A 52,904-nucleotide genomic window follows, 5' to 3' on the forward strand; every position below is an offset into this window, starting at 1 on the left:
TCGATAACGAGAAATATCCATAATCACAACTCTCCGGTTTTAATTTTTTTATCCAATGCGGGGGAATCACCGCCCAACTCTTTGGCCTTCTTCCACTGCTCCAATGCCTTCTCTTTCTCCCCGGTTCGGGACAAGACATCTCCGTAATGCTCCACCACCTCTGCCGAAAGATCATCCTCTTTACTGTTCTCAATAGCCCGTTCTATATAGATCTTAGCCAATATATAAGAGCCTTGCTCATACAGCACCCACCCATATGTATCGAGATAAGTCGGATTTGCAGGCTCGGCCTTCACCGTGATGCCGCTCATTTGTTCCGCTTTATCGAGATCTTTCTTCTCCAATGACAGATAATAGCTGTAATTGTTTAAAACAGGCAGATTCTGCGGATTCAATTGCAATGCCTTTTCATAACTCTCGAAAGCCTTTTCCTTATTACCGAGAAAATAATTCAGATCGCCAATCTGTCCATGAAAATCGGATTCCACCATGGGGTTTCGCATAGTAGCCTTGGCCAAACCATCCTCGAAAACTTCCAGTGCCTCACGGTGATTTTCCTGTTGGTAGTGAACCGCCCCTAAATAGAAATAGAATTGGGCTTCCTGCGGCAGATGTTTTAACGCCTCGGTGGTCACCTCTTTTATTTTCTCCAGATCCTGGTCGGGGAGAGCAATACGGAGCAGTTGTTCATATCCCGCGGGATCTTCGGGATTCGCCTCGGTGTAGATTTCGAACTGTTTTGCCGCTCCCTCTTTCTCCTCCTGCAATAAAAGCACATTCCCATAAATCATGTTTAACTGGGAATTATTAGGATGTTGCTCAAAGAGTGTCTCAAAGAGAGTATTGACCTGCTTCATATCCTGTCGGCTTTGTTGCAGAATACCAAGATAGCGGGTGAGCAACTGCAATTTCACCTCTACATCCATCGACGAGCTTGTAACGGCCTTTTGCAGCTCTGCCTGTGCCGCCTGCTTGTCATTGGTTCTCTCATGATAATTGACCATGGAAAGGATAAGCGCGGGATAATCGGGATCAATCACTTTGGCCTTTTCGTAATAGCTCAGCGCCTCTTCATTCCGATTATCCTCGAGATACAGATCTCCCATCAGAACAAGGTATCTCGGCTCGGAGGGATTTTTCTCAATGATCTGCTTGATCTCGTTGAAAGCTTGTTCTTTCTCATCCATCATTGAATAGAGACGGAACTTATTCAGGGCGATCATCTCGTTGGTTCCGGTATTCTTTTCCAATTCGTCGAGCGTATCGATTGCCTCCTGAAATTCCCCTGCCTCGGCATAAGCATTGGCCAGTTCAAACCGGACATCGAGTTTTCCAGGATACAATTGCGACAAATGACTATAGATATCAATCACTTCCTGCTTTAGATCAAGCTCCTTGCTTAAACCGGCCAGCATCATATTATAATAATAGTTATCGGGATCATAGGTGACCGACCGCCGGAAAAACTCAAGGGCTTTATTTTTCTCCTGCAACAGGTTATAAAATGTTCCCAGTTCCACCAACACATTGGCATTGGTGGAATCCAGCGCATGGCAATGTTGAAACAAATCGATCGCCTGGTCGTAATTCCCCAGGGCTTTCGCGTTCAAGGCCCCGTAAAAATAATAGTCGAATTTCCGCCTTGCCGCTTCATTGAGCTGGATATCCTGTTCCTGTTTCTCTTGCCGCACCACCATTTTTACCGGCCATATCGCTGATATCGACACAAACAGAAAAAAAGTGAAAAGTATTTTTTTTATCACAGTTATTGAATATAACATTCTTGTTTCTATAAAATTAGACTATTTGAGTCGCATTCGCTCCTCGATTTTCAACTCCACGCTCAACATAGTCAAAACAAGTTTTGCCTTTGTATTCGCTTAACGAAATAGTCATGGGTTTACTGCCTGCCGGTATGGCCGAACCCTCCGGCGCCGCGCTCCGTTTCATCGAGTGAGTCCACAGCGTCCCACTCCACGCGGGCATGCTCCGCAATCACCATCTGACAGATACGCTCTCCGTCTTGTATGGTGAAGTCCTCATTCGAAAGATTCACCAGGATCACCCTTATTTCACCGCGATAATCCGCATCTATGGTCCCGGGAGCATTCACTATTCCAATACCATGTTTGATGGCCAATCCGCTACGGGGACGGATCTGGGCTTCATACCCTTCTGGCAGTTGAATATAAATACCGGTGGGCACTAATGTCCGTTCAAGCGGTTTCAATACTATAGATTCTTCCAAATTCGCGCGCAAATCCATACCGGCTGCGGAAGCAGTAGCATATTCGGGTAAAGGATGCCGTGACTTATTGACTATTTTAATTTCCATCAGAAACGTCTATTCTGTTTAATCCTGCGAATTTATACAATTCCGAGGAATTAGGAGGCTATTTGATGAAATTTAATGAAATAAATATGGTTCCGCCTTCACTTGACGAAAAAGTTCACTGAAGTTAGACTTTTTCATCGTTCGGAAAAACAAATATATTTGTTCTGCCCTCACTTGACGAAAAAGTTTTATCTTTGTAACTATGAGTGACGATGATCTTTTGGCAAAATTGCGCCAGACACTGAATGAACAAGGCATAGACTCCTTCCATATTCTCGAGGACCTGGTACCCATTGAGGAACAAATGAACTATTTCAGGTATTTCGACCGTTTACGAAGGGAGAACAGCCCCTTTGTGCGTGACGATGAAGTGGCCATATTATTTTCGCCCGACGAGTCTATCGAGCGTAAAAAGAGAAGTCTAACCCTATTGGCATCCATCCCCGACGTGGGGGCTTACCGTTCCATCGAGACCTATCACAGCAGCCCGCTGGAACCGGAGTTGCTACACTGGTCGTCCATGGCGTTGGTAAGCAGCCGCATCGTACTCAGTTCGGACCTTTCCGGCCACCAGCAGGTATATATCTCCTCCGGATTGGGTGGACAGGACAAGAAACTGCGTTTCTTCGCGCTTTTCACGACCAATGACAGGCAGCACTTTACCAGTTTGCAGAAAGAGATGGTGGAACGTGAATTCACCTTTCAACTGCAAAAAGCAGAGGTGGTCATTGAGAAATTTGATATCAGGGAAAATTACTTTACCATTCTGATGCTTTTCCCTTTCAACAAGGATGTAAAATCGAGTCTCAATGACGCTGTCACCGAATGCAACCAATACGGTAATTTTCTCGAACCCAAATTCCTTTTCACCAATGTGAAAGTGTTAAGCGAAAAAGAGATTGAGAATATGCTGAAGAAAAGATAAACTCCTGTAAATCCGCTGATATTCAGATATGACGATACAACCGGCATGTGGAAAACTGTTTTGCGCGGCGCTCTTCACCGTGATCTTCATCACTTTTTCCGTGTCGTCAGCCGCCCGGGAGATACCCTTTATCCCTCCCGTCTACAACTACACAACCGACCTTTATAACGCCGGTAACCAAAACTGGGCCATCGCCCAGGGGAGCAATGGGGTGATGTATTTCGGCAACGATAACGGAATGCTCAGTTATGACGGTGTCAACTGGAACTTGCATAGTCTGCCTAATAACCTCTCCGTTAAATCAATCCATATCGACTCGCACAACAGTAACGAACGTATCTACGTGGGCTCTTTCGAGGAGTTCGGTTATTTCGAGCCCAACGAAACCAATCAACTTACCTATCACTCTCTCAGGCACAATGTGGAGGATCACCAGTTCCATAATGATGAGATATGGGGCATACACCCGTTTAACGGAAAACTCTATTTTCAGTCATTTTCGGCAATCTTTGTCTACGACGGACAGGAGATTCAGATCCAAAAGCCCTACCCCGCAGTCTTATACTTTTTCCCGGCGGGAGAAAAAATGTTCGCGCAACTGATCGGCAACGGTTTCTGCCTCTTCGACGGTGAGCACTTTCATCCGGTATTTACACGTGAGCGGTGGAATAACGATAATGTGATAGCCCTGCTCCCCTATGAGGAGGACTGGCTGTTGGTCACTTCCAAAAACGGGTTATACCGCTTTTCCGAAGAAGATTATACATTAACGCCATGGAATATTTCCGCCTGGGATGAACTGCAACAAAGTACGATTAACCGTGCTATCGCCTCGGGCGATTCATACATCTTCGGGACAATCAACAGCGGCATTTTCGCGATCGGCAAGGATGGGGAGAAAATATGGCACATTGACCGGGGCAACGGGCTCAACAACAACACCGTACTGGCATTGTTCAGAGACCGCGACCACACAGTCTGGGCCGCCCTCGACAACGGCATCTCCAACATCAGGACACATTCCCCTTTATCTTTTTTTGAACCGGCTGATAGCCAGATCGGGCCGGTAGAAGACATCCTGTTTCACGACAACCGCCTCTACCTGGCCACCAACCAAGGGGTTTACAGTTATTCCGACACCGACAAGAATCTCTTCCGCATTCCCGAATTCGATATCCAGTCTTGGTTCATCAAAAGTTTCGACAATCAGGTCTTCGTGGGGCATAACCTGGGCACTTCGCTCCTGCGGGATCTTCGTGAAGTGCGCATCGAAGGAGCCCGCACAGGGGGCATGGACATGAAACGGGCGACCGTCAACGGCAGGGATATTTTGCTGGAATCCTCCTATACCTCTTTGTTTGTCTACACACGGAACTCTTCGGGCAACTGGATTTTCAGCCATGCCGTGGAAGGCTTTTCAGATCTGATCAAAAACCTTGAAATTGATCATGCCGGAAACATTTGGGCAGGACATATGTACAAGGGCGTATACCGCTTGAAACTCGACAGCGATCTTCGGAAGGTGGTTGAGATAGAGAATTATTTGTCGTTCGACAGTACGCAGGTCTCTACCTACCGGCCTGTCAAGGTCATGAAACTGCGAGGCAGGATTGTTTTTGCCGACGGTCACCGTTTCTTCACTTATGATGATATCGGTCATAAGATCATTCCTTTCGATCTGTTGACCAATGACCTGCCCGGATTTGCCGATACCCACCGTATCGTTCCCGTGAACGACAACCTCTTTTGGTTCATTCGTCATAAAGAGTATGTGCTGGTGGAATATAGTGAAAGCAAATATGTTATCAAAGACCGCATACCCTACAGTATCCTGAATAACCCGCCCAATGCAGGGAGAGCCAACCTGCTGGTAACCGGTGACAATAACTCCTACTTCTGCATGAACGGGGGAATAGGGAAATATTCGTTCTCTGATGCACAACCGGAAGTGAAGACAGACCTGCAAATCGCATCCATAACCTTTCACAACCGGAATAACGATCAGCTCTTTTATCTCGATCCCTCTCAAAAGGGTATACTCGGTTACCAGAGTAACAACATTGCCTTCAGGTTCCTGTATCCCGAATTCTCAAAAAAGATATTTCAGGTAGAAAGTTATTTGCAGGGATATGATAGCCGCTGGCTAAGTACAAATGGCAACAGATCGGCCGCTTGGTATAATCTCCCCGCAGGCGATTATATCTTGCACGCGCGTGTAAAAGACAGTTCGGGAAAGATCCTATCCACGGTAAACTATTCATTCCGCATTCAAACCCCATGGTACAAAACATGGTGGGCATATCTGATATATTCCCTCATTATCGGGTCCTTGGCGGGATTTCTCATAAAAAAACATATACGCAGAGTTATCCGCAAGAAACAAAAACTTTTCGAGGAACAGGAGAAAAGGCGCCTTGCCCAAATAGAACGGCAGGAAAAAGAGATTACCACATTACAAAACGAAAAACTGGAGGCGGAGCTAATCCACAAAGGTAAGGAGTTGGCCAGCGCCGCCATGATGCTGATTAACCACTCTGAATTTTTAAAGAGCTTACGGGAAAGTATTCAGTCGCTTATTCTCGCCGGAAAAGTCAACCGCACTGAAGGAAACGAACTCCTCACCATGATCGGGAAGAATCTTCCCGAGGAAGATGAATGGAATCTGTTTCAAAACAATTTCGACCTGATCCATGAGAATTTTTTCCGTAAGCTCAAAGAAAGGTATCCGTCGCTCACCCCTGCCGACCTGAAGGTATGCTCGCTGCTCAGATTAAACTATTCATCGAAAGAAATTGCAGAAATGCTTCACATCTCCATCCGCGGCGTAGAAGCAGCCCGATATCGTTTACGTAAGAAACTGAATCTTTCGGAAACCGATAATCTGGTGGATTTTATGATCAAGTTCCAATAATAAAGTACTACAAAGACCGCAAGTTAAATCTTTTCACATAACTGAAAAACAAACAGTTAACACATAAAGAAGTAGTAAAAAAGTACCCTTTAAAAATATGTTATATAACATAGCGTACTTTTAATGAGGTTTTTTATTTTCCCGCAGCACCACACCCTCCTTACTTTTGTTCACATATCTATTGTGAATGCATTAGAGTCATCAATATGGGATAGTGTAAGCAAACTTATCCTATGCCATAGGGGGAAGAATGATTTACTTGACTTTGTCGAGTATAGAAAACAACTGAAATTTTATTGAACAAATTAAAAAAGGATCCATGAAACTGAAAATTGCAACAGTAATTAGTTTTCTCTTCTGTTCCATTCTCTTATCTGCCCAGCAGATAACCGTTTCGGGAACAGTGAAGGAAGGAGCCACAGGAGAGCCCGCCATAGGGGTCACCGTGCTAGTGAAAGGTACTTCTAATGGTACCGTAACCGATATGGACGGGAATTACTCCCTACCGAATGTACCAAATGACGCAACCCTGGTCTTTAGCTACATAGGGATGCAGACCCTCGAGGAGCCCGTCAATGGGCGTACCACTATAAATGTTACTCTCAGCGAAGATGTACAGGCGCTGGAAGAGGTGGTAGTGATAGGGTATGGTACGGCAAGGAAAATCGATTTGACGGGATCAATCGCCAGCGTGGGAGAGGACATAATATCCAGGCAACCCGCTCTAAACCCTTTACAGTCTGCACAGGGAAAGATATCGGGTGTGAATATCGTCAACAATGACGCTCCAGGATCAGCACCCACAGTAGTAATCCGTGGTTTGGGAACAGCATTGGGAGGGCGTGATCCTCTATATATCGTAGACGGCTTTCCTGTGACGGACATCAGGAATATCAGTGCGTCGGATATTGTATCGATGGATGTGTTGAAAGATGCTGCATCCGCATCTATTTATGGGGTTAGAGCAGCCAACGGCGTTATCCTCATCACAACCAAGAAAGGGCAGTCGGGAAAACCCAAGGTTGGAGTTGAATCATACGTAGGTGTCAAAAATATCCTGAACAAGGTACAGATGGCCAATGCTCAACAATATATTGAGCATTACAACCAGAATCAATCGATGTTGGCAACTCCGATTCAATTACAGAATGCTTCTTCTCAACCTTATAATACCGACTGGTATGATGAACTTATCCGCCCGGGTGTGGTAACAAATAACCTGGTATCAGTAACCGGGGGAGGAGAGAACGTCCGTTATTATGTAAGTTATAATTACTATGATGAAGACGGGCTACTGGACAACCAGAATTACAGGCGATCTACCATTAGGAATAATAATGAATATTCATTCTTTGACAATCGCCTTAAACTGAATCAGACGTTGAACTTATCCTTTTCAAACGAAGTGAAAAAACCGTTCGGAGCCTTCAATGAGGCTTACCGGCAGTCACCTCTCGTTCCGGTCCATTATAACAATGGAAAATGGGGAAGACCTTTTGTCAATACTACAACCGGTATTGTCAATTATGAAGGGGCCCCCGGAGATGTAATCGGCTCACTGAACTCCATAGGTAATCCGGTCTACAATGTGGCACAAAATAATGAAAGGGAATCGGTGATTACACTACAAGGGGGTTTTGAAGGAGAATTTAAGATAACCGATTTCCTGAAAGTAAACTCTCGTTTTGGAGGAACCAAATATTATAATAAGAACAGGCAGTTCTCAGATATCAAAGACGGATGGTTAAGCGCAGATCCGGCACGTACCGAAGCGGAATTCCTGGCACTTAAAGAAGCAAACCCGACAGTGACCTCCTATGCGGTAAATTCGCTCCGATTAAAAGATATCGAGACTTTCCGCTGGACTTGGGAAGGTTTTGCCACATTTAACAAGAGTTTCAACCGTCACAATGTGGAAGCGGTGTTGGGTCTCTCCCGTGAAAAATACGGGATTGGCTATGAAAGCACATTGAGAGGATATGAAGTCCCACAAAAACCACAGTACTGGAACCTCAGCATGGTATCCGGTGATTACGAAACAGAAGTGGCTCAGTTCGGCTATACACCCACCGCCATCGCCTCCTATTTCGGTCGTCTGCAATACAATTTCGATCATAGATACTATATTTCTGCAGTATTAAGACGAGACGGAGCCAGCACTTTCAAACAGAATAAGGATTACTGGGGTACCTTTCCTTCTGTTGGATTGGGGTGGACTATATCACAGGAAGAGTTCATGAATGACGTCGCATTCATTGATCACCTGAAATTAAAAGGGACCTGGGGTGAATTGGGGAATCATAACATCCCCCTGAACGTTTCACAAATACTGACTGATCCGGGTAGTGCAAACATGAATTATGTCTTCGGGGCAGAACAAAATCTAGTATATGGTGCCAGATTCGGTACCCCCGCCATGGATTTAAGCTGGGAAGTCACCAGAGAATGGGGTTTCGGCGTGGACTATACCTTTATGAATCAAAGACTCTCCGGAAGCCTCGATTACTATAATAAGACAAATACCAATGCTATATTACTGATAAATCCGGTATTGAATTCAACATTTGAAGGCCAGTTTTATGATCATGGAGCGAAAGTACGAAATGCCGGTATTGAGTTCAGCATTGGATGGAGCGACCAGTTAGCCAATGGCCTGACTTATGAAATAGGGGCAAACTATTCCTATAATAAAAACCAGGTGCTTGAAGTAAGAGATACATACAATGGAGCAATCGGAGGCAGCCTGGCAGACGGACAAATATCGAAACGTTTACAGGATGGCCAACCACTTTATGCATGGTGGATGTTTGAAGCTGACGGTGTATGGCAAACACAGGAGGAAATCGATAATGCCAATGCCGTCTATGGAACAGCTCAACCGGGGCAATTGAAGTATAAAGATCAGAACGGTGACGGGCTTATCGACGATCGGGATAAAATATACCTCGGCTCCTATCTTCCTTCCAGCAATTATGCAGTACATCTGAATCTCGAGTACAAAAACTTTGATTTCGGTATCGATGGATATGGCGTGGCAGGGAATAAAGTTTATAACGGATTAAAATACGGTCGCATCAACGGTGGTGAGAATATTGCCTATGAAACATATAGAAACCGGTGGACGGGAGCGGGCTCTACCAATATTCATCCCGGCCCCAATAGGGCGCCTATCGCATCCTCCTACTATCTTGAAAGCGGAGCTTTTTTCCGTATCAACAATATTACTTTGGGTTACACATTCAATGATTTAGTGGCACAAGGCACAAGTCTGAGACTATATACCACGGCGCAAAATCCGTTTATGTTTACTAAATATTCGGGATTCACACCCGAAATCAGTTCCGACGGAAACCCGAGCCTTACTCCGGGCATTGAACTTTCAGCTTATCCCACAACCCGTAATTTCCTATTCGGTATAAATCTGCAATTCTAACTCATACAAACATTACATCATGAAAAAATATTTCAATATAACATTCATTTTAGCGGGTATCTTTTTGTTGTCGTCATGCAGTGATTTTCTGGATATCGACTCGAAGGAAAAGATCGAAGCTGAAGATAGTGAAGAGAATTATACTCCTGAGCAATTCGTCAATGGCATTTACGGTATGTTCACGGATTGGGATTATGCATTCTCCTTCCTTGCGGTAACAGAAATAATATCGGATAACGCAGACAAGGGAAGTTCTCCCTCCGATAGCGGTGCCGATAAGAATCTGTTTGATGAACTTACTTTTACCAGCACCGCAGGATCACTTAGTGCTATGTGGTCGCGCTGGTATAAAACAATAGGCCGTGCTACCCAAGCAATTGAATATGCAGAATCATACGGTCTTACGGACGAAGCTTATAAAAACAGGCTTATCGGCGAAAGTAAATTCCTACGCGCGGTATGCTATTTCTGGCTGGTAAGAGGTTGGGGAGACGTTACCCTTCAGCATATTGACAACACGAACAGGGCGTCCAAGGAGGAAGTCTATGCTTTCATTGAACAGGATCTTACCGAAGCAATGCAAGTATTGCCAGCATCTTACAACAGCGCCAATCTTGGCCGTGCAACCAAAGGTGCGGCACATGGACTGCTGTCAAAAGTCTATCTGTATCAGGGAAAATGGCAGCAAGCCTATGATGCGGCTACCGCCGTGATCAATTCTTCTGAATATAATTATAGTCTGTTGGATGATTATTCTATGATCTGGCGGGTGGAAGGAGAAAACTCTTCGGAGTCACTCTTCGAGATACAGGCACGCGGTGAATCCATTGCACATGGTGTACAACAATACTCCCAAACCCAGGGAGCACGCGGTACTACCGGATGGGGATGGGGGTTCAACACGCCATCAGAGAATCTCTTGACAGCATTCAATGATGAGGGTGATGAGATCCGGCGGGATGCGACTATCATATTCCGCAACTCCACATTGTACGACGGATATGTTGTAGGGAACACGGAAAATCCGATGTATAATTATAAAGCCTATTCAAGCGCTAACAAAGGAGCTGATGATACCGATAAGAATATAAGATACCTGCGCTTGGGAGAGATTTATCTTATACAGGCGGAAGCGGCAAATGAGTTGGGACGCACTTCCGAAGCGTTGGCAGCATTAAATACTATTCGTGACCGGGTAAATCTGCCGGCAGTTAGGACGACAGATCAGGCCGAACTTCGAAGAGCTGTCTGGAAAGAACGCCGATTGGAACTCGCCTTTGAACACGACCGTTGGTTCGACCTCGTTCGGACAGGTCAAGCTCGGGAGGCTATGGCTGCGGACAACAAAACCTTTGTCATCGGTAAACACGAATTATTTCCCATTCCTAATCAACAATTGATAGATACACCGGAAATGACGCAAAATCCAAATTGGTAACTCGTATCCATAAAGCGGAAAATAAGGAAAAAGGGAGTCAAACCTCCCTTTTTCTTTCCTCTTTTGTAGATCTGAAAATAAAGAGCATTATAAAAAGTAAATCGGTGGTATGGGAAAAACAAGCTTTCAACAATTGAATGGTTTTCTGTTACTTCTTGGGATAATTTTTTGGACTTCTTGCGGGTGTAAAGAAGAACCTCCCGTTTCCAATACCATATCATGGCTGTTCCAACAAAGAAAAAAATAATACAACCAATAAAAAGATGAACAATCGCAAATTCTTACCGATCATCGCACTGGTTATCGGCGGCATTTTTCTCATAGCGTGCGACAACAGCAGTAAAAGGGAGCCGGCCGCAACGGGAGAAGAGAGTTATCCCGTTGCCTTCACATCGGATGACGAGTTTCTCGATTTCATCCAAAAAACCCATTTCAATTATATGTGGGAAGGGGCGGAACCCATATCGGGGTTGGCTCCGGAACGTATTCACATGGATGGTGTTTATCCCCAAAACGATGCGGATGTGATCACCACAGGGGGGAGCGGCTTTGGCATCGCCGGCTTGCTCGTCGGTATCGACCGTGGATTTATCACCCGTGAAGAGGGTGTTGAGCGGTTACATAAGATAGCCGACTACTTGGCTGCTGCAGATCGCTTCCACGGTGTCTGGCCTCACTGGCTGCACGGCCCCACAGGAAAAGTAAGGGCGTTCGGACAAAAAGACAACGGCGGCGATTTGGTAGAAAGCGCTTTTCTTATGCAAGGCTTGCTCTGCGCGCGGGAATATTTTAAGGAGGGAAACGAGAGCGAAAAACAACTGGCGGGAAAGATCGATACTCTCTGGCGGGAAATGGACTGGACATGGTACCTGAACGGACAGGATGTGCTTTACTGGCACTGGAGCCCCGAATACGGCTGGGAGATGAACTTCCCCCTGGAAGGATACAACGAATGCCTTATCACCTATATCCTGGCAGCCTCCTCACCCACCCATTCTATCCCGGCTTCGGCTTACCACAACGGATGGGCCCGTGGCGGCGATATCAAAAGCGAAGCCGTGGCCTATGGCCACCCACTGATATTGAAGCATAACGGGGCGGAAGAATACGGGGGGCCTCTGTTTTGGTCGCACTATTCCCATATCGGTCTCAGCCCGGAAGGATTGAAAGACCAATATGCCGATTATTGGCAACTCAACAGGAATCATGCGCTGATCAACTATGAGTACTGCGTGGAGAACCCCAAAGGGTTTGAAGGGTACGGAGATAACTGCTGGGGATTGACCGCCAGCTATTCAGTGGACGGTTATTCGGCCCATATGCCGGTGAAGAATGACCTGGGCGTAATCACACCTACAGCGGCATTGTCGAGTTTTCCCTACACACCCCAACAGTCGATGAGAGCATTGAAGCACTTCTATTCCGACCTGGGCGATAAGATATGGGGTAAATATGGTTTCTACGACGCGTTCAGCATACAGGACAACTGGTATCCGCGACGATACCTGGCCATTGACCAGCTCACCATCACGCCAATGATCGAGAACTACCGTACCGGATTGCTCTGGAACCTGTTCATGGGGGCACCTGAAATCCAGGAAGGATTGAAGAAACTGGGATTCACGTATGAAAAATGAAAAATGAAGAATGAAGAGGGAAGAATGAAGAATGAAGAATGAAGAATGAAGAGTGAAGAGGGAAGAATGAAGAATTGATAATTAGTAATTGGTAATCAGTAATTAGTAATTGGTAATTGGTAATTGGTAATTGGTAATTGGTAATCAGTAATCAGTAATTGGTAATTCATAATTAACATACACATAATCAATAGAAACGACAAAAAATGGGAAAATACATTACCTCAATAGGATATGCGGTGGCGGTGATCCTGCTTGCCGCTTGCGGATCACCTTCATCCGGTACCGCGGGAGGTGGCAAGTGGCAAAGCTTTAGTGGCGACAAGCGGATTGAGCAGCGGGTGGATTCACTACTGAAACTGATGACACTCGAAGAAAAGATCGGCCAGATGACGCAGTTCTCCGCCAACTGGTCGATCACCGGCCCGGTGATGTCCGATGACTTCCAACCCTATCTGGAAAAAGGACTGATAGGCAGTATCTTCAATGCGACCTCTGTAGAGGGGATCCGTCGGATGCAGCAAATTGCCGTCGAAGAAACCAGGCTGGGTATCCCGATCCTCTTCGGACAGGATGTGATCCACGGCTATAAAACCATCTTCCCCATCCCACTGGCAGAAGCCTGCTCCTGGGATCTGGAAATGATGCGACGGACCGCAGAGATCGCCGCTATCGAAGCGGCATCCGACGGGATCAACTGGACCTTCGCTCCTATGGTCGATATTGGCCGCGACGCCCGCTGGGGCCGGGTAATGGAAGGTGCCGGCGAAGATCCCTATCTGGGTAGCAAGGTGGCGGAAGCCAGGGTGCTCGGCTTTCAGGGAGGAAGAGACGTCAATTCCCTGCGTGAACTCACCACGCTCCTGGCCACAGGCAAACACCTGGCGGCTTACGGTGCCGCCGAGTCGGGCAGGGATTATAACACAGCCGAACTGTCGGAGCATACCCTCCGGAATGTATATCTGCCGCCCTACCGGGCAGCACACGAAGCAGGCGTGGGTACTTTCATGGCCTCCTTTAACGAGATCAACGGTGTACCGGCTACCGCAGACCGGTGGTTGATGACCGAGGTGCTGCGTGACGAATGGGGATTCAAAGGGTTTGTGGTCAGCGATTACACCGGCGTGAACGAACTGGTGCCCCACGGGGTGGCAAGGGACGAAAAACAGGCCGCGGAACTGGCGGTAAACGCGGGGATCGATATGGACATGACCGGTGCCACCTTTATTAAACACCTGACAGCGTCGGTTAAAGAAGGAAAAGTAGCTGAAAAAAGTATCGACACCGCCGCACGCCGCATCCTTGAGATGAAATTCCTGCTGGGTCTCTTCGACGATCCCTACCGTTACCTCGACGAGGAAAGGGCAAAGCAAAACACGATGACACCCGAATTCATGGAGACCGCACGAAAAGCCGTGGCATCGTCGGTAGTGCTGCTGAAGAACGATAACCAAACCCTTCCCGTCACCAAAGAAAGCGGGAAAACAGTCGCCTTAATCGGTCCGTTGATGAATGACTCCATCAACCTCAATGGCGAATGGGCCGGGTTGGGTGACCGAAATAAGAGCGTCCCCCTACTGAAAGGACTCACCGAGAAATATGAAGGCTCCACGGTAAGACTTGTCTATGCGGAAGGAGCCTCCATCACCGAAACCACTCCGGCAAAGATAGCCGAAGCGGTAGCGGCCGCACGGCGTGCCGATATCGTGATCGCCGCGATGGGAGAAGATTTCAACTGGTCGGGTGAAGCAGCCGTAAGGACCGACATACGCCTGCCCGAACCCCAACGCCAACTGCTAAGGGCATTGAAGGAAACCGGCAAACCGGTGGTGCTGGTCACCCTGAGCGGACGTCCGCTCGACCTTTCCTGGGAAGATGAAACAATGGACGCTATCCTGCAAGCATGGTTCCCCGGCACACAGGGAGGGCACGGCATAGCCGACGTGATCGCGGGCGATTACAACCCGTCGGGACGATTGGTGATGTCATTCCCCCGGAACATCGGCCAAGTCCCCATTTACTACAACCGGAAGAATACCGGCCGGCCGGTGGATCTGGATAATGAGTCGGTGGACTACAAATCCAACTACCTCGACACCTCCATCACGCCCCTTTATCCTTTTGGATACGGACTGAGCTATACCACGTTCGAGATCGGTAATGCCCAGCTCGATAAAAAGACACTGAAAACTGAGGACGACAAGATTACTGTGACAGCCAATGTAAGGAATGCAGGGGAGGTCGATGGCGAGATTGTGGTACAACTCTACACCCGCCAGCTCGTGGCCAGTGTAACCCGCCCGGTGAAAGAGCTGAAAGGATTTCAAAAGGTCGCCTTACCAGCGGGCAAGTCCAAACAGGTAGCCTTCGAACTGGCTTCCGGGGATCTGGCTTTTTACGGTATCGACATGCGGAAAAAGACAGAGCCCGGCAACATGAAACTCTGGGTGGCCCAACATGCCGCCGATAATTCCAACGAGATTGATTTCCGGATTGAGTGAAAATTGATACTATTCTTATTGGCACAAAAATTCAACAGACCGGAAGAAAAAAAACAGAAACATCTTCCCTTTTCAATTATTTTTCGCATCTTTGAACCATCAAAACAGTTGCCACGGGACAGGCAACTCCGGGGTAGTTGTGTTTTTCATTCGCTTACGACAGCATGAGTTTAATTGGTTATTTCGATATCAGAAAAGAACTGGAAGACTTTGAGGCGATCCATGCCGAGATTGAGAAAGGGATTGTCTTTAAAGGCACCAACTTATGGATTTTAATGTGTGCCATCCTGGTAGCGTCGGTCGGGTTGAACATGAACTCGACGGCCGTCATCATCGGCGCGATGCTTATCTCGCCGCTGATGGGCCCCATCAACGGGATGGGCTACAGCATCGCAATATATGACTGGCGCCTGTTCCACCGGTCGATAAAGAATTTCTCCTTTGCCGTCGCGGTCAGCCTGCTCACCTCAACACTCTATTTCACCATCACACCCGTCAACACGGCTCACTCCGAACTGCTGGCACGCACCAGCCCCACCATCTACGATGTTTTCATCGCCCTTTTCGGGGGACTGGCAGGCATACTGGCGATCAGCAGCAGGTTGAAAGGGAACGTGATCCCGGGAGTAGCTATCGCTACCGCCCTGATGCCCCCCTTATGTACGGCCGGATACGGGCTTGCCACCCTGCAGTTCAACTTTTTCTTCGGCGCCCTCTATCTCTTCACCATCAACACGGTATTTATCGCCGTAGCGGCACTGTTCGTCTGCCAGATCCTCAAATTCCCCATCAGCAGTTTCATCCATCCCAACCACCGGAAAAGGGTGAACAGCATCATCACCACCATATTGCTCATCACCATCGTACCCAGCATTATCTTTGGTTACAACCTGGTGGAAAAGGAGCGTTTCTCAGAGAAGACCAACCGTTACCTCCAATCCGTCTCCGTACTCAACGGAAGTTACCTGATAGAGGCCAAGGTCGACCAGAACCTGCAGACCATCTCACTGCTCTATTCCGGATACGGCCCCACCGAAGCAGAATTGGCGCAATTAAAAGACAAGGCGCTTATTTTTCAGTTGGATACTTCCAAGATCAACATTATCAAAGGGGTGGACGCCGATATACTGCAGCAAAGCACCAACCGCTATCTGACGGAAGCGCAGGAACTGGAGAACAGGCTGAGTATCACTAACGCCTCCCTGCAAAAAACCCAATTGAGGCTGGACAGCATCCACAATATCCCCGCCTTGGGTGAGCATCTGTTAAAGGAGATCAAACAGATCTATCCGCAGATAGAAAGTTGTTCGTATGCCGAGTCGATCGTTTTTGGTGATACCATCCACTCGCAGCGGTTGCCTGTTGTCATTTTCACATCCGGGAAAGCGATCGGCCGGAGTGAACAAAAAAAGATATCCGAATGGATACAGGTGCGGCTCGATAACAAGGCTGCCAAAACCTACTTTTTCTTCTGAAACCCCATCTTTCCCCGCTCACGGGATTTGAAGGGTTTGTCTCCCGAATTGCCGAAACGGGTCTCCCTGCTGTCGTCGCCACGAGACGCGGAGCGTTCCCGGGATTTGAAGGGTTTATCCGGCTTGAAAGATCTGTCCTGATCATCCTCACTCCTTTTACGGCGGTATTCATCCCGGGGTTTCTCCCTCCCGGCCTCTCCTGCACGTTGGGAGCGACGGTAACCCTCCCTGGAATTCCTTTCGTAGCGCGCCTCATACCCTCCCGACCTGCCTCTTTCACCAGAGGATCCCTTTGCCGGGCGGTCATCACGTTTTCCGGAAAAGATCTCGTACTCACGCATCTCGCACTCCAACGCGCCGTTATAGAGAAAGAACCGATTCGCATGCCTGAGTCCGATGGCATCGAACGACTCCTTCCGGTAACTCAGCACATAAGCGCGATATCCCGGAAAGACGTGTTTCAGCCGCTCACCGATCATCGAATAGAGTTCATCCAGGTCCTCTACTTTAAGCCGTTCCCCGTAAGGAGGATTGGTCATCAGCATACCTTCGGGCGCAGGCGCTTCGGTGAATTGCTGAAACGGTTTCACCTCCAGATCAATATATTTTTTCAGTCCCGCATTCTTCACATTCTTCTCGGCCATAGCAATGGCTTTGGGCGACACATCGAAACCCATGACGCGGTGGTTGAATTCCCGCGCCTGCGACTCATCGTTATATATAGTGCTGAAAAGTTCACTGTCGAAATCCCCCCATTTTTCGAAAGCGAAACGGGGCCGGTGGATACCCGGAGGGATGCCCAGAGCGATCATGGCCGCTTCAATCAACAATGTTCCCGAGCCACACATCGGATCGATAAAGTCACATTCCCCTCTCCAGCCCGATTTCAGGATCATGCCGGCCGCCAGCACCTCGTTCAGCGGAGCGTCTCCCTGTGCTACCCGGTAACCCCGTTTATGGAGCGACTCCCCCGAACTATCCAACGAAAGGGTACATTTGTTATGCGCCACATGGATATGCAACATGATATCGGGATTAGACACGCTTACCGAAGGACGTTTTTCATACTTCTCATTGAACCAGTCGGCAATGGCATCCTTCACCCTGTATGCCACAAATTTGGAATGAGTGAAAATATGTGAGAAGACTACGGCATCGATGGAGAACGTTGTTTCTAAAGAGAGGTAATCATCCCAGTTGAAACTTTTCACCGCCTCGTATACCTCATCGGCGCTCTCCGCCTTGAATGTGTAAAAAGGTTTCAGGATCCGCAACGCCGTACGGCAATGCACATTCGCCTTATACATCAGCGCCTTATCACCGCTAAACGACACCATTCGGGTACCCAGCTCCACATTGTCCGCACCCAGCGCGATGAGTTCTTCCGCGAGCACATCTTCCAGTTCCGCCAGTGTTTTGGCGATCATCGGAAATTGCTCATGATGGCCGGTCATCCCCTCGTGGTGGGATAATCCCGGTGGGGCAGTTTTCTTCTCAACTTCACGAAAGTGTTCGTTTTCAATCATCCGTTCTACTTTTAATGTGTGCACAAAGATAACACCCGGGAAGAGATTTTACCTCATCGACATTATTTTTTACCAAAGTTTTACAACTTCACCCGGGTCCTTGCCGGCTTACTTTCATTATGAAAAGCATCCAATGCGGTTACCACATAAGTGTAGCGGCTTTCACCACCTTCATAAGGCAATACCAAGAAATTGTCGGGCGTGATTTTCACAATACTCTCCGCCCGGTTGATATCCACTTTTTCTCCCCGACGGAAGCGATAAACCACGAACCGTTGTGCCGTTTCAGGGTTCGACGGCTCCTTTTTATGTTCCCATGTGAGGAAATGCATATCTTCGGTATAGACCTCCGTCAGTTTCTTCACGGCTGCAGGACGTCCCTTGTGCAGATGCGTATAAGGCGGGATCAATGTCTTGGAACGATGGATACCGGTTCTCATCGCATCAGCGACCCCGGCAAAGTTGTCGAGTATCTGGTATCCGTACCAGTAACAGTTACCGTGAACGAAAGCCATTTCGCGCGATTGCCGGATCTTTATCTCCAACTCGTTCCTATCGATACTTCGCTTCAGGTCTTGCCCGATATAAAGATGCTGCTCAAAATTATTGGCATTCCACCAGTGTAACAGGGTGGTGTAATCGGCTGCACCATGGCCGATCTCCCAGTAAAGTTGCGGCAGGTTGTAATCGATCCATCCTTTCTCCACCCACAGTTTGATATCGGCATACAGGTCATCGTAATTCTGTAAACCATTGGTATCGCTGCCGTTGGGGTCGTTCCGCTTATTCCGGTAAATCCCGAAGGGGCTGATACCAAAACGAACCCACGGCTTGGTGGCGGTAATGGTCAGTTTTATCTGCTGAATAAGCAGATTCACGTTGTTACGGCGCCAGTCGCCACGCTGAGAAGGAGAAAAACCCTGAGAAGCTGCGTAAATTCTGAAACTGTTGTCGTCGGGGAAAGATGTTCCCGCGACGGGATAGGGATAAAAATAGTCATCCATATGGATGGCATCCACATCGTAGCGCGTAACTATATCCCGTACCACTTCACATATAAATCCCCGGTTTTCGGGTAGTCCCGGGTCAAAAAACAACTGGTTGCCGTACCGCACAAAACGCTCCGGATATTTCCAGTAAATATGGTTTTCCGCAAGGGTATTATTGATATTGGTCTTCACCCGATAGGGATTCAGCCAGGCGTGAAGCTCCATTCCCCGTTTATGGCACTCCTCGATCATAAAAGCCAGGGGATCGAAGGTGGGATCGTCAGGCGACTTTCCTTGTTCACCGGTCAGAAACCGGCTCCAGGGCTCCAACTCCGACCGGTAGAACGCGTCAGCTTCGGGACGGATCTGGAATATCACCGCATTGACACCCGCCTCATCGAATTTACGCATCATATCCGAGATATAATGCTTCATGGCAGCACTGTTCATCTGGCTGTAACGCGATTGCCCCACAGTCTGCACCCATGCGCCACGGAATTCACGTTTCGGGGCGGAGTCGGGAATACGCGTCAGGGATTGCTTGGCAGTGCCGCAAGCGATGATCCGCACCGCAACAAGCAAAAAAAAACCAAATCTAATAAAATGATTCATATTATTAATTACCAATTAGAAATTACAAATTACAAATTATCCATGACCAAATTATTTTGAATTGCAAATCGAGGGAGTCAAATCCTGCATCTGAAATCCTAAGGAATAAAAATGTGGTCTTCCGTCCCGAGCAACTGATCCGCCAAGTGCTGTTTGGGATAGACCACAATACGGTTGTGATGCGGGAAGCGATTCTCCAACCGTGTAGGCAGACTCTCTAAAACCGGGATATGAGAAATATACCCTACATGGGCGGAAACCAGAATGATCAGATCATCTTTTTTGATCAGATCTCCACAGGACAACGGATTATTCCAATCCACAAAGGGTTGAAAAATAAAGTTTCCCGATCTCTTCTGTCCGGAAATAATCTTCTGCGTTTCAGGGTGTCCCAGATGCAACACGGGGATCGACAACTCGGAAGACAGCTTCGACACCTTACTTACCCACAATCCGAACCCATCTTCTTTTTCAGCCAGTGGCGGCGAGACAACTACAATCCGTTTATTCAAAATAAGGTTTTGCTCCACATGGCAGACAAACAGGTTCTTATCCATATTCTTGATGATCAGGTCGACCTTCTCTCCCAGCAGTTTATCCCATAACCCAGCCTTGCCCGGCCATCCCAGGATAACAATGTCCGACATCGTCTCTCGTGCCGTCCTCACAATACCGTCCGCCGGATTGTGGTCGATAGTAGTGATGATATCTATGTTCACTTCCGCTGCCGTAGCCCTTGAGACAAATCCCTGCAACTGTTTCCTGAAGCTCACTATATTCTTTTCCGCCTCCTGGTTGTTAGGAACCACCCCCAGCAGGGAGACGGGATTCACCGATTTTTTATCTTTCAACAACAATGCCAGTTCCACATGCTGACCGATATTGGTAGGGTTGGCAATAGGCACCAGTATTTTCTCCTGGGCAAACAGGCCCATGGAAGAGGGGATAAGGGGCTGATTCTCTTCACTGATCGCGATCTTTTTAGCCGCTCTTTGTGTGAAGACCGAAGCTACAACACAAGTGAGCAGGATCAGTATAATAGTACCGTTTAAGATATATTCATCCAGCAGATCTGCCCTGTAGCCCACAAGAATGATGGCCAGCGTAGCCGCCGCATGGGAACTGCTCAGTCCGAAAATGAGGTTTCTCTGGGTGGTTGAGTAGTGGAATGTCTTCTGCGTCGCCCATGCCGCCAGCCATTTTCCCACCAGCGCCATCAGGGTGAGCGTTAACGCCACGATAAGGGTACGCGGCCCGTTCAGCACCACCGAGACATCGACCAGCATCCCGACCGAGATCAGGAAAATGGGGATAAAGAGCGCATTCCCAAAGAACTCAATCCGATTCATCAATGCCGATGAATGTGGGATCAGCCTGTTCAGCGCTAATCCCGCGGCAAATGCCCCGATAATGGGTTCAAGACCTCCCAGTTCCACCAGAAAACCCGCAGAAAACACCACCAACAAAACAAAGATAAAGGTAGAATACTTCTCGGGTGTGGCCCTCTTAAAGAACCATTTGGCCAGGTGAGGCACTATCAGGAAAATAATCAGGGAAAAGAGCAGCAGCGAGAACAGCAATCTCATAAGAAAACCGGCGTCCAGCCCGCCGTTGCTATTGGACAAGACCAGCGCGAGGATAACCAGCACAGCCGTATCGGTAAGAATGGTACCTCCCACTGTGATCGCAACCGCCTGATTACGGGCAATTCCCATACGGCTCACAATGGGATAAGCCACCAAGGTATGGGTGGAAAACATGCTTGCCGTAAGAAAACTGGCATCCGCACTGTAACCGAGCAGGTAATGACAAACAGGGTAACCGACAAGCAGCGGGATGACAAAAGTATAAAATCCAAAAGCAAGGCTTTTGTTCTTATGAAGTATAAACTCACCTAAATCGAGTTCCAAACCCACTATAAACATAATGTACAACAATCCTATGGTAGAGAACATCTCCACACCGGCATGGGTATTGTCTATCCAGTTGAGCCCGTGTGGACCGATGATCACCCCTGCCACGATCAACCCGATGATATTCGGCACATTGATCCGTTTGAGGAGAACGGGGACCAGAAGGACTATTGACAAAAGCAATGCGAATATCAATACCGGATTGGAAAACGGTAAGGCAAACTCATGTTGTATTTCTGACAGAAAAGCCTCCATAATGTCACTGCTGAGGTTTGGAAAACAGATTTCGGAAAGAGATTTTCATATGCACCGGCAAAAATAATTATTTTTTTTGACTTATCGGACCACTGGTTTCCTTTTATCTCCAATGACCTTTATCGTCAGGAGTCGCCAAATATAAGGTAATCCGTTGATTGACGCACATTGTTTTTGGAGATAAAATCGTTATCTTTGCAGGTTATCATATTCCAATTATGAATGATTCAAAACAAATCGAAATAAAGGGTGCGCGCGTCAACAACCTCAAAAATATCGACGTGAGCATCCCCCGCAACACATTTACGGTGATTACCGGGCTTTCCGGTTCAGGAAAATCATCGCTGGCTTTCGACACGTTGTATGCCGAAGGGCAACGGCGCTATGTAGAGAGCCTTTCAGCTTACGCGCGCCAGTTCCTCGGGCGCATGAACAAGCCGGAGTGCGACTACATACACGGCATTCCTCCCGCCATCGCCATCGAACAAAAGACCACTTCACGCAATCCGCGTTCCACAGTAGGCACTTCCACTGAAATTTATGAATATCTGAGATTGCTTTATGCCCGCATCGGCAAAACCATCTCCCCGATTTCAGGTGTGGAGGTAAAACGCCATTACGTGCACGATGTGGTGAGAAAAATGGAAGAATACCGTGAAGGCACCCGCATGACGGTACTCTCGCATGTCGAGTTGCGGAACGGGCGCGACCTGCGAAGTCAATTGGAGATACTGCTCAAAGAGGGGTTTACCCGTGTGGATGTGGGAGAGCAGTTTTACCGGATCGACGAACTATTGGCACAGAAAAAACTGCCGGCGGAAAATGAAGTGTTATTGGTAATCGACCGCCTCTCCTGTTCCTCCGACAAGGCAACGGTAAACCGGTTGTCCGACTCGGTGGAGACCGCTTTTCTGGAAGGTAACGGTGAATGTATTGTCCGTTTCTGGAGTGAGAACGGGATTGAGTCGTTTACCTTTTCAAACCGTTTTGAGGCGGACGGCATCACTTTCGAAGAACCCACCGAAATGATGTTCAACTTCAACAGTCCTGCCGGAGCCTGTCCCAAGTGCGAAGGGTTTGGAAAGGTGGTAGGTATCGATGAGAATTTAGTGATCCCCGACAAGAGCCTTTCGGTACAGGAGGAGTGCGTACAGTGCTGGAGAGGGGAGAAAATGAGCGAATGGCGGCAGGAATTCACACACAATGCCTATAAAGTCGATTTCCCTATCCACCGCGCCTATTACGACCTGACAGATGCCGAAAAAGACATCCTCTGGAACGGTCGCCATGACCTCGGCATTTATGGCATCCATGATTTTTTCGGGATGCTGGAGAGAAACCTTTATAAGATACAGTACCGCGTCATGCTGGCGCGCTACCGCGGCAAGACCGGTTGTCCTTTGTGCAAAGGTTCGCGACTCAAGAAAGAAGCATCTTACGTAAAGGTAGGCGGAAAAGCGATCACAGAACTGGTGGTGATACCGGTCACAGAACTCAAGGCGTTCTTCGATCAACTCACATTCAACGAAACCGATGCCGCCATCGCGGAGCGGCTCCTCACAGAGATCAGGAACCGGCTACAGTTCCTTTTAGATGTCGGCCTGGGCTACCTCACGCTCAACAGGCTTTCAAATACTCTTTCAGGTGGTGAAAGCCAACGTATCAATCTGGTGTCATCGCTGGGCAGCAGCTTAGTGGGATCACTCTATATCCTCGATGAGCCGAGTATAGGGCTCCATTCACGCGACACCCATCTGCTGATCGGCGTACTGCGTGAATTGCAACAGATGGGGAATACGGTGGTGGTAGTGGAACACGATGAAGAAATCATCCGCGCGGCGGATTATATCATCGACATAGGCCCCAAGGCGGGTCGACTGGGAGGCGAGGTGATCTATCAGGGCAATGTGGCCGAGCTGCGGGAAAAAAGCGACAGTTACACTGTCAAATATCTTACGGGCGAAGAGCAGATCGAAATACCGAAGACGCGCCGTAAGTGGAATAACTATATAGAAGTAAAGGGAGCCCGACAGAATAACCTGAAAAATATCGACGTGAAGTTCCCCTTGAACGTGATGACTGTGGTGACGGGCGTCAGCGGTTCGGGCAAATCATCACTAGTGAACGATGTTCTCTTCAACGCACTACAACAGCATTACAAGGGCACTGCATTGGAACATGCCGAGTTCAACGGCATCGGAGGCGATCTCAACCTGATGAAAGGAGTGGAATATGTGGACCAGAATCCCATCGGGAAGTCATCACGTTCCAACCCGGTCACCTATCTCAAGGCATTCGACGAGATCCGGAAACTCTTTGCCGCGCAACCATTGGCGAAACAGATGGGTTTCTCGCCAGCCTATTTTTCATTCAATGTGGAAGGAGGACGCTGTAGTGAATGCAAAGGCGAAGGTACCATTACCGTTGAGATGCAGTTTATGGCTGATATCCGTCTGGAATGCGAATCGTGCCACGGGAAACGCTTCTCACCCGAAGTGCTGGAGATAGCATATAAGGGAGCGACCATTCACGACATTCTCGAGATGACGGTCGACCAGGCGATCGACTTTTTCGGACAACAGAAAGGAACAACGGAGAGGAAAATCGTGAAGAAAATGCAACCGTTACAAGATGTGGGACTGGGGTATATCAAACTGGGACAATCCTCCTCCACCCTTTCCGGCGGTGAAAACCAACGTGTGAAGCTTGCCTACTATCTGGGGGAGGAAAAGGCGCAACCAACGATCTTCATCTTCGACGAGCCGACTACCGGCCTCCATTTTCATGATATCAAAACATTACTCCAGGCATTTAACGCTTTGATAGGACGGGGACATACCGTAATCATCATCGAGCACAATATGGAAATCATCAAATGTGCCGACCATATTATCGACATCGGACCGGAAGGAGGTAAGGCCGGCGGACAGGTAGTATGTGAGGGCACCCCGGAGCAGGTCGTCCAATGTGAACAATCGCATACAGGCTGTTTTTTGAAGGAAAAATTACATTAAAACGGGCAAGGGATAAAGTGGATGTGTGACAAAGTTCATACTTTCCACAGGTTTCTCAATACCCAATAAGCAATTGTTACGACCAACAGGACAGCGGCCGCCCACCTGCCGAAAAAGAACTTTTCAACGCCGGGGAACCGTTTTTTCCCTCCCAAATATTGAAGGTAAATGCCCAGAAAAACATAGGGAATTGCCAATACCATAAATGCATTGTACTTCAACGCGGCGCCTATATTACAATGCAGAAGACTATGGAGAGCCCTCTGCGAACCACATCCCGGACATTCATGACCGGTGGCGAGAAGAAAAGGGCATTTCGGAAAAAGAGGTTGTGCTTCCGGATCAAAAGTGTAAAAAAAATAAAGCGCCGCCGCAACGCATACGGTTACGACAGCGCCTATCCCTATTTTTAACTCTTTACGCACAACAGCGCCTAAAAATTATAACCGCTTGCATTGTTCTCAATGATATTCTCCATATATTCCGGCAAATTACCGGTAACGAACATGATTATCCAAAAGATCCAATACAACAGTGCCGCTCCTAGGGAAACCAGCGTCCACATTTTTGCTTTCCGGGCCATCCGCCCAGACTCTTCATATTTTCCGTTAAAGTAAAGTGAATCGACTTTTGCGGCATAGATGATCCCCACAACGCCAAAAGGCATACAGCAAAAGAGAGTCGCCAAAATGGATTGCCACAGCCAGTTGCCGGGTTTCAACGGGGGGATGTCGTACTCTTGCTGCTCTTGAGGCGGCAGAGGAGGAGGGTCATTTCTATATTCCATTACAATATTTTTCTACGATTAAGCACTCAACAGATCCTCCATGCCGGCAAAGCCGGAAAGGGATCCGATGAATACGACAAACAGTATGATAGCTATGATGATAAGCGCGATCCAACCAATGGTGATCCACATGGCAACCTTAGTCCATTTTGCCGCGGAACGCGAAGATTCAAGTGAAGCAGCGTAATCACCTCTGTTATAAAAAGATTCTACTTGCGCAGCATGCACGATGCCGATAATGCCAAGGAGGCTTAGGATACTCCCGCAAAACATAAACGGGAGGATGGTTACCAGGATCGACTCCACCAACCATGTCCTGGGCATCGGCTGAATTTGCCGCGTTTGGGTAGATTCTCCGGGCCGGTCATACCGGACGGTGGGCTCGCCCTCTCCCGCCAGAGGCTTCCTGTATGTGTCGGAAAACAGGAAGTATAACTCTTCCCTCTCTTCCGCCCGTTTCCACTGCTCCATGCCTTGTGTCCACACAAGTGTGTCGCGTTTTATTCCTTCTTGCCGCAATTCTTCGGGGGAGAAGGTTCCTTTTTGCTTTCCTTCAGCGTCAATATAAAAATAACGGTTCATATATCTTTCTTTTACTGGTAATCATTGGGTGTGATTTGTGCTGAACGGATAGTCCGACCGTTTTCATCGTTGTAAACATATTCAATGGTCACATTGTTCTCCTTGAAAATACGGAGATCGGGATTCGATGAAAATTCTTTTCCGATATTTTCCTTTAATGATTGCAATCCGTTTTCCACTAACGAATCAGGATTTGATGTGTTCAATACCGTATAACGATAGCGAAATGTATTCCCCCGTATCACCGAAGCTTCTTCAAACCGGGTGTTCCGGTCGAGCATCACCGGAGCCGACGCATTGAGGTTCACAGCCATCTCCTCAAGTTTCTTTGTAAGGGCTTTTTCATTCGAGTGGCACTGTATAAAAGACCAAGAAAGGAAGACAAAGGAAAAAATGAAAATTATTTTTCGCATACTTTAATTTTATATCACAAAAGTAAAAAAGTTTAGGAAAGATAAAAAATATGAAGCGTTAAAAGCATTTGGCAGAATGTCTCTCGACACTCTGCCAAACATGTTAACCTTAAATCTAATACTATTATGAAAAAACCACGATGCAAATATAAAAAAGAAATTAAATCTCAGCAAATAATTTCAATAAAAAATAAAAAAATATCCTTTTTTGTCAAATTGTAAGTAAAATCAGACAACCGGCAGACCCATTCCCGTAATCTTCCGGTACAAGTCAAGGGCATAAATATCGGTCATTCCGGACACGTAGTCAAGGATTGACTGCAGTTGAGCATATAGATCATCCGAATCGGGCTCATATTGTTCGGGGATTCTGCCCAAGAGCAGCTTTGAATACGTATGAGAAGGGTTCAGTATGGCTTCCGACAATTTTTCGAGCAAAAATCCGATAATTCTGTATCCGGCCAATTCAATATCGAGCACATCTTTTGATAAATAAATACGGTTCGCGGCAAAGTCGGAACACTGCCTGTATGCTCTTTGGGTGTTTTCGGATACTCTTTTTATTAACGAGCCCTTGAACTCTCCCGACAAAATCTCCTCTTCGTGTTTTAAAAACGCTTCCGAACATTCCTTCACCAACAATCCAATGACGCTTGCGCGCAGATAGGCGATCTGCTCGTTAATATCGCTGACAAAATGTAAATTATTGATTCTGCGTTGTCGTTTTTCGCCTTCAAAGAAACTGAGAAAAAGCTCCTGGGCCTTTTCGGTAGAAATCAAATGCAATTTGTGCGCATCTTCAATATCCATGATCTGGTAGCAAATGTCATCGGCGGCTTCCACCAGATAAGCCAGCGGATGACGGGTATAGCACACCGGATCCTCTCCGAGGCGGGGAATACCGAGCGCATCGGCAATAATCCCGTACTCGTCTTCTTCCGAAGCAAAGAAACCGAACTTGTTTTTTCCGCCGCTCAACTCCGACGAATAGGGATATTTCACAATGGATGCCAGGGTGGAATAAGTCAGCGCGAAACCTCCCTTGCGGCGTCCTTTAAACTGGTGCATCAGCAAACGGACGGCATTGGCGTTTCCTTCAAAGCAGGTAAAATCGGTCCACCGTCCCCCTTCGGTTTCCACTTGCCGCTGCAACGCCTGTCCTTTTCCTTCGGAGAAAAAAGTAGAAATGGCTTTTTCGCCCGAGTGCCCGAACGGAGGGTTTCCCAGATCATGTGCCAGGCAGGCAGCGGAAACGATGGCCCCCGTCTCTTCGAAGTGGGCCGGCGAAGAGGGGTATTTCCGGCGGATTTCACGGCCGATGTTCTCTCCCAGCGAGCGTCCCACGCTCGACACTTCCAGGCTATGGGTCAACCGGTTGTGAACAAACACGCTTCCGGGAAGGGGGAAAACCTGCGTTTTGTTTTGCAACCGCCGGAAAGGCGACGAGAAAATCAACCGGTCATAATCGCGCTGGTATTCCGTTCTGTCGTGCCTGTTTTCGGCGCGATATTCCTCCATCCCGAATCGCCTCGAAGACAATAATCGTTCCCAATTCATTCCTTAATAAGTTATCTGCCTGCAAAGGTAACACATACTGCCCAATTTTTTTCTTCATTCGCCTCGATAGTAGCGAAAAGATACGGTTTTGGGGCGGATTCCGGCTTTAAGAGAAGGTGCAGGAAGATGAATTCCAGATTAACAACGCCAACAAAACAGGAAGATAATCTTTCAATTCATTTCTGAGTGTCTCCAGTGCTTTGCCTAACCGATAATTAACCGTCTGAGGCGAAACATCCAATTGCTCTGCTATTTCTTTATGGGTCAACCCATCCATTCGGCTCATTTCAAAAACTTGACGGAAAGGATCAGGGAGACGATCCAGGGCATCGCGGAAAAGTTGGAACAGCTCATCTTGCAGATAAAAATCGGGGGATTCAAATTGTTCCTCGTATTTTTGTTTTATGGCTTTATGGATTCGGTTTTTTATCTGTTCACGATTAATCTTGTTTAAGCATTTATTCTTAACCATCGTAAACAAGAGCGACTTCAACGACATCTCGCAAATAAGCGTGGAACGGTTTTCCCACAACCAAAGCATGGTTTCCTGAACAACTTCTTCTGCCTGTTCACGCATCAGGTATTGCGTCGCAAAAGAATATAACGGTGCGAAATAATGCTTATAAACCCCTTCGAAATATACGCCATCATCCTCTTTTAATAAACGTATCGTTTTTTCATTATTTTCCAAGTCAAGTTCTTGCATATCTATTCGCGTGAAGCACAAAGAAATACAAAAAGAGAAAAAATTCAAAGAAAAAATAAAAAAAAATCATTATTCATTTCCGCTTTCGGACGTTAAAAAAGTGGCTTGAAAAAGCCCCTCCGGGCGGTTCAGACTTATAACCGACACGTTGATTTCTTGTCTTGTTTGAAAAATTTTTTAATTCTCGAGGCAGGATTATTTAGTAACTTTTAGTTTTCGTTTGTATTACTAATACAGCAAATGGATGAAAATGGAAGAATTTGTTCTGATAAAGTATTTGAAAGGCACTTTGGATGCCGAATCGTGCGAAAAAGTTGAAAAGTGGGTTTCGTTGTCTGAAGAAAACAGAAAAAAACTCGACGATATATATGTGGTCATGTTCGTCAATGACAGGATGGCTGCAAAAAATGAAATTGATGTGGATAAGGCTTTCCGGCAATTCTTAAGGCAGAAAAAGCGATTAACCCTCTCCTCCCGAAAGACAGGAACCATTCCGTTATGGAGAAAAGTAGCCGCCGTCGCGGCCATATCCGTTGTTGTCCTTCTTTCAGGTGCGTTCACCCTGGTCACCTTATTGGAAAGAAACTCACAGCCATTCACCGTGGCCACCCAATTGGGTGAACGCGCGCAGGTAACTCTTCCCGATGGATCAACCGTATGGCTCAACGCGTGCAGCAAGTTAGAATATCGCAAATCATTTCTTTCCCCGAAACGCAAAGCTCAGCTGAGCGGGGAAGCCTATTTCGACGTAGCTCACAACAGGCATTTTCCGTTTGTGGTAATGAACAACGGCTCCGAAATCAAAGTGCTGGGCACCAAGTTCAATGTGAAATGCAACGAGAGCGATGACCATATTACCACAAGCCTGATGGAAGGTTCCGTGCAGTTTACCCATATGAACCTGGAAAATTCCATCAAGCTGAAACCCAATGAAAAACTCATTTTCGATAAAAACACGCATCGGTTTGAAGTAGAAAGAATTTTATCGCAAGCAGACGTCATCGCGTGGATCAATGGAAAATTATTGTTCGAAAACAATACATTGCAGGAAATTGCCCGAAGCTTGGAGAAACATTACAATGTACATATTGAATTCGGTGATGAAAACGCCAAAAACATCCGGTTCAAAGCCGAATTTGAAATGGCTGACAATATTTATCAAATTTTATCGATTTTGGAGCTAACCAACAAATTCACCTATCAAATAAACAACAGGGATATTGTAATATACTCAAAATAAGCCTTACAGAATGAAACCACACCACATCAAGAATTGAAAATTGAGAGGAAAGAGCCACTCAAAACAGTCTTTTTTAAAATCAACAGTTGGGTATTTTTTAAAAGAATCGACCATAACTAATTGATTATCAGCGTCTGCTCTTCCTTTAAAATGAAAGCCATAATTTGCTGATTATATGGTGTTAAATGAAAATTTACCGAACTATTATAAAATATAAACTTTAATTTAAATGAATAAAATGAAATGCAACAAAAATGGAGCATGGAGTTGGAAAGGAATCCTACTTGCGTCGCTACTTTTTCTATCGAGCCCCGGCTCTGAAATCTTCGCACAGAATCAACGGGTAACTTTTAAATTCACAAACGCTCCCATCGGCGAAGTGTTTAAAAAGATCAAGTCACTCACCCATTTATCGGTAGTGTACAACCTGGAGGACATCAATCCTGACAAACGCATCAGCATCGACGCCAATAACGAGCTGATTGGCAACGCGCTTGAGACCATTCTAAAAGAATCGGGAGAAGAACTCACGTATGTAATCAAGGACAATTACATCGTGTTAACGAAGAGGGCGAGCGATCAACAACCCGCTTCCGTGCCGCAACAGAAAATCAATGCCACCGGAACGGTGGTGGATGAAAATAACGAGCCGCTTGTCGGCGTGAACGTGGTTGTAGAAGGAACCGCGACGGGAACCGCAACCGACATGGACGGAAGTTTCGCGTTGCAAGTTGATCAAAATGCAAGAATCACTTTTTCCTACATAGGCTATATGCCTCAAACGGTAACTGTCATAGGGACAAAACCGCTCCATGTGGTTTTGAGGGAAGACGGCGAACTGTTGGACGAAGTGGTAGTGACCGCTTTAGGCATTAAACGTTCGGAAAAGGCTTTGAGTTATAATATACAACAGGTAAAAGCCGATGAACTCACCACCGTGAAAGATGCCAACTTCATGAACTCGCTTGCGGGAAAAGTAGCCGGTGTAAACATCAACGCTTCGTCAGTGGGTATCGGGGGAGCCACCCGCGTTGTCATGCGTGGGCCCAAATCCATCAACCAGAGCAATCAAGCCTTGTATGTGATTGACGGTGTACCCATTTTCAACGTGAATAAAGGGGAAATTAATCAAGTCGGACGATATGGACAGGTAAGCGGTGGTGAAGGTATCTCCGATATTAATCCGGATGATATTGAAAGCATGTCGGTGCTCAGTGGCCCTGCCGCCGCCGCGCTCTACGGATCTAACGCCGCCCAAGGCGTTATCATGATTACCACCAAAAAAGGGAAGGAAGGTACGGTAAAGGTCTCTATGACGAATAATTCCTCGTTCATGACGCCCTTCATCATGCCAAGATTCCAGACAAGATATATGAATAGACCCAACGAGGCAAGTTCATGGGAAACTACCGAAGGAGAATCGCCTTATGGGGTTTATGATCCGAAAGGATTTTTCAATACGGGAACAAACATCCAGAATACAATCTCGATGACTGCCGGAACCCAGAAAAACCAAACCTATTTTTCTGTCGGGACCACCAATTCGAGTGGCATAATCCCCAATTCGAAGTATAATCGTTACAACTTCACCATTAGGAACACAACCTCTTTCTTAAACGATAAGGCAACGCTGGACTTTGGATTTAACTATATTGTGCAGAATGATAAAAACCTTATCGGGCAAGGTGAATACATGAATCCGCTGTTACCCTTGTATCTTTTCCCCAGGGGTGAGAATTTCGACGCGGTACGTACTTACAAAATTTGGAACCCGGGTAGGGGAATCTATGAGCAAAACTGGACCGGTTCCACCGATATGCACATGCAAAATCCGTATTGGATCGCTTATGAGATAAACAAGGAAAGTAAAAAACAACGCTACATGGCAAATGCCAGCCTGAAATATCAATTAACGGATTGGCTTGATCTTGTCGGACGGGTAAGAATCGATAACGCGACCATCGACTTTGAAGATAAGCGCGCGGCAACCACCGACGAGCTCTTCACTTATTCAAAATATGGATACTATGGATATACCAAATCCGACGAAAGGGCTTTTTACGGCGATATGATGATGAATGTTAACAAACAGCTGGAAGATTTCTCCTTGAATGGTAACTTGGGTGTGTCCATGGCTCACGAATACTACGACAGCCGAGGACAAAAGGGGGGATTGAAAGCGCCCGCAAATATCTTTATGCCCTACGCGATTGATTACGGCTATGCCACAAAAGAAAATGCACCCACCTATACCCATTGGCAGCATCGCACCAACTCCGCTTTTGCCAGTGCCGAAGCAGGATATAAAAACACTTATTACCTGACCCTTACCGGACGTAATGATTGGGACTCTTCACTGGCGGGAACCAAACATCCGTCATTCTTCTATCCTTCCGTGGGGTTCTCAATGATTTTGTCCGAAGCCATGAAAATGCCTGATTTTATCTCTTTCCTGAAAGCCAGAGGTTCTTGGGCATCTGTGGGTTCCGCAATCCAAAGGAATTTATCTTCGCCGTATAAATACACTTATGATCCCGCCACACAAGGATATGTGAGTGAGTCCTACCTGATGCCCGATGAATTTTTTCCGGAGCGTACTTACTCTTGGGAGGCCGGTTTGACTGCCAAGTTCTTCAAGGGAGTTTTGAACGTTGATGTGACGGCTTATAAATCAAACACCACCAAGCAAACGTTCCTTCGTCCCATTTCCGCGTCGGGAGGTTATTCCAGCAAATACATTCAAATGGGTGATGTGGAGAACAAGGGGATTGAACTGTCGGTGGGAGTGGACAAAGAGTTTGGCAAATTCGGATGGAGTTCCTATGTCACTTATAGCGCAAACATCAACAAAATCATTAAGCTCATTGAGGACAACCCCGATGAAGAGGTGCACAAAGGCGGATTCAACCAGATAGAGGTAATTCTTCGCCAAGGGGGTTCGATGGGCGATTTGTATGTGTACAATGATTTGGAAAGAGATCATGAAGGGAACTTATATGTAAATGAGAAAAATATGGTAGTGAAAAAGACATTGACCGAACCGCGTTTTGTAGGGAGTGTGTTGCCCAAAGGAAATCTGGGGTGGAGAAACGAGTTCCGTTACGGAGGCTTTAATGCGGGATTTATGCTGGCGGCGCGTCTGGGCGGCATCAATGTTTCAACAACACAGGCCATATTAGACCAATACGGAGTGAGTGAGCGCTCGGCTATTGACCGCGACAACGGAGGAATCGACGTAAATCTGGGTAAAATCGATACGCAAGGCTACTATCAAGTAGTGGGAGGAGAAAATGCGGTATGGTCAGAATACATCTACAGCGCCACGAATGTGCGCTTACAAGAAGCCTACATCGGCTACAGCACACCTGTCAACCTTTTCAACCACCCGGTAATTCTTGGAGTGACCCTTACGGGACGCAACCTGTGGATGCTTTACAACAAATCTCCTTTCGATCCGGAGTTGACGGCATCCACCGGCACCTATTATCAGGGATTTGATTACTTTATGCAACCCAGTCTTCGTAACTTGGGCTTCAGCGTAAAACTTTCATTCTAAAAATATTTTATCCATCCAAAAAATGAAATGAATATGATTTTACACAACAATAAATTATGGAAGAACGCAAAGACAATAACCACAGTCTTGGTGGGAATCTTTATGCTTTCTGCCTGTACCAAGGGTTTTGACGAGATAAACAGGCCGGGAGAAAAGATTGACCGCGAAATGTTGGAAAGGGACGGCTACTTAACAGGCAGTTTTTTCAAACAATTAACAGCTTACAGTTACCCCGCGCAAGAAAACCTGTTTCAGCATTTCGAATCTCTCGTGGGCGGCATCTATGCCCATTATGGCATGTTTACCGCCACCGGATGGTATGCCGGACATAATCCCGCCACTTACAATATGCCGGAGAGCTGGATCAGTGAACCCTTTAGCGCAAGTATGAGGGAGTTTTACAAAGAGTGGAAGAATGTGGCCGACCTTACGCAGCTACAAGGAATAGACGGCGCCTGGGCCATCATCCTACGGGCACAAATGGTACAGCGTTTAACCGATGCGTATGGACCGCAACCTTATAGTCAGATCAGCGCATTGAATCATGAGAATACGGCTTATGACTCTCAGGAACAGGTTTATAAAGAAATAATCAATGACCTGACTCAAGCATCGGATATGCTTGCGGGGATTGGCGCCGTCTCATCAATGGCCGATTATGATGACGTCTACGCGGGCGACTTCTCAAAATGGCGCAAGTTTGCCAACTCGCTCAAACTGCGTATGGCGATCCGCATGAGCGCCGCGGACCCTGCCTTCGCACAAAAAGCGGCAGAGGAAGCCATTCAGGCCGGCGTGATAGAAAAGAACGAAGATAACGCGGCTATCCAATATCCCAAAAACCCGCTCTATGTAGTATCTTATCCGTACAAAGACTATTGCGCCAGTGCCGATATAGACGCCTTTTTATTGGGATATAAAGACCCTCGCGCCGAGAAATTTTTTGTGAAGTCGAATATCGAAAATGCGGGAAGAACAGTTGTGGGAATCCGTTTTGGAGCCAAACCCGTGGATGACGCTAAGGCGAAAGATTTGTATTCCCGCTTCAATGTCGCACAAACCGATAGGCTCTTGTGGTTACCTGCCGCCGAAATGGCCTTTGCCCGCGCCGAAGCCAAACTCTTAGGATGGAATGTCGGTACATTCTCAGCGAAAGAATACTATGAGGAAGGCATTCGTTTATCCTTTGAGCAATGGGGTGCCGGCGATGCTGACGCCTACTTAAATGATGAGGCAAGCACTCAAGCCGACTATACAGATCCGGCCAATAGTGCCCCGGCAATCAGCGCCGTAAGCAAAATCACCATCAAGTGGCAAGAAGGAGACTCCGACGAACTTAAACGCGAACGTATCGCCACTCAAAAATGGCTTGCCCTTTTCCCTTTGGGAATGGAAGGTTGGAGCGAAGTACGCAGGACAGGATACCCCAAGCTCTTTAAAAGTGCCACAACACAGTTATACAATTTGGTAACACCCAATCGTTTGCCTTTTCCCCCGACGGAAAGGAAAAACAATTTAACCCATTATAACGATGCCGTTAGTAAATTAAACGGGGCAGATAACTTTGAAACCAAACTCTGGTGGAATAAAAAATAAAATAGTCGTATGAAACCGACATGTTTAAAATAATCATTAAACACCCGAAGGGAGTGATTATTTTGAACATCAAAGGTTCCATACACCGACAAGAAAAAAAATAGAATTATCGTATGAAAACAATTTTAAAATCAAAAAATATTTTGCTGCTTGCAGGTATTCTTTTCTCTTGGGTTTCATGCCAAGACGCCTTGAATCCCGAACCGATAGATCCCCTAAAAAAAGTGGGCAGCATCTACGAGGAAACAGTTGGAACTTCTGAAGATTATTACGCAAAACTTCGCGCCTATAAGGAAAGCGATCATGCCGTTTCTTTCTGTTGGTTCAGTGAATGGACGGGAACCGGAGCTTCACTGCAAAACACCATGCAAGGATTGCCCGACAGTATTGATATAGTATCCATGTGGGGAGGCTGGAAGAATCCGGGGGAGGCACGTCTGAAAGACCTGCGCTATTGTCAGGAAGTAAAAGGCATCAAAGCCTTGACCGTATTTGTCATGCTTGACATCGGCGATCAAATCACACCGGAGGGAGAAGACAAGAAAAAATTCTGGGGTTGGATTGATGATGATGAAACGGCAAAAAGAATAGCGTGTGAAAAATATGCCAATGCCATTTGCGATACCATAGAAAAATACAATTACGATGGATTTGACTTGGATTGGGAGCCCAGTTACGCGCAGCCGTTCAATACAGAAAAAAACTTAGTGGGTACGGGTATCACTTACATAGTGAATGCCCTCTCAAAACGTTTGGGTCCTAAATCCGGAACCGGGAAGCTGCTCGTTATTGATGGTGAACCGGAATTAATGCCCGACACGTTGGCTTGCGCGTTTGACTATTACATCTCACAAGCGTATGCTTGTCGCAGCTACTCAAATCTCGACAGTCGTTTGCAAAAAATTTTCAACGCTTTCGCCGACGCAAAAAATGTAGACGGCACGCCTATGACTCGCGAGCAAATAGCACGCAAATTCATTGTAACGGAAAATTTTGAAAGCTATGCTCTACAAGGAGGGGTAACGCATACGACAAGAGATGGACGCACAGTGCAATCGCTGGAAGGTATGGCGCTTTGGAATCCGGTCATTAACGGAAAAACGGTGCGCAAAGGTGGATGTGGGGCTTTCCGTCCCGGATTCGAGTATAAAATCGAGGGTACCGCTATCAACATGACTTATCCGGCAATGAGAAAGTCCATTCAAATAATGAACCCTGCCGTTTATTGATAAACAGTCCGATAGAATCTTATTCATAATTTATTATACAAATGAAACATCTATATAAAATACATTTCAGGGCACTTGCCGCCGTCTTCTCATTTTTGCTTGCGGCATGTAATGACGCGGAATACCCCGTCGGGGAAAACAGCATCTTCATTGAGGAAACCGGTGTAAAGTCGAATCAGCGAAAGGTATTCACCATGGAAGAAACCATGCTGAATTTGGAATTTACCCCCCGTCTGTCCAATACGTTAAGCGAAAATGTAAAAATCGGCGTTGAAATGGATACCGAATTCTTAAAAGAGTTCAACCAAAAAAATGGAACAGCCTATGAAGCCGTGCCTGCAGACGGTTTTGAATTGACGGCCAACGAATTTGAAATTCAAGCCGGAAAAGTGGTGTCCAGTAGCAGCGGAATAATAAAGGTAAAACCTTTTACTCAAGAGATGAAAGACAGTGGTAAAAAATTTGCCCTACCCATCAAAATAACGAGTAAAGATGGTAAAACTCATGTTATCCATGGTGCCGACAGAATTATCTATGCGCTTGACTTGGTGCGTTACGGGTCAGTTCCCGTTTTTGGTGTGGACAACAGAATACCGGGCCACCGAAAAGCGGCGGCCAACTTCAAAGACTACCCGTTAACCTTGAATAAATGGTCCATAGAGTTCAGAGTGAAAATGGACAGCTACAACATTAATAACCAGGCGCTCTTCAATTGCGGAGGTACGGGTTCCGAAATCTATGTGCGTTATGGAGATGCCCCCATCCCCTACAATCAATTCCAGATTAAATTTGGAGGCTCACAAGTGAACTCCTTTATGGGAGAGAAAAATAAATGGCACCATATTGCTTTTACTTACGACGGCACCGATTTGCGCATTTACCTCAACGGAGTATTGCAAAGCACATTGTCCAACCCCGGCAAGGAGGTGAAGTTTGACGCCACCACCAGTATTTGTTCCAGTGGTTCAACCTACTTCCGTGCTGAAGCGAATATGAATGAGCTACGCATCTGGAACGTGGCAAGAACCGAAGCGGAAATCAAAGAGAACTTTTACGCCGTGGCACCTGACTCCGAAGGATTGGTTAGCTACTGGAAAATGAATGAGGGGCAAGGGGTTGTCCTTAAAAATCAAATCAAAGGTGCACCCGACATGAGAGCGCTTGACGCCAACAATAACGAGGTAACTACTTTGAGCTGGATCGAAAATGTAAAAATGTTAAACGACTAATTGAAAAAGAATGGTCAAACACACCTAATTATGAATAAAACAGTAACATATATATCATTAGCATGCATAGCGATTGCATTATTGCTGGCATCGTGCAAGAAGGAAGAGGAAGAGACGATCCCTAAAGGGATTGTGTATGTGAGCAATCAAATACACCCTATCAATGAGTTCAATTTTCAAGTTGTCAACGACCAAACGGAGAAGACGGTAACATTAACGGGCGACACACTCTATAAATTTACTGTGAGAATAACCATGCCCGCGACAGAAAACCTGACCGTGAAATTGGATGCAAGACCGGAAATGGTGGAAGAATACAATAAAGCCAACGATACAAAATACAGCTTTTTGCCGGATGGTTTCTTGCAGATGGAAAAAAGCGAGGTGGTAATCCCAAAGGGAAATACCGAGTCAAACGATTCAATTATCGTCAAACTCAACCAGGAAGCCAAGTGGGGCGATTTAACGGGAGGCAACGTGTTAATCCCCATGAAAATTGTATCTGTCAATGGAAAGGCTGAAAATATCAGCACAAAAATGTCAATGGTTGTCAGCTTTGGGGAACTTGTGATCATATTGGACAATGTGACATACAGCGAAGAGGCCATTCCGGGAGAGGCATTCAATGATAACCTGACACTCACCTCGGATTATTCTGTAAACCGGTTAAAGTATCTGACCGACAAAAATGAGACCGGCTCCTCATGGTATCCGGGATCAAATCCTGCCTCATATTTACACATAGAGATGGAGAACGAAGAGACAATAAAAGGAATAAAAGTGAATACCGTAACCGGCACTTATCAACTAAAAAGTCTCAGGATACAAACATGGGATGAAGAATACTCCCGTTTTATCATTCAGGGTATTTACACCGCGGATGCCCCTACCCCAACTCAATACATCAAGTTTAAAGAACCCGTCAAAACAAAAGCGATCAAGTTGGACCAGTTTAATCAAACGCTGGGCAACAAACAACCGGATTTGACGGAAATCAATCTCATAAAATAAAACATGGGAGACAATCATCACCGGATATACAGGGAATCAGACCGGGAAACAATTTTTCCCTTCTCCCCTCCATAGAAATAGCCAATCCCATTCTTCAATCTGCAAGAATGAATACTGACAAATATTCATTCTTGCAGTTTTTTTTAACGGCCAGATATCCGGCTCTTCGGGCAGGCAAGCGGCAGACGGGTGTCGGTAAGGTGCGCGCCTCGCATCCGCATGAAACTTCAAGCGGGAATAACGCGGATTTCAAATTTAATTACGAAAAACAATGGCATTTCCTTTAATTCGACGTAAATTTGTACCTTAATTCCAGAAAAGTTTTTCAATGACTGACATCATCAAGCACGAATGCGGGATTGCGGTGATCCGCCTCCTTAAACCCCTCGATTATTATTATAACAAGTATGGGACCTGGCAATACGGGTTGGACAAGATGTACCTGCTTATGGAGAAACAGCACAACCGCGGCCAGGAAGGTGCGGGACTGGGTGCCGTGAAACTGGAGGCCGCTCCCGGTAACGAATTTATTTTCAGGGAAAGAGCGCTGGGATCAGGTGCTATCTCGGAGATTTTCTCCCAGGTGCACACATCATTCCAACAATTCTCAAAAGAACAACTCAGTGACATCGAATTTGTCAAGACCTCGGTTCCTTTTGCCGCGGAACTCTTTATCGGACACCTGAGGTACAGCACTACCGGCAAGAGCGGTCTGAGCTACGTGCATCCGCTGCTGCGCCGGAACAACTGGGCTTCAAGGAGCTTAGCCCTGGCCGGAAATTTCAACATGACCAATGTGGATGAAATGTTCGAACAGCTGATTTCGGAGGGACAACATCCGCGCGATTATGCCGACACCTTTGTGATGCTGGAATCCCTCGGACATTACCTCGACCGGGAGGTACAATACCAGTATGATCACTTGGAAAAAGAGCAGATGAACGGCCAAGAAGTGAGCCGTCAGATCGCGGAAAAACTCGACATCCCTTTTTGGCTGAAACGGGCATCCGGAATCTGGGACGGCGGCTACGCCCTCTGCGGGCTGATCGGTTGTGGCGATGCTTTCGCACTGCGTGATCCCTGGGGCATCCGCTCCGCATTTTATTACCACGACGAGGAAGTGGCCGTGGTAGCGTCGGAACGCCCGGTCATCCAGACGGCATTCAACCTGAAGAAAGAAGACGTGCATGAACTCAATCCGGGCGAAGCCCTGATTGTAAAGCGCAACGGCTCTATCAGCCTGCATCAGATACAGGAAAAGAAGAAAAAGATCACCCCTTGCTCTTTCGAACGGATCTACTTTTCCCGCGGCTCCGACCATGATATCTATCTGGAACGAAAGAAACTGGGAGAACTGCTGGTTCCCAAGATCATGGATGCCGTAAACGGTGATTTCGACAATACGGTGTTTTCCTTTATTCCCAATACCGCGGAAGTAGCCTACTTCGGCATGTTACAGGGATTGGAGGATCATTTCAATCATAAGAAGGCGCTCACGATCCTCGAAAAAGGAAACTCACTCAGTAAAGAGGAGATTGACGCAATCCTTTCCAAACGGGTGCGTTCCGAGAAAGTGGCGATCAAGGACATCAAATTGCGGACCTTTATCGCACAGGGAAATACAAGAAACGACCTGGCCGCGCATGTCTATGATGTGACCTACGGCTCGTTGAGGAGAGGCGTGGACACTCTGGTGATCATCGACGACAGTATTGTCCGCGGGACCACACTCAAACAGAGCATCATCAAAATACTGGACAGACTCAATCCGAAAAAGATCATCATCGTATCCTCCTCACCACAGATACGCTATCCCGATTGCTACGGCATAGACATGTCGCGCATGAGCGAATTCATCGCTTTCAAAGCCGCCATAGCGCTCCTAAAGGAACGCGGCATGCAGTCCGTGATCGACGAAACATATAAAAAATCGATAGCACAGCGGCATATGAAGAAGGAGCATATTGTGAATTATGTGAAGAATATTTACGCTCCCTTCACCGATGAGGAGATTTCCGACAAGATAGCACAGATGTTGACATCCAAAGATATAAAAGCTGAAGTGAAAATCGTTTTCCAAAGTATTGAAGACCTGCACAAGGCATGCCCCGGTCACGGTGGCGACTGGTACTTTTCGGGCGACTTTCCCACTCCCGGCGGGAATCGGCTTGTCAACAACGCGTTTATCAATTATATTGAAGGTCAGGAGAACAAATCGCACCAATATTCGTTAAACTTCTCAAAGAACGGGAATGATTGAACGCATCATTATCATAGAGAATGTGGATCCGGTCGTCTTTTTTGGGATCAACAACAGCAATATCCAGTTGATCAAGACCCTATATCCCAAGCTGCGCATTGTGGCTAGGGGTAACGTGATCAAGGTGATCGGCGAGGAGGAAGAACTTATCGATTTTGAGAAGAAGATCCACGAATTGGAGAAGTTCAGTAATGAAATGAATGTGCTCAGAGAAGAAGACATTCTGGATATGGTAAGAGGCAAGGCGCCTGCTGTCGTGAATGTGGACAATCTGATTATCCACGGCCTGAACGGCAAGCCTATCTTAGCCCGCACTGCCAATCAGAAGAAACTGGTAGAAGCTTTCGACCAAAACGACATGGTATTTGCCATTGGTCCGGCCGGATCAGGAAAGACTTATACGGCCATCGCACTGGCAGTCAGAGCCCTCAAAACAAAGAAAATACGCAAGATCATCCTAAGCCGCCCCGCCGTGGAAGCGGGTGAAAAGCTGGGATTTCTGCCCGGGGACATGAAGGAGAAGATCGATCCTTACCTGCAGCCCCTCTATGATGCGCTGGAGGATATGATCCCTCCCCTGAAACTGAAAGAGTATATCGAAAGCAAGATCATACAAATCGCCCCGCTTGCTTTTATGCGGGGACGCACGCTGAACGATGCCGTCATCATCCTTGACGAAGCGCAGAACACCACCAAGCCGCAGATAAAGATGTTCCTGACACGGTTGGGACTGAACGGAAAAATGATCATCACTGGTGATATCACGCAGATCGACCTGCCACACTCGCAGCAGTCGGGGTTGATCCACTCCATGCAAGTGCTGAGGGGAATCAAAGGGATCGGTACGGTAGAGTTCAACAAAAAAGATATCGTACGCCATAAACTTGTGCAGAAAATAGTGGAGGCGTATGAAGAGAGTGAAAAATGAAGAGTGAAGAGTGAAAAATGAAGAGTGAAGAGTGAAGAGTGAAGATTTCGAACTTCAACCAAATCATCAAATTAATAAATCAACCAATCATCAAATCAGTTAATATGGATGCTTTGACAAGGACAGATTACAATTTTCCCGGACAGAAGGGTGTGTATCACGGAAAAGTACGCGATGTATACCGCATCGGTAATGAGACACTGGTAATGATTGCCACCGACCGTATCTCGGCATTCGACGTGGTACTGCCAAAAGGCATTCCATATAAAGGACAGGTGCTGAACCAAATCGCGGCCAAGTTCCTCGATGCTACCGCCGATATTGTGCCCAACTGGAAAACAGCTTCCCCCGACCCGATGGTGACGGTAGGACACCAGTGCGAACCCTACAAGGTGGAGATGGTAATCCGCGGTTATATTACCGGCAGTGCATGGCGCGAGTATAAAAAGGGGGCGCGCACCTTATGCGGCCTTCCCTTACCCGAAGGATTACGTGAGAACCAGAAATTCGAAACACCTCTGATCACCCCTACCACCAAAGCCGATGAAGGACATGACGAGAATATCTCGAAAGAGGAGATCATCGCGCAGGGATTGGTCAGCAGGGAAGAATACGAACAACTGGAAAAATATACTTACGCATTGTTCACGCGCGGCACTGAAATGGCAGCCCAGAAAGGGCTGATCCTGGTCGATACCAAATATGAATTTGGCAAGAAAGATGGCAGGATCTACCTGATCGACGAGATCCATACCCCCGATTCATCACGCTATTTCTACAGCGAAGGCTACCATGAACGTTTCGAGAGAGGCGAAGAACAAAGACAACTCTCTAAAGAATTCGTACGCAAATGGCTAATGGATAACGGATTTCAGGGACAACCCGGACAAAAAGTGCCCGAGATGACCGATGAATACTGCCGGAGCGTATCAGAACGGTATATAGAATTGTATGAGAAAATTGTAGGCGAAAAGTTTGTGAAAGCCGATACCGGCAATCTGGCAGCGCGCATTGAAAAAAATATTACCGAGTATTTGCAAACTCGCTAATGGTTATAGGTACAATCACCCACAAAGACTACAAGAATGACATACAAAGTAGAAAAGGTAAACCCTTATGATCCCGACCAGCCGAAGAAGGAGCAGGTAAAACGCATGTTCGACAGTATCGCCCCGAAATACGACACCCTGAACGGAACACTCTCACTGGGGATTGATAATTATTGGCGGAGCGATGCGCTGAAAGAACTCAGAAAATATCCCCACAAACAGTTATTGGATATTGCCACCGGCACGGGAGACTTCGCGATCCTGGCACAGAAGATACTACAGCCGGAGAAGATCACGGCGGTGGACATCTCCGAAGGGATGATGAATGTCGGCAAAGAAAAAGTCAAGGCAAAAGGATTGGAGGATATCATCACCTTCGAAGTGCAGGATTGTGCAAACCTCACTTTTGCTGACAACAGTTTCGATGCGGTTACTATCGCTTTTGGGGTACGTAACTTTGAAGAAATCGACAAAAGTTTTCAGGAAATACTCCGGGTGCTGAAGGCGGGAGGCCTGTTTCTTTTTATCGAACTTACCACGCCGCGGGAAACACCCATGAAACAGTTGTACGCCACGTATACCCAATATGTGATGCCGCTCTTGTCGGGTATATTCTCCACCGAACAGCGTGCATACCGCTATCTGCCCGAATCTATCGCTGCTTTTCCACAGGGAAGAGAGATGATGTGGATCCTGAAGAAGAATGGCTTTACCAATATCCGGTTAAGAAGGTATACGCTCGGGATCGTCACCCTCTATATGGCAGAAAAACCTATTGACTAATGTGCCAATGAGTCAATGTGACAATGAGACAATGTGCCAATGTGTCAATGTGTGAATGTGCCAATGTGAGAATGAGACAATGGGACAATGAGAATAATAATTAAAAAGAAATCGGAAGTAAAGAAGTCTGGGTTCTGTCATTTTCAATTTTCAATGTACGAATGGATACATATGGCTTAATCGGTTTTCCTCTAAAGCATTCCTTTTCAGCGCAATTCTTCGCTGAGAAGTTTCAGCGTGAGGGGATCGACGCTGAATACCTTAACTTCGAAATCGAAGATATCCACGAGATTCGCCAAATTATCCTATTCAACCAAAAACTGAAAGGGCTGAATGTAACCATTCCCTACAAGGAACAGGTAATCCATTTTCTGGATGAAACCTCACCTGAAGCGCGAAAAATCGGTGCCGTGAACGTAATCAAAGTGGAGAGGAGACCAGGGGATATGTATTATTACAAGCTTACAGGTTACAACACCGATTATATAGGATTCAAACGATCAATTGCGCCGCTGATGGATCGGGCATCCCACAGAAAAGCCCTGATATTGGGCACCGGTGGCGCTTCGAAAGCGGTTGCCCAGGCACTTACAGACTTGCAAGCCGAATGGAAACTGGTGTCGCGTACTCCCGGGAAGGGGAAACTTACCTATAGCGATCTTTCGCAAGCGGTCATTTCAGAGTATACGCTCATTATCAACGCGTCGCCGGTAGGCACCTTCCCTGAAATGGATCATTGTCCCGATATACCCTATGATCTTCTCTCGTCCCGTCATTTATTGTATGATCTGATCTACAATCCCGAAGAGACACTTTTTCTGCGAAAAGGAAAAGCACAGGGTGCCACGACCAAAAACGGCAGGGAGATGCTGGAGCTTCAGGCACTGGCTGCCTGGGAGATATGGCAAAAATAACCGCCCCCTTACTTCCTTTCAGTAAAGGGGCGATCGAATCCTTAGTCATTGTATTTAGAAGAATATGCTAACTAAGAAATATATAGAGGTGCGATAGTGTAGTTTGTTTTTTTACAATGACATCGGAACTTCTTCTGTTTCTTCCTGTTGCTGTTCCTGAGAAGCAGGCGGTGCCACTTCTTCTCCTTCTCCATTCAGGTAGAATACTTTCTCAGACTCATCCGTCTTGCTGGTACCCTTCACCTCAGTGATACCTTGCTCTGCGTTGTATCTCAACGAGGTTACATCATAGGCCTCGGCAATTGAACGGATAGCATCCTGTACTTTTTCGCCCAGTTCTTCGAACTTAACATTCACGAATCCGTTGTCTTGCATCACTCCCGACAATTCTGCCGATGGAGCCTCTTGCTCTTGTTCTATTGTTTCCGACTCTTCGGTCGTTGCCGGAGCTTCTACTTCTTTTCCTTCAGCATCAAGATAAACTACTCTTTCAGACTCATCATCTTTTTTCGTCAGTTCCACTTTTGTGAGTTGCTTTTCAGCATTATACTTAAGCGCTTTGATATCATATTCCTGGGCAAAGGCGCTTATCGCTGCCTGAACGGCTTCACTGAGATCCTGCAACTGCACATCCACAAAACCATCATTTTCCAAAACTACGGCCACAGTGGCTTGTTGCTGACTAGCTTGTGCTTGTTGAACGTTTGTCGTAATAAGCATACCTGCGATAATGGCGATTGATAAAATTACTTTTTTCATAACGATAAATTTTTAGAAAAATAAAAACTGCATGATTGAATTTTTATTCCGTTTGTTTTTTTGGCGACTCTCGCCGCTATGTATATATCAAATCGGATACCAAACACTACAAAGAAACCACGCACACACCATAAGGCACATACTGCAAGCATCTTACCCTTTTAACATAATGAACATGCCAGTGACCGCTGTTGTGGAAAAAATGTGGAAATTGTGGAAAATCTCCACAACCGGGGCATGCGATTCCACAATTTCCACAATGTAGGGCTGCCCGGAAAAATTCCACGAACGGACTATTTCAGTCGAACTATATTATTTGAGTCGAACCGGACTATTCTCATCTGAGCCCCTTTGAGTCGTACCGGGATATTCTCATCCGAGGTCGTTTGAATCGCACCCGGATATTCTCATCCGAGGCCCTTTTGAGTCGAATCGGGCCCTTTGAGTCGCGAGCTCGTCGATTTTCGATGCTGTGTCAGGTAAAACGGGCAAACTCGTTCTGGCCTCTCCCGACAGAATAGTCCAAACGGACTTGGTTCTTCTCTTAGTTTTCACTATATTTGAATTGTTTTTGGCCTATATAAAGTATCGGGGACAGTCTCTTGCCCCTTTTATAAGGGATTTAAGTTCCGCATCTCTCTTTCGAGATGTATGCGATTGACTTGCGAAACCCGGGCAAGGATCTAAAAATTGGACGAATGGAACAAAAAAAATCACCGGAACAGAGAGTCAGGATAAAAATAGGATTGATATTTCTTGTGGTCATTCTCTATTTTTCCGGATTATTCGTCTACTCTTATTCCCTTAAAAAGAATATGGACCTCCAAAAATCGGAGATGGACAATTCCTATAAAGTCCTGTCCCGGAGCAATCAGCTAATTGTATCCATCCAACAGGCACAGAACGTGTTGAATATGTACCTCTCCTCTCCCCGGCGGGTATTCCAACAGCAATACGATTCTATTTCATCCGACATATCCCTGCAAATACTGCACATAAAGGATATGAAGCGGGAGAAGGAGCAAGATGTGCTGCTACAGGATATCGATTCGCTCCTACAGGAAAAAAACAGGATCGTACGCAGGTTGACGGGCCTTTTCAGATCTCAAAACCCTCTTACGGAACTCGACGAAAAGATCAGCAGCTACGATGAGATCATCCAGGATTCTGTCACAGTGATCACCAGTACCGACACGACAAAGGTGGTGGAAGAAACCCCGAAAAAGGGATTTTGGAACCGCCTGAGAAATGTTTTTGACCCCCAGCACACACCCGACACAACCATCAATATCATACGAATCGAACAAGAAGCAAGGTCCACTTCAAGGGTAGATACCAGCATGTATGCCGATCTGAAAAATATAACGGAAGAGGCGTCGAAATCCTACCTCACCCGCATACAGGGGATTGAGAGGGAGGTGCGGGAGCTCCTGGTTGCCGAACAAAATATTTCACTCCACATTTCCCAACTCACGAATGAGTTTTATAATGAAACCATCCGGATCGCATGGAGGGGAACAGAAAACAGCGAAAAGCTCACCCAGCGGATTTTCCGATTTGCCATTGTCGTTGGCGCACTTTCCATCTTTTTTATTCTTATCATCATTTTTTTCATAACCGACGATCTCAATAAAGGACAAAAAGCGAGGGCAGACTTGGTAAAGGAGAAACAACTTACCGAAGAGTTGATCGAGAGCCGGCACAAATTGCTCTTAGCCGTATCGCACGACGTCAAAACGCCCCTGAGTTCAATGATGGGATATATGGAAATGTGGGATTCGGAAGAGAGCGACGAAAACAAAAAGCGGCAACTGCGGTCTGCCCGCAATTCGGGAAAACACATCCTGAATATGCTCACCAATCTGCTTGAGTTCTCGCGCCTGCAACAGAATTCGGCCAAACTCCACTATAGCCAATTCGACCTTATTGAGTTGATGGAGGACATCATCCGCATGTTCCAACCTTTGACGGATGAAAAATCATTGGACCTGAAGTGGGAAAATCTGGCCTCTTCCCCATTGTATATCAATACGGATTACACAATCCTAAAACAGATACTTACCAATGTGGTTTCCAACGCCGTGAAGTACACACTCCAAGGCAGCGTCGTCATCCGATTGCAAAATAAAGACCAACTGGTTTTCACTGTTATCGACAGCGGCATCGGCATAGATTCCAACGAATTGCCTGAAATATTCAAGCCTTTTTCCCGCATGCAAAATCCATTGAAAGCAGAAGGGAGCGGCTTCGGAATGTACGTCACAAAAGGATTGGTAGACTTGCTAAATGGAACTATCGCGGTGACATCGGAGAAAGGAAAAGGAACCTGCGTCACCATCTCCCTCCCCATACGGCAGCTATCGGGAAAAGATGTGCCGGGCGGCAATGGCGGCAACTCCGTTATCACCGGCAGCAACAACCCTGTACCAAAGGAAATGCAGTTCCACAAGATACTGGTCTTTGAAGATGATGTTTCATTGGGAAATATGATCAGGGAGTATCTTGTTCGCAACGGGCATAAGGTAAAACTATGTGGCAACCCGGATGACGTGAATGGATTTCTGAGGGTGATCTCCTTGTTCGACATCGTATTTACCGACATGCAAATGACAAAGATCACGGGGACGGATATCCTGCGCGAGATCAGGAAAAGAGACAGCAGCATACCTGTATGGTTAATGACGGCCCACGACGACTATTCCACCGAGAGAGCTCTCTCGGAGGGATTTTCCGGCTTAATAAGGAAGCCTATCCGGATGAGCGGGATTGCTGATATCCTGTCGAAGGAAAAAAAAATCCTGGATAAGGAGAAACGAATCCCCGATAAAGAGAGAAAGACTCCGGCAGAGGAAGAAAAAAATCATACCGGGGGAGACAATGTCCAACTACCGGAAAAAATGAATTCCGGAGATGGAGGAAACGCCCTTAGTGAGAAATTCCCGCAACTTTCCGCTCTTTTTCAGGAAGATGAAGAGTCCATCAAAGAGATCCTGGCAAGTTTTGTCGGGTCGGCCACTAAAGATATGGACATCCTCGCCACATACATCGAAGAGGGAGACTTTGAGAAAGCGCAACAATTAAGCCACAGGATCCACCCCTTCTTAAGTCAGCTGGATGCCGATCACATGTGTGTGGTTTTGCGCAAAATGGACAGGCTGCGAGGAGAAGACGAATCATCCTATCCCCATTGGAAAGAAGAGTTATTAAAAACAGTGGAGGAAATAAGAAAATTCACCGTGGATATCAGCAATAACTACTTGTCGTAAGATTGTCCGGTTGTAGGGGATCCCACCCTATAGGCCAATATTGTACTGATGCATTTTATTGTAGAGTGTTTTCCTGTCGATCTGCAGCAGGATAGCGGCTTTGGTCTTGTTCCCTTTCACCTGCTCAAGGGCCCTGAGTATTCGTTCCTTCTCCTCCTCCGGCTCCACCGAGAGAGAGAGATCCATTTTGGGTAATGATTCTTCCTTTCTTGTAGTGAGTAGGGGTAAACTCTCGGCTGTGATGATGTCGCCCCTTGTAAAGAGGACAGCCCTTCGTATCACATTTCGTAATTCTCTCAGATTTCCAGGCCAGTGATAGTTCTTCAACACGGCCAGCGCGTCAGGGGAAATGACTGCCACCTCCCGGCCAAGTTCCCTATTGGCTTCTTCCCTGAAATGAGCCGCATAAGATGGAATATCTTCCACACATTCCCGCAATGATGGTACCCTGATCATGAATTCATTCAACCGGTGGTAGAGATCCTCCCTGAAATTCCCCTCCTCAATCGCCTTCTCCAGATTTTCATTCGTAGCAGTGATAATCCGCACATCCACATCCAGGTCCGTGGAAGTACCTACCGGCCTCACCTTCTTTTCCTGTAAGGAACGAAGCAACTGCATCTGCACTCCATAAGGCAGATTACCCACCTCATCAAGGAACAGCGTTCCGCCATGTGCTTCCCGGAAAAAACCGGTTTTATCTTCTATCGCGGAGGTAAAAGATCCTTTTTTATGCCCGAAAAGTTCACTCGGCGCCAATTCAATCGACAAGCTACCGCAATCCACCGCGATAAAGGGACCAGCGGAGCGGTTACTCCGGGTATGTATGAGACGCGCCACATGCTCCTTTCCGGTCCCGCTATCACCTATGACCATCACCGCCATCTGGGTGGGCGCCACTAAATCGATATGGGTGTACATCTGCAAAGAAAGCGGGCTTTGTCCCTCCACAAACACCTTGGCCTCCTTATTGTATTTTCTCTCGGGTCGCGGCTTCTCAACGGGAGCGAGACGCTCCCGCTTCGCTTCAAAAGCCGCTTCAATTTTTTTTGTAAGGATGTCGGGGTTGATCGGTTTTTCCAGAAAATCGAAAGCACCCAGTTTGATTGCCGACACAGCCGTCTGGACTTCACCGTAACCCGTCATGATAATTACCGGTACCGACAGACGCTTTTCGTTCAACCAACTCAATAACATAATACCGTCGCCATCAGGCAAACGCAGGTCGGAAAGCACTAACTGGAAAGGTTCGGATTGAGAAAGCGCCTCCTGGGCCGCCACCATGCCTGAGCATAGCGTTGCCGGAAACCCGCTCCGTTCGAACCATTTTTGAAGCATAAGCCCAAAAGAACGATCATCTTCAACTATCAGTATCCTTCCGTTCATCACCTCCCCAACCAGTAATGGTGTAAAGATAGTGGTTTTTCAAGAAAATCAGCTAATTTTGACGTCAAAAAGCCACATTTTATATGAACACATTACCGTTATATGAAGCCGACTCAAGGCTGAAAAGAGTACAACAAACTATCACAGAGATGGAAACGGAGGCTTGCATCATCACTTCACCCGTCAATCAGTACTGGCTCTGTGGATTTATTTTCGACGGATGTATGTTCCTATTCCCGGAAGGGGATCCCATTTTATTTGTCAAACGCCCTTCCAATATTGCGGATGAACGTGCAAGACAGATCCGCAAACCGGAACAGATTCCCGACATGTTACGGGAAATCGGAATATCTTTGCCCAAACGCATTTTGGTCGAAGCCGACCAACTCTCTTTCAGCGCGGCTACTCGCTTGCAAGCGGCATTGGGTATGCCGGAAATTAAGAATGTTTCAGGGGAAGTAAGGAAAATACGATCAGTAAAATCTGAATACGAGCTGGAGCAGATGCGGGAGAGCGCCAGGATTCACACCTATGTGTATGAATTAATCCCCTCTTTGTATCGTGAAGGAATGACCGACCTGGAGCTACAGATAGAAATAGAACGTCAGATGCGCCTCCATGGGTCAGTGGGTATCTTCCGCTCCTTCGGCGAGAATATGGAGATCTTTATGGGTAGCATGCTGGCCGGCGACAATGCCCAGGCAGCCTCACCCTATGATTATGCCCTGGGTGGAGCAGGAATCTCTCCCCTGTTGCCGCTGGGAGCCAACGGCACACTCCTCGCACCGGGCACCACGCTGATGGTGGACATGGCAGGAAATTACCGTCCTTGGATGGACGACATGACCCGCACTTTTGCAATCGAGCATGCACCCGATATCGCCTATAAAGCACACCAGGTGTCGATCGATATCCACAATGCCATCATCAAGAACTTCCGGGCCGGAGCTCTTTGTTCCGAGCTCTATTTGCTGGCGGAAGAGATGGTCAACCAAAATGGGTTAGCCCCCTATTTCATGGGAACAAAACAGCAGGCCCGGTTTATTGGCCACGGTGTAGGACTGGAGATCAACGAGCCGCCGGTACTTACCCCACGTTCGAGAGAGGTGCTGGAACCGGGAATGGCATTTGCCCTGGAGCCGAAATTCGTACTTCCCGGCATCGGTGCCGTGGGGATAGAGAATACCTACGTGGTACACGAATCGGGTCTTGAGAAGATCACCCTCTGCGAAGAGGCGATGAAGGTATTGTCATAGAAACTTTTTCTAGCAAATATTCGCAAACACGCAATATTGTTATTATGGTTGAACCTGAACACGGGGATGCCTATCACCCGCCCTAAATAGATGCCCGCAGGCAATCCGTATCCATAAGAGATGTAGGGAAATTTTCTTGTTTTAATCTCCTATCAATGAATCAACCGCCTTATTGATATAACGATTCAGAGAAATTCCCTCTCGTTTAGCTTCTCTTACTGCCATTAAATATGTTTTGGGCTTTAATCGGACATTCAAACTCCCTAAGTTGGGTTTTTGAGGTTTAACCCCATCATGGGCGCAATCGTATAGATAATCATCCACAAATTGTTTAAAATCATTTTCCAATTCTTCCAAGGTGTTGCCCTCATAGATATATGCTCCTTTAATTCCCAAAAGTTGACCATATAATTTTTTACTATCTAAATCAAACTCAACGCTACCATAGTAACCTTTATACTCAAGTAAATTAGTTTTATTTGTTTTCATAAATGCAAAATTCTATTCATTAATTAAACCACAATCAACTAAATTGGTTTTGATAATCTCTAATATATACGGTTTTAAGCGATTATCGGGGTGCGGTTTATGAAATTTTATCGGATATTCCGGATATTGTTCATTTAGAAACCGAACTCTTGACCCGCCTGTTCTTCCTGTTTTTACTTGGGAAAAACCAAAATCCTTCAAGAGCTTTACCGCTTCCTCATAAGTAAAATCTTTCGGCATACTTAGAAAGCGTTTCAACAGTTTTTCTTTTGAACTCATATTACCTGCAAAATTAAAAATAAGGAATGAAATTTGCAACTAAATCAGTCGCAATCGGTAATTTTTCGGAAAGGGTAGAGAAGTAGAGAAGTAACGTCCTCACTTTTTGTCCGTAAACATGGCCTGAGATTCCGCATCCAAACTCAAATAATCCCATATCTGCCAACAGCTCGACCACTTGGGTCCCCCAACTGGAAAATGGAAAGGGTTGTAAATAAAATGTAAACAATGCTTTTCATACGACTATTTCAATGGTACATAGAGAGACTTGATCATCGATTATACACTTTAACATATGCCTCCTATTCATCTTATGGAAGCAGATCGTAAATATAGGAGATTCCAGATAAACGGAGTCTATCACACAATATTTTAAAAAACAATGTTCTCGGGCATACTAAAAAAGCCCCCGGAGATAACCCCGGAGGCTTGATTGTGTAAAGGACGGCGGCTACCTACTCTCCCACAAATTCTGCAGTACCATCGGCGCCATTGGGCTTAACTTCTCTGTTCGGAATGGGAAGAGGTGGATCCCCAACGCTATAACCACCTTAATATTGTAAGTGAATAGTGAATAATGAATAATGAAATTCTTAATTCTTAATTCTTAATTCTTAATTTTTAACTCTTCACTCTTAACTCTTAAAAATGACACGATGAAAAAA

General features: G+C 46.5%; 36 protein-coding genes and 1 rRNA gene. 21 read left to right on the top strand and 16 right to left on the bottom strand.

Annotated elements, in window-relative coordinates; all coding sequences use genetic code 11:
• Window positions 1-23: 23 nt before the first annotated feature.
• Window positions 24-1,763 carry a tetratricopeptide repeat protein gene (locus D7D25_RS12175; RefSeq protein ID WP_255417291.1) on the bottom strand — a complete coding sequence of 580 codons (1,740 nt, stop codon included), beginning with the start codon at window positions 1,761-1,763 and terminating at the stop codon, window positions 24-26.
• Between the two features lie 137 nt (window positions 1,764-1,900).
• Window positions 1,901-2,335 (bottom strand): dUTP diphosphatase, encoded by a 435-nt coding sequence (dut, locus tag D7D25_RS12180; RefSeq protein WP_122969228.1) that lies wholly within the window; start codon window positions 2,333-2,335, stop codon window positions 1,901-1,903.
• A gap of 202 nt (window positions 2,336-2,537) precedes the next feature.
• On the opposite strand from dut, the gene D7D25_RS12185 reads away from it, so the two are divergent.
• The 7 genes from D7D25_RS12185 (at window position 2,538) to D7D25_RS12215 (ending at window position 16,655) form a co-directional block, all read left to right on the top strand.
• On the top strand, window positions 2,538-3,260 hold the full coding sequence (locus D7D25_RS12185; RefSeq protein ID WP_122969229.1) for a hypothetical protein: 723 nt from the start codon (window positions 2,538-2,540) through the stop codon (window positions 3,258-3,260).
• Between the two features lie 28 nt (window positions 3,261-3,288).
• Window positions 3,289-6,171 (top strand): triple tyrosine motif-containing protein, encoded by a 2,883-nt coding sequence (locus D7D25_RS12190; RefSeq protein ID WP_122969230.1) that lies wholly within the window; start codon window positions 3,289-3,291, stop codon window positions 6,169-6,171.
• Between the two features lie 319 nt (window positions 6,172-6,490).
• Window positions 6,491-9,604, top strand: a complete 3,114-nt coding sequence (locus D7D25_RS12195) for a TonB-dependent receptor (RefSeq protein WP_122969231.1) — start codon at window positions 6,491-6,493, stop codon at window positions 9,602-9,604.
• A gap of 19 nt (window positions 9,605-9,623) precedes the next feature.
• Window positions 9,624-11,042 carry a RagB/SusD family nutrient uptake outer membrane protein gene (locus D7D25_RS12200; RefSeq protein ID WP_122969232.1) on the top strand — a complete coding sequence of 473 codons (1,419 nt, stop codon included), beginning with the start codon at window positions 9,624-9,626 and terminating at the stop codon, window positions 11,040-11,042.
• A 263-nt stretch (window positions 11,043-11,305) separates the two neighbouring features.
• Window positions 11,306-12,679: a glucoamylase family protein gene (locus D7D25_RS12205; RefSeq protein WP_122969233.1), complete on the top strand. Its 1,374-nt coding sequence runs from the start codon at window positions 11,306-11,308 to the stop codon at window positions 12,677-12,679.
• A gap of 206 nt (window positions 12,680-12,885) precedes the next feature.
• Window positions 12,886-15,180, top strand: coding sequence for a beta-glucosidase BglX (gene bglX, locus D7D25_RS12210; RefSeq protein ID WP_122969234.1), 2,295 nt, complete (start codon window positions 12,886-12,888; stop codon window positions 15,178-15,180).
• 164 nt (window positions 15,181-15,344) lie between these two features.
• The gene (locus D7D25_RS12215) at window positions 15,345-16,655 is read left to right on the top strand and encodes a DUF389 domain-containing protein (protein WP_122969264.1); all 1,311 of its coding nucleotides are present in this window, start codon (window positions 15,345-15,347) and stop codon (window positions 16,653-16,655) included.
• On the opposite strand, the gene D7D25_RS12220 is transcribed toward D7D25_RS12215, so the two are convergent.
• From D7D25_RS12220 to D7D25_RS12230, 3 genes are all read right to left on the bottom strand, one after another.
• On the bottom strand, window positions 16,640-18,181 hold the full coding sequence (locus tag D7D25_RS12220) for a class I SAM-dependent RNA methyltransferase (protein WP_122969235.1): 1,542 nt from the start codon (window positions 18,179-18,181) through the stop codon (window positions 16,640-16,642). The genes D7D25_RS12215 and D7D25_RS12220 overlap by 16 nt on opposite strands.
• An 80-nt stretch (window positions 18,182-18,261) precedes the next feature.
• Window positions 18,262-19,782 (bottom strand): glycoside hydrolase family 10 protein, encoded by a 1,521-nt coding sequence (locus D7D25_RS12225; protein WP_122969236.1) that lies wholly within the window; start codon window positions 19,780-19,782, stop codon window positions 18,262-18,264.
• Window positions 19,783-19,880: 98 nt separating this feature from the next.
• A complete protein-coding gene (locus D7D25_RS12230; protein WP_122969237.1) occupies window positions 19,881-21,950 on the bottom strand; it encodes a cation:proton antiporter in 2,070 nt (689 codons plus the stop codon).
• Between the two features lie 218 nt (window positions 21,951-22,168).
• Between D7D25_RS12230 and uvrA the strand changes: the two genes are divergently transcribed.
• Complete coding sequence (gene uvrA / locus D7D25_RS12235) at window positions 22,169-24,964, top strand: excinuclease ABC subunit UvrA (protein WP_122969238.1); 2,796 nt, start codon at window positions 22,169-22,171, stop codon at window positions 24,962-24,964.
• A gap of 35 nt (window positions 24,965-24,999) precedes the next feature.
• On the opposite strand, the gene D7D25_RS12240 is transcribed toward uvrA, so the two are convergent.
• The 6 genes from D7D25_RS12240 to D7D25_RS12265 all read right to left on the bottom strand — a co-directional run bounded on the left by D7D25_RS12240 (window position 25,000) and on the right by D7D25_RS12265 (window position 29,009).
• Window positions 25,000-25,389 (bottom strand): DUF2752 domain-containing protein, encoded by a 390-nt coding sequence (locus tag D7D25_RS12240; protein WP_122969239.1) that lies wholly within the window; start codon window positions 25,387-25,389, stop codon window positions 25,000-25,002.
• A gap of 8 nt (window positions 25,390-25,397) precedes the next feature.
• Window positions 25,398-25,751, bottom strand: coding sequence for a CD225/dispanin family protein (locus D7D25_RS12245; protein WP_122969240.1), 354 nt, complete (start codon window positions 25,749-25,751; stop codon window positions 25,398-25,400).
• Window positions 25,752-25,769: 18 nt separating this feature from the next.
• Window positions 25,770-26,333, bottom strand: a complete 564-nt coding sequence (locus D7D25_RS12250; RefSeq protein ID WP_122969241.1) for a GYF domain-containing protein — start codon at window positions 26,331-26,333, stop codon at window positions 25,770-25,772.
• 11 nt (window positions 26,334-26,344) lie between these two features.
• Complete coding sequence (locus D7D25_RS12255) at window positions 26,345-26,746, bottom strand: hypothetical protein (RefSeq protein WP_148038925.1); 402 nt, start codon at window positions 26,744-26,746, stop codon at window positions 26,345-26,347.
• Between the two features lie 228 nt (window positions 26,747-26,974).
• A complete protein-coding gene (gene dgt, locus D7D25_RS12260) occupies window positions 26,975-28,303 on the bottom strand; it encodes a dGTP triphosphohydrolase (RefSeq protein ID WP_122969243.1) in 1,329 nt (442 codons plus the stop codon).
• A 106-nt stretch (window positions 28,304-28,409) separates the two neighbouring features.
• Complete coding sequence (locus tag D7D25_RS12265) at window positions 28,410-29,009, bottom strand: RNA polymerase sigma-70 factor (RefSeq protein WP_122969244.1); 600 nt, start codon at window positions 29,007-29,009, stop codon at window positions 28,410-28,412.
• Between the two features lie 250 nt (window positions 29,010-29,259).
• Between D7D25_RS12265 and D7D25_RS12270 the strand changes: the two genes are divergently transcribed.
• The 11 genes from D7D25_RS12270 (at window position 29,260) to D7D25_RS12325 (ending at window position 44,804) form a co-directional block, all read left to right on the top strand.
• Window positions 29,260-30,249, top strand: a complete 990-nt coding sequence (locus D7D25_RS12270) for a FecR family protein (RefSeq protein WP_158602613.1) — start codon at window positions 29,260-29,262, stop codon at window positions 30,247-30,249.
• Window positions 30,250-30,487: 238 nt separating this feature from the next.
• A complete protein-coding gene (locus D7D25_RS12275) occupies window positions 30,488-33,805 on the top strand; it encodes a SusC/RagA family TonB-linked outer membrane protein (RefSeq protein WP_255417292.1) in 3,318 nt (1,105 codons plus the stop codon).
• 33 nt (window positions 33,806-33,838) lie between these two features.
• Window positions 33,839-35,401, top strand: coding sequence for a SusD/RagB family nutrient-binding outer membrane lipoprotein (locus D7D25_RS12280; protein WP_158602614.1), 1,563 nt, complete (start codon window positions 33,839-33,841; stop codon window positions 35,399-35,401).
• A gap of 113 nt (window positions 35,402-35,514) precedes the next feature.
• Window positions 35,515-36,630, top strand: a complete 1,116-nt coding sequence (locus D7D25_RS12285; RefSeq protein WP_122969248.1) for a glycoside hydrolase family 18 — start codon at window positions 35,515-35,517, stop codon at window positions 36,628-36,630.
• 41 nt (window positions 36,631-36,671) lie between these two features.
• Entirely contained in the window at window positions 36,672-37,859 is a 1,188-nt protein-coding gene (locus D7D25_RS12290) for a DUF1735 and LamG domain-containing protein (RefSeq protein WP_122969249.1), read from the top strand.
• A gap of 30 nt (window positions 37,860-37,889) precedes the next feature.
• Window positions 37,890-38,870, top strand: a complete 981-nt coding sequence (locus tag D7D25_RS12295; RefSeq protein ID WP_122969250.1) for a DUF1735 domain-containing protein — start codon at window positions 37,890-37,892, stop codon at window positions 38,868-38,870.
• Window positions 38,871-39,198: 328 nt separating this feature from the next.
• Window positions 39,199-41,130 (top strand): amidophosphoribosyltransferase, encoded by a 1,932-nt coding sequence (locus D7D25_RS12305; RefSeq protein ID WP_122969252.1) that lies wholly within the window; start codon window positions 39,199-39,201, stop codon window positions 41,128-41,130.
• Complete coding sequence (locus D7D25_RS12310; RefSeq protein WP_122969253.1) at window positions 41,123-42,058, top strand: PhoH family protein; 936 nt, start codon at window positions 41,123-41,125, stop codon at window positions 42,056-42,058. Before D7D25_RS12305 ends, D7D25_RS12310 begins: the two co-directional genes overlap by 8 nt.
• Before the next feature lie 104 nt (window positions 42,059-42,162).
• Complete coding sequence (locus D7D25_RS12315) at window positions 42,163-43,107, top strand: phosphoribosylaminoimidazolesuccinocarboxamide synthase (RefSeq protein WP_122969265.1); 945 nt, start codon at window positions 42,163-42,165, stop codon at window positions 43,105-43,107.
• A 36-nt stretch (window positions 43,108-43,143) separates the two neighbouring features.
• Window positions 43,144-43,890 (top strand): bifunctional demethylmenaquinone methyltransferase/2-methoxy-6-polyprenyl-1,4-benzoquinol methylase UbiE, encoded by a 747-nt coding sequence (ubiE, locus tag D7D25_RS12320; protein ID WP_122969254.1) that lies wholly within the window; start codon window positions 43,144-43,146, stop codon window positions 43,888-43,890.
• A gap of 161 nt (window positions 43,891-44,051) precedes the next feature.
• Window positions 44,052-44,804, top strand: coding sequence for a shikimate dehydrogenase (locus tag D7D25_RS12325; RefSeq protein ID WP_122969255.1), 753 nt, complete (start codon window positions 44,052-44,054; stop codon window positions 44,802-44,804).
• Between the two features lie 111 nt (window positions 44,805-44,915).
• Here D7D25_RS12325 and D7D25_RS18165 read toward each other — a convergent pair whose 3' ends face one another.
• Window positions 44,916-45,563 carry a hypothetical protein gene (locus tag D7D25_RS18165; RefSeq protein WP_185140257.1) on the bottom strand — a complete coding sequence of 216 codons (648 nt, stop codon included), beginning with the start codon at window positions 45,561-45,563 and terminating at the stop codon, window positions 44,916-44,918.
• Window positions 45,564-46,261: 698 nt separating this feature from the next.
• On the opposite strand from D7D25_RS18165, the gene D7D25_RS12335 reads away from it, so the two are divergent.
• Entirely contained in the window at window positions 46,262-48,829 is a 2,568-nt protein-coding gene (locus D7D25_RS12335) for a hybrid sensor histidine kinase/response regulator (RefSeq protein ID WP_158602615.1), read from the top strand.
• Between the two features lie 27 nt (window positions 48,830-48,856).
• On the opposite strand, the gene D7D25_RS12340 is transcribed toward D7D25_RS12335, so the two are convergent.
• Entirely contained in the window at window positions 48,857-50,215 is a 1,359-nt protein-coding gene (locus D7D25_RS12340) for a sigma-54 dependent transcriptional regulator (RefSeq protein ID WP_122969266.1), read from the bottom strand.
• Window positions 50,216-50,298: 83 nt separating this feature from the next.
• Between D7D25_RS12340 and D7D25_RS12345 the strand changes: the two genes are divergently transcribed.
• Window positions 50,299-51,471 (top strand): Xaa-Pro peptidase family protein, encoded by a 1,173-nt coding sequence (locus D7D25_RS12345; protein ID WP_122969257.1) that lies wholly within the window; start codon window positions 50,299-50,301, stop codon window positions 51,469-51,471.
• Window positions 51,472-51,612: 141 nt separating this feature from the next.
• Here the strand turns inward: D7D25_RS12345 and D7D25_RS12350 are convergent, their stop codons facing one another.
• The 3 genes from D7D25_RS12350 to rrf all read right to left on the bottom strand — a co-directional run bounded on the left by D7D25_RS12350 (window position 51,613) and on the right by rrf (window position 52,793).
• Entirely contained in the window at window positions 51,613-51,960 is a 348-nt protein-coding gene (locus D7D25_RS12350) for a type II toxin-antitoxin system HicB family antitoxin (RefSeq protein WP_122969258.1), read from the bottom strand.
• Between the two features lie 12 nt (window positions 51,961-51,972).
• A complete protein-coding gene (locus D7D25_RS12355) occupies window positions 51,973-52,239 on the bottom strand; it encodes a type II toxin-antitoxin system HicA family toxin (protein WP_122969259.1) in 267 nt (88 codons plus the stop codon).
• Between the two features lie 442 nt (window positions 52,240-52,681).
• Window positions 52,682-52,793, bottom strand: a 5S ribosomal RNA gene (gene rrf / locus D7D25_RS12365).
• Between the last annotated feature and the right edge of the window lie 111 nt (window positions 52,794-52,904).

It is taken from the genome of Proteiniphilum sp. X52 (genome assembly GCF_003712195.1).
Lineage (GTDB): Bacteria > Bacteroidota > Bacteroidia > Bacteroidales > Dysgonomonadaceae > Proteiniphilum.

Excerpts from the sequence above, each read along its gene's own strand:
- D7D25_RS12200 (WP_122969232.1), top strand. The coding sequence starts at position 9,624 with ATGAAAAAATATTTCAATATAACATTCATTTTAGCGGGTATCTTTTTG.
- D7D25_RS12345 (WP_122969257.1), top strand. The coding sequence starts at position 50,299 with ATGAACACATTACCGTTATATGAAGCCGACTCAAGGCTGAAAAGAGTA.
- D7D25_RS12310 (WP_122969253.1), top strand. The coding sequence starts at position 41,123 with ATGATTGAACGCATCATTATCATAGAGAATGTGGATCCGGTCGTCTTT.
- D7D25_RS12275 (WP_255417292.1), top strand. The coding sequence starts at position 30,488 with ATGAAATGCAACAAAAATGGAGCATGGAGTTGGAAAGGAATCCTACTT.
- D7D25_RS18165 (WP_185140257.1), bottom strand. The coding sequence starts at position 45,563 with ATGAAAAAAGTAATTTTATCAATCGCCATTATCGCAGGTATGCTTATT.
- D7D25_RS12195 (WP_122969231.1), top strand. The coding sequence starts at position 6,491 with ATGAAACTGAAAATTGCAACAGTAATTAGTTTTCTCTTCTGTTCCATT.
- D7D25_RS12245 (WP_122969240.1), bottom strand. The coding sequence starts at position 25,751 with ATGGAATATAGAAATGACCCTCCTCCTCTGCCGCCTCAAGAGCAGCAA.
- D7D25_RS12215 (WP_122969264.1), top strand. The coding sequence starts at position 15,345 with ATGAGTTTAATTGGTTATTTCGATATCAGAAAAGAACTGGAAGACTTT.
- D7D25_RS12255 (WP_148038925.1), bottom strand. The coding sequence starts at position 26,746 with ATGCGAAAAATAATTTTCATTTTTTCCTTTGTCTTCCTTTCTTGGTCT.
- D7D25_RS12305 (WP_122969252.1), top strand. The coding sequence starts at position 39,199 with ATGACTGACATCATCAAGCACGAATGCGGGATTGCGGTGATCCGCCTC.
- D7D25_RS12250 (WP_122969241.1), bottom strand. The coding sequence starts at position 26,333 with ATGAACCGTTATTTTTATATTGACGCTGAAGGAAAGCAAAAAGGAACC.
- D7D25_RS12280 (WP_158602614.1), top strand. The coding sequence starts at position 33,839 with ATGATTTTACACAACAATAAATTATGGAAGAACGCAAAGACAATAACC.
- D7D25_RS12355 (WP_122969259.1), bottom strand. The coding sequence starts at position 52,239 with ATGAGTTCAAAAGAAAAACTGTTGAAACGCTTTCTAAGTATGCCGAAA.
- D7D25_RS12265 (WP_122969244.1), bottom strand. The coding sequence starts at position 29,009 with ATGCAAGAACTTGACTTGGAAAATAATGAAAAAACGATACGTTTATTA.
- D7D25_RS12230 (WP_122969237.1), bottom strand. The coding sequence starts at position 21,950 with ATGGAGGCTTTTCTGTCAGAAATACAACATGAGTTTGCCTTACCGTTT.
- D7D25_RS12335 (WP_158602615.1), top strand. The coding sequence starts at position 46,262 with ATGGAACAAAAAAAATCACCGGAACAGAGAGTCAGGATAAAAATAGGA.
- uvrA (WP_122969238.1), top strand. The coding sequence starts at position 22,169 with ATGAATGATTCAAAACAAATCGAAATAAAGGGTGCGCGCGTCAACAAC.
- D7D25_RS12295 (WP_122969250.1), top strand. The coding sequence starts at position 37,890 with ATGAATAAAACAGTAACATATATATCATTAGCATGCATAGCGATTGCA.
- D7D25_RS12205 (WP_122969233.1), top strand. The coding sequence starts at position 11,306 with ATGAACAATCGCAAATTCTTACCGATCATCGCACTGGTTATCGGCGGC.
- D7D25_RS12220 (WP_122969235.1), bottom strand. The coding sequence starts at position 18,181 with ATGATTGAAAACGAACACTTTCGTGAAGTTGAGAAGAAAACTGCCCCA.
- D7D25_RS12190 (WP_122969230.1), top strand. The coding sequence starts at position 3,289 with ATGACGATACAACCGGCATGTGGAAAACTGTTTTGCGCGGCGCTCTTC.
- D7D25_RS12185 (WP_122969229.1), top strand. The coding sequence starts at position 2,538 with ATGAGTGACGATGATCTTTTGGCAAAATTGCGCCAGACACTGAATGAA.
- dut (WP_122969228.1), bottom strand. The coding sequence starts at position 2,335 with ATGGAAATTAAAATAGTCAATAAGTCACGGCATCCTTTACCCGAATAT.
- D7D25_RS12315 (WP_122969265.1), top strand. The coding sequence starts at position 42,163 with ATGGATGCTTTGACAAGGACAGATTACAATTTTCCCGGACAGAAGGGT.
- bglX (WP_122969234.1), top strand. The coding sequence starts at position 12,886 with ATGGGAAAATACATTACCTCAATAGGATATGCGGTGGCGGTGATCCTG.
- ubiE (WP_122969254.1), top strand. The coding sequence starts at position 43,144 with ATGACATACAAAGTAGAAAAGGTAAACCCTTATGATCCCGACCAGCCG.
- D7D25_RS12285 (WP_122969248.1), top strand. The coding sequence starts at position 35,515 with ATGAAAACAATTTTAAAATCAAAAAATATTTTGCTGCTTGCAGGTATT.
- D7D25_RS12325 (WP_122969255.1), top strand. The coding sequence starts at position 44,052 with ATGGATACATATGGCTTAATCGGTTTTCCTCTAAAGCATTCCTTTTCA.
- D7D25_RS12225 (WP_122969236.1), bottom strand. The coding sequence starts at position 19,782 with ATGAATCATTTTATTAGATTTGGTTTTTTTTTGCTTGTTGCGGTGCGG.
- D7D25_RS12340 (WP_122969266.1), bottom strand. The coding sequence starts at position 50,215 with ATGAACGGAAGGATACTGATAGTTGAAGATGATCGTTCTTTTGGGCTT.
- dgt (WP_122969243.1), bottom strand. The coding sequence starts at position 28,303 with ATGAATTGGGAACGATTATTGTCTTCGAGGCGATTCGGGATGGAGGAA.
- D7D25_RS12270 (WP_158602613.1), top strand. The coding sequence starts at position 29,260 with ATGGAAGAATTTGTTCTGATAAAGTATTTGAAAGGCACTTTGGATGCC.
- D7D25_RS12350 (WP_122969258.1), bottom strand. The coding sequence starts at position 51,960 with ATGAAAACAAATAAAACTAATTTACTTGAGTATAAAGGTTACTATGGT.
- D7D25_RS12290 (WP_122969249.1), top strand. The coding sequence starts at position 36,672 with ATGAAACATCTATATAAAATACATTTCAGGGCACTTGCCGCCGTCTTC.